37 protein-coding genes are annotated in these 43,933 nt (G+C 68.1%); 17 read left to right on the forward strand and 20 right to left on the reverse strand.

All coding sequences use genetic code 11. The features are described 5' to 3' along the window. The 4 genes from DQP58_RS12805 to DQP58_RS12820 all read right to left on the reverse strand — a co-directional run. A partial coding sequence (locus DQP58_RS12805; protein WP_205869415.1) for a 4-(cytidine 5'-diphospho)-2-C-methyl-D-erythritol kinase occupies window positions 1–624 on the reverse strand: 624 nt, incomplete at its 3' end. Between the two features lie 65 nt (window positions 625–689). Next, window positions 690–1,643 (reverse strand): 16S rRNA (adenine(1518)-N(6)/adenine(1519)-N(6))-dimethyltransferase RsmA, encoded by a 954-nt coding sequence (gene rsmA / locus DQP58_RS12810; protein ID WP_112708773.1) that lies wholly within the window; start codon window positions 1,641–1,643, stop codon window positions 690–692. After that, window positions 1,616–2,743, reverse strand: a complete 1,128-nt coding sequence (locus DQP58_RS12815; RefSeq protein WP_197519021.1) for a resuscitation-promoting factor — start codon at window positions 2,741–2,743, stop codon at window positions 1,616–1,618. The genes rsmA and DQP58_RS12815 overlap by 28 nt, the downstream gene beginning before the upstream one ends. 158 nt (window positions 2,744–2,901) lie before the next feature. After that, on the reverse strand, window positions 2,902–3,753 hold the full coding sequence (locus DQP58_RS12820) for a TatD family hydrolase (RefSeq protein WP_112708744.1): 852 nt from the start codon (window positions 3,751–3,753) through the stop codon (window positions 2,902–2,904). Between the two features lie 32 nt (window positions 3,754–3,785). On the opposite strand from DQP58_RS12820, the gene metG reads away from it, so the two are divergent. After that, entirely contained in the window at window positions 3,786–5,330 is a 1,545-nt protein-coding gene (gene metG, locus DQP58_RS12825) for a methionine--tRNA ligase (protein ID WP_112708745.1), read from the forward strand. A 188-nt stretch (window positions 5,331–5,518) separates the two neighbouring features. Continuing rightward, the gene (locus DQP58_RS12830; RefSeq protein WP_051445841.1) at window positions 5,519–5,881 is read left to right on the forward strand and encodes a PAS domain S-box protein; all 363 of its coding nucleotides are present in this window, start codon (window positions 5,519–5,521) and stop codon (window positions 5,879–5,881) included. Window positions 5,882–5,893: 12 nt separating this feature from the next. Here the strand turns inward: DQP58_RS12830 and DQP58_RS12835 are convergent, their stop codons facing one another. From DQP58_RS12835 to DQP58_RS12850, 4 genes are all read right to left on the reverse strand, one after another. Beyond that, window positions 5,894–6,949 carry a polysaccharide deacetylase family protein gene (locus DQP58_RS12835; protein ID WP_112708746.1) on the reverse strand — a complete coding sequence of 352 codons (1,056 nt, stop codon included), beginning with the start codon at window positions 6,947–6,949 and terminating at the stop codon, window positions 5,894–5,896. A gap of 13 nt (window positions 6,950–6,962) precedes the next feature. Beyond that, window positions 6,963–8,969: a hypothetical protein gene (locus DQP58_RS12840; RefSeq protein WP_112708747.1), complete on the reverse strand. Its 2,007-nt coding sequence runs from the start codon at window positions 8,967–8,969 to the stop codon at window positions 6,963–6,965. Between the two features lie 115 nt (window positions 8,970–9,084). Further along, window positions 9,085–9,795 carry a TetR/AcrR family transcriptional regulator gene (locus tag DQP58_RS12845; protein WP_112708748.1) on the reverse strand — a complete coding sequence of 237 codons (711 nt, stop codon included), beginning with the start codon at window positions 9,793–9,795 and terminating at the stop codon, window positions 9,085–9,087. Between the two features lie 122 nt (window positions 9,796–9,917). Next, complete coding sequence (locus DQP58_RS12850) at window positions 9,918–10,595, reverse strand: TetR/AcrR family transcriptional regulator (protein WP_112708749.1); 678 nt, start codon at window positions 10,593–10,595, stop codon at window positions 9,918–9,920. Window positions 10,596–10,956: 361 nt separating this feature from the next. Here DQP58_RS12850 and DQP58_RS26795 point away from each other — a divergent pair, with 361 nt between their 5' ends. From DQP58_RS26795 to DQP58_RS12885, 7 genes are read left to right on the forward strand one after another with little or no spacing between them, the layout of a single operon-like run. Further along, window positions 10,957–11,103: a hypothetical protein gene (locus tag DQP58_RS26795; protein WP_165827858.1), complete on the forward strand. Its 147-nt coding sequence runs from the start codon at window positions 10,957–10,959 to the stop codon at window positions 11,101–11,103. 2 nt (window positions 11,104–11,105) lie between these two features. Then, entirely contained in the window at window positions 11,106–12,317 is a 1,212-nt protein-coding gene (locus DQP58_RS12860) for a PPE family protein (RefSeq protein ID WP_112708751.1), read from the forward strand. Between the two features lie 55 nt (window positions 12,318–12,372). Continuing rightward, on the forward strand, window positions 12,373–12,945 hold the full coding sequence (locus tag DQP58_RS12865; protein WP_112708752.1) for a dTDP-4-dehydrorhamnose 3,5-epimerase family protein: 573 nt from the start codon (window positions 12,373–12,375) through the stop codon (window positions 12,943–12,945). Beyond that, window positions 12,930–14,513 carry a sugar transferase gene (locus tag DQP58_RS12870; RefSeq protein ID WP_112708753.1) on the forward strand — a complete coding sequence of 528 codons (1,584 nt, stop codon included), beginning with the start codon at window positions 12,930–12,932 and terminating at the stop codon, window positions 14,511–14,513. The genes DQP58_RS12865 and DQP58_RS12870 overlap by 16 nt, the downstream gene beginning before the upstream one ends. 11 nt (window positions 14,514–14,524) lie before the next feature. Beyond that, window positions 14,525–15,988 (forward strand): flippase, encoded by a 1,464-nt coding sequence (locus tag DQP58_RS12875; protein ID WP_112708754.1) that lies wholly within the window; start codon window positions 14,525–14,527, stop codon window positions 15,986–15,988. Continuing rightward, window positions 15,985–17,844 carry a glycosyltransferase gene (locus DQP58_RS12880; protein ID WP_112708755.1) on the forward strand — a complete coding sequence of 620 codons (1,860 nt, stop codon included), beginning with the start codon at window positions 15,985–15,987 and terminating at the stop codon, window positions 17,842–17,844. The genes DQP58_RS12875 and DQP58_RS12880 overlap by 4 nt, the downstream gene beginning before the upstream one ends. Window positions 17,845–17,855: 11 nt before the next feature. Further along, window positions 17,856–18,902, forward strand: a complete 1,047-nt coding sequence (locus DQP58_RS12885; protein ID WP_112708774.1) for a glycosyltransferase — start codon at window positions 17,856–17,858, stop codon at window positions 18,900–18,902. A 10-nt stretch (window positions 18,903–18,912) separates the two neighbouring features. On the opposite strand, the gene DQP58_RS12890 is transcribed toward DQP58_RS12885, so the two are convergent. Beyond that, the gene (locus DQP58_RS12890) at window positions 18,913–19,398 is read right to left on the reverse strand and encodes a glycosyltransferase (protein WP_112708756.1); all 486 of its coding nucleotides are present in this window, start codon (window positions 19,396–19,398) and stop codon (window positions 18,913–18,915) included. Further along, entirely contained in the window at window positions 19,395–19,850 is a 456-nt protein-coding gene (locus tag DQP58_RS12895) for a polysaccharide biosynthesis protein (protein WP_066871850.1), read from the reverse strand. The genes DQP58_RS12890 and DQP58_RS12895 overlap by 4 nt, the downstream gene beginning before the upstream one ends. 474 nt (window positions 19,851–20,324) lie before the next feature. On the opposite strand from DQP58_RS12895, the gene DQP58_RS12900 reads away from it, so the two are divergent. Then, complete coding sequence (locus DQP58_RS12900) at window positions 20,325–21,449, forward strand: Gfo/Idh/MocA family protein (RefSeq protein WP_112708757.1); 1,125 nt, start codon at window positions 20,325–20,327, stop codon at window positions 21,447–21,449. After that, window positions 21,446–22,321 carry a hypothetical protein gene (locus DQP58_RS12905; protein ID WP_112708758.1) on the forward strand — a complete coding sequence of 292 codons (876 nt, stop codon included), beginning with the start codon at window positions 21,446–21,448 and terminating at the stop codon, window positions 22,319–22,321. Before DQP58_RS12900 ends, DQP58_RS12905 begins: the two co-directional genes overlap by 4 nt. On the opposite strand, the gene DQP58_RS12910 is transcribed toward DQP58_RS12905, so the two are convergent. From DQP58_RS12910 to DQP58_RS12935, 6 genes are all read right to left on the reverse strand, one after another. Continuing rightward, window positions 22,290–23,996 carry an FAD-dependent oxidoreductase gene (locus DQP58_RS12910; RefSeq protein ID WP_112708759.1) on the reverse strand — a complete coding sequence of 569 codons (1,707 nt, stop codon included), beginning with the start codon at window positions 23,994–23,996 and terminating at the stop codon, window positions 22,290–22,292. The two genes, DQP58_RS12905 and DQP58_RS12910, sit on opposite strands and share 32 nt — an antisense overlap. Next, window positions 23,993–24,919: an aldo/keto reductase gene (locus tag DQP58_RS12915; protein WP_112708775.1), complete on the reverse strand. Its 927-nt coding sequence runs from the start codon at window positions 24,917–24,919 to the stop codon at window positions 23,993–23,995. Before DQP58_RS12915 ends, DQP58_RS12910 begins: the two co-directional genes overlap by 4 nt. A gap of 16 nt (window positions 24,920–24,935) precedes the next feature. Further along, a complete protein-coding gene (locus DQP58_RS12920) occupies window positions 24,936–25,952 on the reverse strand; it encodes a glycosyltransferase family 4 protein (protein ID WP_112708760.1) in 1,017 nt (338 codons plus the stop codon). A 21-nt stretch (window positions 25,953–25,973) separates the two neighbouring features. Continuing rightward, the gene (locus tag DQP58_RS12925) at window positions 25,974–27,413 is read right to left on the reverse strand and encodes an O-antigen ligase family protein (RefSeq protein WP_240629796.1); all 1,440 of its coding nucleotides are present in this window, start codon (window positions 27,411–27,413) and stop codon (window positions 25,974–25,976) included. Between the two features lie 53 nt (window positions 27,414–27,466). After that, entirely contained in the window at window positions 27,467–28,930 is a 1,464-nt protein-coding gene (locus DQP58_RS12930) for a polysaccharide biosynthesis tyrosine autokinase (protein WP_112708762.1), read from the reverse strand. A 140-nt stretch (window positions 28,931–29,070) separates the two neighbouring features. Continuing rightward, the gene (locus DQP58_RS12935; RefSeq protein WP_240629794.1) at window positions 29,071–30,750 is read right to left on the reverse strand and encodes a hypothetical protein; all 1,680 of its coding nucleotides are present in this window, start codon (window positions 30,748–30,750) and stop codon (window positions 29,071–29,073) included. A gap of 318 nt (window positions 30,751–31,068) precedes the next feature. On the opposite strand from DQP58_RS12935, the gene DQP58_RS12940 reads away from it, so the two are divergent. Then, the gene (locus DQP58_RS12940; RefSeq protein WP_112708764.1) at window positions 31,069–31,863 is read left to right on the forward strand and encodes an FkbM family methyltransferase; all 795 of its coding nucleotides are present in this window, start codon (window positions 31,069–31,071) and stop codon (window positions 31,861–31,863) included. A gap of 7 nt (window positions 31,864–31,870) precedes the next feature. On the opposite strand, the gene DQP58_RS12945 is transcribed toward DQP58_RS12940, so the two are convergent. Beyond that, a complete protein-coding gene (locus tag DQP58_RS12945; protein ID WP_112708765.1) occupies window positions 31,871–33,736 on the reverse strand; it encodes a putative bifunctional diguanylate cyclase/phosphodiesterase in 1,866 nt (621 codons plus the stop codon). Between the two features lie 205 nt (window positions 33,737–33,941). Beyond that, the gene (locus DQP58_RS12950; protein WP_112708776.1) at window positions 33,942–35,615 is read right to left on the reverse strand and encodes a hypothetical protein; all 1,674 of its coding nucleotides are present in this window, start codon (window positions 35,613–35,615) and stop codon (window positions 33,942–33,944) included. A 393-nt stretch (window positions 35,616–36,008) separates the two neighbouring features. Between DQP58_RS12950 and DQP58_RS12955 the strand changes: the two genes are divergently transcribed. From DQP58_RS12955 to DQP58_RS12970, 3 genes are all read left to right on the forward strand, one after another. Then, entirely contained in the window at window positions 36,009–37,190 is a 1,182-nt protein-coding gene (locus tag DQP58_RS12955; RefSeq protein ID WP_112708766.1) for an NAD(P)/FAD-dependent oxidoreductase, read from the forward strand. Continuing rightward, window positions 37,187–38,098: an RNA polymerase sigma-70 factor gene (locus tag DQP58_RS12960; RefSeq protein ID WP_112708767.1), complete on the forward strand. Its 912-nt coding sequence runs from the start codon at window positions 37,187–37,189 to the stop codon at window positions 38,096–38,098. The genes DQP58_RS12955 and DQP58_RS12960 overlap by 4 nt, the downstream gene beginning before the upstream one ends. Before the next feature lie 220 nt (window positions 38,099–38,318). Next, a complete protein-coding gene (locus DQP58_RS12970) occupies window positions 38,319–39,569 on the forward strand; it encodes an aminodeoxychorismate synthase component I (RefSeq protein ID WP_112708768.1) in 1,251 nt (416 codons plus the stop codon). Window positions 39,570–39,621: 52 nt separating this feature from the next. Here DQP58_RS12970 and rsmI read toward each other — a convergent pair whose 3' ends face one another. Next, the gene (gene rsmI / locus DQP58_RS12975) at window positions 39,622–40,458 is read right to left on the reverse strand and encodes a 16S rRNA (cytidine(1402)-2'-O)-methyltransferase (RefSeq protein WP_112708769.1); all 837 of its coding nucleotides are present in this window, start codon (window positions 40,456–40,458) and stop codon (window positions 39,622–39,624) included. A gap of 82 nt (window positions 40,459–40,540) precedes the next feature. On the opposite strand from rsmI, the gene DQP58_RS12980 reads away from it, so the two are divergent. Continuing rightward, entirely contained in the window at window positions 40,541–42,085 is a 1,545-nt protein-coding gene (locus DQP58_RS12980) for a dolichyl-phosphate-mannose--protein mannosyltransferase (RefSeq protein WP_165827859.1), read from the forward strand. Window positions 42,086–42,089: 4 nt separating this feature from the next. Here DQP58_RS12980 and arcA read toward each other — a convergent pair whose 3' ends face one another. Beyond that, window positions 42,090–43,304 carry an arginine deiminase gene (gene arcA, locus DQP58_RS12985; protein WP_112708771.1) on the reverse strand — a complete coding sequence of 405 codons (1,215 nt, stop codon included), beginning with the start codon at window positions 43,302–43,304 and terminating at the stop codon, window positions 42,090–42,092. A 93-nt stretch (window positions 43,305–43,397) separates the two neighbouring features. Here arcA and DQP58_RS12990 point away from each other — a divergent pair. Continuing rightward, the coding region (locus DQP58_RS12990; protein WP_205869414.1) for an alpha-ketoglutarate-dependent dioxygenase AlkB at window positions 43,398–43,933 on the forward strand (536 nt) is incomplete at its 3' end.

Here is a 43,933-nt window from a genome sequence, read left to right on the forward strand (position 1 = left end):
TCGAGACCCTTGGCGGAGCCGGTCCAGTTCGGTGAACACCGCCGGTGTCTGCAGCTCTCCGTCGGCGAACGCCAGTACCCAGTGAAAGGTGTTGCGGGACAACACCGTCGCCAACTCCTCGCCGCGGCCGGTGCCCAACGCGGTGCCGCCGTGCAGCGCAAACGGCACATCGCTGCCCAACCGCGCGGCCAGCATGCGCAGGTCGCGGCGGGGCACGTTGAGTTCCCACAGCGAGTTCATCGCGACCAGCACGGCCGCCGCGTCGGCGCTGCCCCCGGCCATGCCGCCGGCCACCGGAATGGATTTGTCGATCATGATCGACACGTCCGGCGCTCGGCCGACGTGTTCGGCCATCAGCTCGGCGGCCTGCCAGGCCAGGTTGCGTTCGTCGGTGGGCAGCTTCTCGGCGCCCTCGCCGACGATGTCGAGCGACAGGACGTCAGCGTTGCGAACCGTCACCTCGTCGAGCAGCGAAACGGCCTGAAAAATCGTGTTCAGCTCGTGGTAGCCGTCCTCGCGGCGGTCACCGACCGCCAAATAGAGGTTGACTTTTCCAGGCACCCGAACAGTGACCGACCCAGTGGGCACCCACTGCGCGGCGGTATTGCCGTCAGACATTCTCAGCCACCGCAGCAGACTATCGCTGCTCGGAGCCAACCACACGCAACGGCGCCTTCGGCGGCTTACCGTCAGCCGGCGGAGGCGCCCTGTTCAGCGATGCGGGGAGTCGCCTCGGGCGCGGCGTCGGATCGATCGGCGGAGCGCTGCAGCAACCGCACGAAGTCGTCGATCGACAGCGTCTCGCCGCGGCGCGCCGGGTCGATGCTGGCGGCCAGCAACCGATTCGCCGATTCGTTGCCCGAGCCGGCCCAGTCCACGAACGCGTTACGGCATGTCTTGCGCCGCTGCCCGAACGCGATGTCGATCAGTGCGAAGACCTGGCGCCGGAAGCCCTCGTCGGTGGGCCATGGCGGGGTCGCATGCCGGTCGATGCGTACCAGCCCGGAGTAGACCCGCGGGATCGGCCAGAAGACCGTCGGCGACACCATGCCGCAACGACGAACCTGGCCGAAGAAGCGCACCTTGACGCTGGGCACGCCGTACTCCTTGCCGCCGGGCTCGGCGGCCAGCCGCTCGGCGACCTCGGCCTGCACCATGACCGTCATGGTTCGAATGGACGGGAACTCGGCGAGCAGGTGCAGCAGCGCCGGGACGGCGACGTTGTACGGCAGGTTGGCGACCACTGCTGTCGGGCCTGTTGGCCCAGTGGCCACCTCGTCGCGGCGGAGGGTCAGGACGTCGCGGTTGACCACCGTCAGGCGCTGGCCCTCGCTGTTGGAATGCTCGGCGACGGTCTGGGGCAGCCGCTCGGCCAGCACCGGGTCGATCTCGACGGCCGTCACGGCGGCGCCGCGGTCGAGCAGGGCCAGGGTCAGCGACCCCAGACCCGGGCCGACTTCCAGGACGTGATCAGCCCGGCTCACCCCGGAGGTCGAGACTATCCGGCGCACAGTGTTGGCGTCGTGGACGAAATTCTGGCCCAGCGATTTCCGTGGCCGAAATTCGAGTTCTTTGGCCAGCCGCCTGATCTCGGTGCGCCCGAGTAGCCGGATCGTCAGCGTGCACCAGCTCTTCCGCTGCACACTGGCCACGCACCCCAACCCTGGCGCTCACGGGTCACCTCGGCGACGGTGATCTGCTCCTCGCGGGTGGCGAGGTCGGCGCGGGCGGCGAACCGCAACCCGCCGTTGCGCTCCCACGTGCCCTGGTCGAACTGCACACCGCCGTAATACCCGTTGCCGGTGTTGATAGCCCAGTTTCCGCCGGCTTCACAACCCGCGATCGCGTCCCAGATGGAGCCGTCGCTGACCGGAGGCACCTCGGTGCCGGGCTTGGTGCCGATGCGGACCACCGAGTCGCGCGCGGGCGTGATCACCGTGTTGGCGATCGGCAGCCGGCCGGTCTCGACGCCGTTGACCGTGGCCACCGAGAAGGTGACATCCTGCGTGCCCGGGCTGCCCGGATCCTCGACGACCTGACGGCTCATGTTCAAACCCGGATCTTCGATGCGACGGGCGTTGGGCGGCAGCGGGATCCGCTCGGTCACCTGCTGGATCCGGTTACGCGTCACCTGAACTTCCATGCCGTCGACGATCGGCGCCGACGCGGCGGGCACCACCTGGTCGCTGTCGAGCAGCGGCGCGCCGGCGGCGCTCAGCAGGCCGGCGACGTTCGGCGCCGCCAGATGCACCGTGCGGATCGCACCCGCGTCGTTGATGCGGACGGTCTTGGCACTGACCACGGGCAGCGCCATCCCGGCCAGCGGAACGCGGCTGCCGCGGTTGGCCGCGGCAGGGGCGGTGTCGGTCATCGCCAGCTGGGCCAACGCTTCGTCGACGGTGGAAGCCGTGGTCCACACCTGCTTGGTGTCATGGCCGTCCAGCGAGATCTGCAGGGGGCGGCTGCGCCGCAGCACGATCTTGCTGGCGTCGTGCACCGTGACATCACCGGCGGGATACAGGTCGTCACGCTCGTCGATGGCGAAACCGTTCTCTTCGACGACGTCGATGACCCGGGACTTCATGGTGGTGACCTTCATGGCCACCCCGTCGACGGTCAGCGTGACCGTTTTGCACACCGAAACCGCGTATCCGCCCGCGAGTGCCAGGACTACCAGCAGCCCTCCGACCACGAGCCGCAACATCGGCGAAGGATTCTGATGAAGTTTTGTCAATACACTCAACGCGCGTTACCCAACCCTCAACAACCCACTCATTCGGCAGCAAGTCACAAATTAAGGGCCCGCAGGCCCAACCGTTCGATCACAAGACGGTAACGAACCGGTCAAGGTTGGGCAACTCCGACGCGGCGAATTCAAACCAAATCGCCTGGTCGTTTACCTCACACTGTGACCAATCCGTACACCCGTTGAGCATTACTCGTAGTTATCTCGGCCAGCTCTTCCGGGCGGCGATCCACCAGTTCGGCGATCGCCCGAACAGTATAAGGAAGGCAATACGGTTCATTCGCCGTCCCCCGATAGGGATGGGGAGTCAAGAATGGCGCATCGGTCTCAACCAACAGCTGTCCAGGCGGTATCAGCGGAACGGCTTCGCGCAGCGCATGCGCGTTGCGGAAACTCGCGGTGCCCGACAGGCTCAGCAGCCACCCGGCGTCCACGCAGCGGCGGGCCATGGCCGCGTCCGAGGAAAAGCAGTGGAAGATCACGGCGTCCGGGGCGCCCTCGGCCGCCAGCACGTCGAGCACGTCGGCGTCGGCGTCCCGGTTGTGGATCATCAGCGGTTTGCCGCAGCGCTTCGCCAGGTCGATGTGCCAGGCGAAGGCCTCCCGTTGCACGGTCGGCTCCGCGCAACCGTCCAGCCGCCCCGGCCAGTAGAGGTCCAGGCCGGTCTCGCCGACGGCCACCACCCGGGGATGGGCCACCAGTCGCTCGATCTCGGCACGTGCGGCGTCGTCGAGCGCGTCGGCCCGGGTGGGGTGCAACGCCACCGCGGCATAGACCCGCGGGTCCCACTCGGCCGCGTGTGCGACCCAGCGCGCCGAGTCCATGTCGTCGGCGACCGTGACGACCGCCCCTACGCCGACCGCCGCGGCGCGGTCCACGATGGCCCGCACCCCCTCGGCCCCCATATTCGGGCCCGCGCCACACGCGTCCAGGTGCGTGTGCGCGTCGACGAGCGGGCGCAACGGCTCGGGGGCCGGGGGCGGCTGACGTTTGGAGCTCACGCGCACACAATATGGGCCCCCAAATAAGGTTGAGGGCGATGAGGCCCTATTACGTCACCACCGCGATCACCTACCCCAACGGCGATCCGCACATCGGGCACGCGTACGAGTACATCGCGACCGACGCGATCGCCCGGTTCAAGCGGCTCGACGGGTTCGATGTGCGCTTCCTGACCGGCACCGACGAGCACGGCCTCAAGATGGTCGAAACCGCGGCGGCCGAGGGCATCCCGACGGCCGAGCTGGCCCGGCGCAACTCGGATGTGTTCCAGCGGCTGCAGGAGCGGCTGAACATCTCCTTCGACCGGTTCATCCGCACCACCGATTCCGACCACCACGAGGCGTCCAAGGAGCTCTGGCGCCGGATGTCGGCCGCCGGTGACATCTACCTGGACACCTACTCCGGGTGGTATTCGGTGCGCGACGAACGGTTCTTCGTCGAATCCGAGACCGCGCTCCTCGAGGACGGGACCAGGCTGGCCACCGAGACCGGCGCCCCGGTGACGTGGACCGAGGAGCAGACGTACTTCTTCCGGCTCTCGGCGTACACCGACAAGCTGCTGGCCCACTACGAGGCGAACCCGGATTTCATCGGACCCGACGTGCGGCGCAACGAGGTGGTCAGCTTCGTCTCGGGCGGGCTGCGCGACCTGTCCATCTCGCGCACCTCATTCGACTGGGGCGTGCAGGTGCCCGAGCACCCCGACCACGTGATGTACGTCTGGGTCGACGCGCTGACCAACTACCTGACCGGGGTCGGCTACCCGGACACCGAATCGGAACGGTTCCGGCGCTATTGGCCGGCCGACTTGCACATGATCGGCAAGGACATCATCCGGTTCCACACCGTGTACTGGCCGGCTTTTCTGATGTCGGCCGGAATCGAGCTGCCGCGAAGGGTTTTCGCGCACGGGTTCCTGCTCAATCGCGGCGAGAAGATGAGCAAGTCGGTGGGCAACGTGGTCGACCCGATCAATTTGATCGACACGCTCGGCGTCGACCAGGTGCGCTATTTCCTGCTGCGCGAGGTTCCGTTCGGCCAGGACGGCAGCTTCAACGAGGACGCCATCGTCACCCGGATCAACTCCGACCTGGCCAACGAGCTCGGCAACCTGGCGCAGCGGTCGTTGTCGATGATCGCCAAGAACCTCGACGGGGTCGTTCCCGAACCCGGTGAGCTGATCGCCGCCGACACCGAATTGCTCGCGACGGCCGACGGTTTGCTGGAACGCGTCCGGGCCAGTTTCGACGCGCAGGCGATGCACCTGGCCCTGGAAGCGATCTGGCTGATGCTCGGCGAGGCCAACAGGTACTTCTCGGCGCAGCAACCCTGGGTGTTGCGCAAGAGCGAGTCCGAGGCCGATCAGGCGCGGTTCCGCACCGTCTTGTACGTCACCTGCGAGGCGGTGCGCATCGCCGCGCTGCTGGTCCAGCCCGTCATGCCCGACTCGGCCGGCAAGCTGCTGGATCTGCTCGGGCAAGCGCAAGACCGACGGGCGTTTGCCGCGATCGGCGCGCGCCTGGCGCCCGGCACGGCGCTGCCCGCTCCGATTGGGGTGTTCCCCCGCTACCAGGTCGAGTGAGCGGACCGCTCAACGCCGCGTGACCAGCGGTCGAAGACCCGGACAATTCGCTTGAAGAGCAACCGAGTTCAGTGCCACGGCCAACTCATCGGGAACGCTTTGGACAAATGTGTCCAACATAACTTCTGGCATAGACCATAATCTTCGGTGTGGAACGACGCCAGAACAGGCAACAGAGCCAATCGCCGATGACGACCCTGAAGGAGCTGCCCGCACTGGTTGTGCTGGAGCGGATCCCGGTTCCGGTGCTGGCGATCGGAGACGACGGCAGTATCTTGTTCGCCAACACCGCATTTGCCGACATGATGGGCTATGAGCCGGAAGAGACCCTGTCGCTGCGATTCGAACAGATCTTTCATCAGGCCCCCGCGTCGGATTCGCTGTTGGCGACGGTGCACGCGCTGGCCAACATGGTCGTCGAACTGGCGCACAAGGACGGCTCGGTGGTGCGCGCGATGATGAGCAAGTCCGCCGTGCGACGGGTGGACGATCAGTTCGCCCTCGCGGCGTTCCAGGATCTGACCGAACAGCTCTGGGAAGAGGCGCGCTAGCGCCGCTGACCCCTACCGGCGGCCGGCCGCGCCGGGCTTGTGCCGCCGCCGCGGCAGGCCGCCGCAGACCGTGAGCCGGAAATGGTCGAACGTGGCATTGCCGCCGACCGCCAGCCGCGGCACGGCCAGCGGGTCGCAGCCGCGATCGGCGAATCCCGGTGCGGTGGACAGCGCCCAGCGCACCCCGCGGCGGCGCAAGACATCCTTGGCCCGGTCATCGAAATCCTGCGGCCGGCCATTAGGGTAGGCGAAAACCTTTGGCGTTGAGCCGGTCTCACGTTCGATCGCCACACAGGAGTCGGTGATCTCCCGTTCGACCTTGTCGTCGTCGCACCGCGCGAGGATGGGGTGGGTCACCGTGTGCGGATACAGCCTCACCAGCGGGTCACCGGCCAGGTCCCGCACCTGCTCCCAGGTGAGCATCCGGAACGGGCCGGCGTCCCCGTCGTCGCGGTAGCCGAGCGCGGCCAGGACCTGGTCCAGCACGGCGACGCGTTCAGTGTCGCCGAGGTCCTTGAGCGCCTCGACCGCCGCCGCGTAGACCCGGCCGCGCCTGGCGTCGCCGTCGAGCGAACGCGTCCCCAATTTCAGTGCGGCCAAATCGACTTCGGCCACCGCGGTGCGGGCGATCGCCAGCCACAGCCGGTCGGGCCACAATGTTTCGCCGGTGCCGATCGGGCCCGTCGCCAGGAACACCGCCGCGGGCAGGTTCAACTCGCGCAGCACCGGCACAGCGTGGGTCGCGAGGTTGCCGGTGCCGTCGTCGAACGTGATCGCCACCGCGCGCGGCGGCAGCGTCCCGGCGGCGAGGGCCGCCAGGGCCTCCTCGAGCGCGAGGACGTTGAAGTGCTTGCGCAGGTACTCCAATTGGCGGCGGTACATCGCCACCTCGCCGACATGCCAGCAGGGCGGCGACAGCGGCGCGTCTTCCACGCCGTGGAACATCACGATGGCGAGCGCGTCGCGATGTCGTCGCCGTGTCAGTGCCGGGACACCGGCGGCGCACAGCGCTGCGGCCGCGATGTTCCTGATGGCGGGGCGGATCTCGACGTCCCTGATTCGCGCCATCAAGGGCCAAACGCTATCGGCGCCGCCATGATTCGCGCCTGACCCGCCACAGGATCACCCCGGCGCCGACGATGGCCACGGCCACCCAGCCCGCGCCGAACCAGTACAGCCAGTCGAGGTTGGAATGGCTTGCCGACCCCGACGGCGAGGCGCCGGCGGCCAGCGGCGGGTGGTCGACGGTCACCGGGTCTTGCCCGGGCACCGACACCACGGCAACACCCTTGAGCCGCTGCCAGTGTTTGTTGTTCTCACTCTTGAGCCACCTGATCAGCTCGTCGAGCTGCCCGGGCGCGCTGTTGGACGTCGCGATCAGCAGCGACCGACCGTGGTTGAAAACCGTTTGCAGAGAGGCGAATCGCAGCACCGGGTCCAGTGTCAGCTTGGCCGGCTTGTCACCGGGGCCGACGGCGCTGACGGTGATCGGGCCGCTGGGCCCCGCGGCCACCGGCAGCGCCACCTCGGACTGGTTCCACCCGTCGGCGGAAATCAGCAGTGCGGGATCGGAGGAGTCGATTGCCTGCTTGACACCGGTGACGGTGGTGTCGATCGGTATCGAGCTGATTCGTTGCAGGCCCACCATGATGTCGAGCGCGCGCACGGTGTCGATGAACGAGTGCTCGGCGATGCCGACCTGGACGCGGGGCATCAGGGTTTGCGGCATCGACTGGAAACCGTCGGGCACCGGTGGCGCGGCGGGGCTGCTCTCAACCGTGCTGTCGCCGTTGATGTTCAGGGTGAGCAGCTGATTTCCCGGTCCGGCGGTGTAGAAGTCGCCGCAGTGTCCGACATTGCTCGCCACGTCGAGCACCAACTCGAGGTTGGTGTAGCGCTGCAGCAGCCGGTCCGGCACGTCGATCCAGCGGTCGACGGTGCCGTGGCCGTCGGTGGGCCAGTGGTCGATGGTTTCCGGGCCGATCGTCACCGCGATCTGGCCGACGCCGTTGTTCGACGTCGGGGTGTAGGACCCCTGCAGATGCAGCCGTACCGAGTGGATGGATCGGCCAAACCTGGTCTGGTCCACTCCGATCGACACCCGCGGTTGCAGTGAGGTCGAGTTGGCGAAGGGCTGTCCGAGCTCGCGCAGCGAGGCGGTATTGCCGGGCAGTTGCACCTTGGGCTTCGGGGAATCCAGTGTGGCCTTGGACGACAGGGCCAGCTCCGACACGTCGCTGAACAACGCAGCCGTGTCCGAGTCGTCGGTTCGGTTCAACGGCCCCGACATCAACAGCCACGGCACACCGGAGGAGCCCTGCAGCGAAAGCCCGTTGTCCGGGCCCTCTTTGACAACAATCTGGCGTTCCAGCGATTGCGGCGGGGCCGGCGGAGCGGCCTGGCCTTCCTGCAGCGGGAGCACCACGATGTCGGGAACCTGCTTGCCGTAGTGCGCGGCGGCGGAGGCGGCGAGTTGAATTGCCGTGTCGGACTCCGCAGTCGACGGCGACTGCGGCAGATAGATGCTCAGCTTGCGCAGCACCGGCGGCAGGAAATGGGCCACCGTGGTCGGCGGTAATTCGGCCCCGGTGTAGGTGACCGTTCCGTTGGTCAGGCGCAGCGGGCTTTCCTGGTACAGGCAGTATCCGTCCACCGGAACCAGGTATGCGTGCACGGTGACCGTCAGCCAATTGTCGTTGACTTCCGCGCCGGCCAACGGGATCGCGATCGGTGTCTGGTCGGCGGTGGGCAGGTTGAGCCTGGCAAGGGTGCGCTCTCCCTGCGTCACGGTGATCATCCCCGACCGCAGATTGATCGGCAGTTCGACCGTTGTGTTCAAAGCGGCCGGCGTCAGGCCGTGCAGCACCGGCACGGTCAGCTGCTGGCTGCTCGTCAGCCCCCAGAATTCCAGGGTCGAGGCGGACCCGACATCGAGCAGCGACAGGGTCGTCGTCGAGTCCGTCGACGGGGCCGGGTCGGCCGGCGCACCCCACGATGCCGGAGCACTCATCAGCAAGAATCCGACGACACCGGCCAGCGCAATTACTCGACCGAGAGATTTCCGGTATATCACCGGAACAGTATGCATTGTTGAAAGCGCTTCAACCCCAATAACGGAATAGCCGTCGTGGCGAACGCGAAAAGGTATCTCGCAACGCCTCTTCGAGATCCCGCGCCGCCTTGGCACCGGCTATCGGCGGAATCTAATCGGTTTCCGATTCCGCGGTGGCGTCCTCGCGGGACGCCCTGGCCGCGGCATGGCGCATTTCTTCACGCCGGAGGAATTGCTGGAAGTAGGGCAGCGATGCCTCGGAGACGACACCGGGAAGCAGCAAGTTCCAGATCTGATGCAGGCGCTCGGTGGGGTCGCCGACGATGTTGCCGATCCTGCCGTGGCTGGATATCGCGTTGGCTACCAACCGCGCCCCGAAGATGGTGCCGATGACCGACGCGCTGAGCACGTCGGGGTCGATTTCGTTGCGGAGGTCTCCCTCTTTGATCGCCCGCCGAGCCTCTTGCGCCGTCTCCAGCATCAAGTTGGCGTAGAAGCGCGAGGCCGCGGCGTTGAATCCGCTTAACGCCGTGGCCAATTGCGCGGCCGCGCGGGCCATTTTGTCCGAGCTCAGCACCTCGACGATCGTGAACGTGCCGTGCAGCAGGTTCTCCAGCCCGGGCGACGACGATCCGCAGACATTGCGGAAAGCGCTGAGCAGGGTGTCGGAGCCTTCCTCGATGATGTTCGACGCCAACGATTCTTTCGAATCGAAATGGTGATAGAGGGCGCCCTTGGTCATTCCGGTCCGCTCGATGATGGTGCTCCATCCCGCGGCGGCATACCCGACGTCACTGAACACTTCGATGGCGGAGTCGAGGATTTTGCGGCGGGTGGCTTCAGAGCGAACTTGGCGCGCCATGGTGCACGCACCTCCGGGGTCTCATCGGATGCGCAGAACGCTCATCTAGTTTCACATTGCCCGCAAGACGGCTCACAGTATCAGTCGTTACAACGATCCGAGCGTGCAAACTGCCCGCGCCGTTACTGCTCGTCGGCATCCGCTGAACTGGCGGTGATGGCGAGCGCCGCACGCCGCCTGAGGAATTGGCGGAAGTATTCGGTGCGGTCCGCCTGCAGAATCCCGGTCAGCAGCAAAGACCAGCACTTCTCCAGGTCGCGCAGGAACCGCTCGGGGTCGTCCAGGTCGCTGGTTTTGCGCAGCCCCATGTGCAGCGAAACCATCAGGCGGCCGATGTCTTGCGGGTCGCACTCGTCGTTGATATCGCCCTCGGCCTTGGCCTGCTCGGCGACCCTGGCCAGGGCTTTGATCCACTGATCGAACAACCTCGCCTGCAGCCCGTCCGAGAGGCCGACCGACTCCATCAGATTCAATCCCGACCGGACGGCATCGGTCTTGATGTCCTTGATCGCGATCAGATACGAGAAGTCGATCAGGGTCTCGAGGCCCGAGAGGCCGCGCGTCATCAGTTCTTGCACGGCGACGGCGCCGGCTTCGGTCTGGCTGTCGATGATCGCGACGGCCAGCGCGTGCTTCGACTTGAAGTGGAAGTACATCGCGCCCTTGGTCAGCTCGGCCTCGGCGAGGATGTCGTCGAGACCGACGTCGTGGTACGGGCGCCGGGCGAACTGGTGCGATGCGGCCCGCAGGATCTGTTGCCGGGTCGCGTCCGCTCGTCCGTCAGTCGAATGGGTCGTCATAACACTCGCGAGCTCAGGTACCCCGCGGCGCGGGTTGGGCGCCGCCGTTTCGGCCGAGGCTGACGCCGCGGGCCGTTTCGCCCGCCGTTACGTCGTCGAACGCCGTGCTCATGCAGGGCACAACTACCTCGGTTCTTCAGGGGTGGGAGCGAACACGCACCCGCGTCGCTCAAGACATGTAGCCCACTCCAGAGGTTAGCAGTCATACGGCTGTCCCGTTTGACGCGTGCGTAAATACCTGAGGTCTAGATCACACGCTATTGTCAAACTATTAGTATGTTTTGTACGCTATTGTCAGATCGTCAGTTTGGAAACGGCCTAAACATCGTCTTGACCGTCTGCACCGCAAAAGGGGAAGCACATGTCGTTCGTCACGGCGAACCGCTGGTCACAGGCCTCAACCGGCCGATGGACCACGGCTGACCAGCGGATTGTCGACGCATCGACGATCGCCTCCTCCTCTTCCGCTGTCGGCGCCGCCTCGGCCCGGCAGCCGGTCACGGTCTAGAAATGATCGATTTCGGAGCGCTTCCGCCGGAGATCAACTCCATCCGGATGTACACCGGACCCGGCCCGCTGTCGCTGATCGCCGCCGCGGTGGCGTGGGACGGCCTGGCCGCCGAATTGCATGCCGCATCGAGTTGCTACCGCACGGTAATCGCGGGCCTGACCACCCAGCGCTGGATGGGCCCGTCGTCGCTGGCGATGGCATCCGCGTTCGCGCCGTACATGGCGTGGACGGCCGGGGCCGCCGCGCGGGCAGCGGAATCGGCCGGTCAGGCCCGGCTCGCCGTAGAGGTCTTCGAAGCCGCCTTCGCGGCGACGGTCCCCCCGCCGGCGGTCGCCGCCAACCGGGCACAGCTCGCGATGCTGGTCGCGACCAACTTCTTCGGCCAGAACGCGGCGGCGATCGCTGCCACCGAGGCCGAGTACGGCGAAATGTGGGCGCAGGACGCCGCGGCCATGTACGAGTACGCCGCGGGGTCGGCGGCCGCGTGCTCGGTGACACAGTTCAACCCGGCGCCCAAGGTGACCAACGAGAGCGGGATGGCCGAGCAGGCCGCGACGGTCGGGCGGGTCGCCGCGCAAACCGAACAGGCAAACCTCGCCCAGGTGGTGTCGAAGGTGCCCACCACGCTGCACCAGCTTTCCTCGCCGATGAAGTCCAGCGTCTCCATGCTGACCGAGACCGGCGACGTCGGCACCACCCTCGGCACCACCGGGAGCACGGCGACCGACTCGTCGATCATGACGGGCCTCGCGTCGGGTATACCCGGCGCCATTCCCAGCGCTTTCTCGGCGGCGGCGACCCCGCTATACGGGATGTCCTCGATCCTCGGCATGGCCCAAACCGCACAGGGCTTGGCGAATGCCGCCAGCAGCGGGGTCGCTGCCGCGGCGTCCGGGGCAGCCAGTGCGGCGAGCTCCGGCGCGGGCGCGCTCGGATCGCTCGGATCGATCGGCTCGGGTGTCTTCGGCAGCCTCGGCAGCGCCGCGTCGCTGGGCCCGCTGGCCGTACCGGCGAGCTGGACGAGCGTGATCCCGGCCGCCAACGGCGCCGTCTCCGCGCTGCCCGCCATCAACCTCGCCGGCGCGAACGTGCCCCCCAGCGTCATGGGGTCGCTGCCGCGCCTGGCGGCCGCGCCGGGCAAATCGCTCGGACCCCGATACGGCGTGATCCCGACCGTCATGACCCGCCCGCCGGCCGCCGGATACGCGTAAGCCCACGCATGAGCGCAACGGTTTTCCAGGCCCGGTATTCAAGAAGGAGCGGTAAGTGAAATACACGCCCACCAAGGTCGCCGGGGTGACCATCATCGATCTCGAAATCCACCGTGACCACCGCGGGTTCTCCTCACGGACGTTCTGCGCCAGGGACTTCACCAATCACGGGCTGAATTTCGATGTCTCGCAGACGAATATCGTCTTCAACTACACCCGGGGCACCGTGCGTGGGCTGTACCGTCAGGTGCCGCCACACGCCGAGGCCAAGCTCGTCCGCTGCACGCGCGGAGCCATCGCCGCCGTTGCGGTCGACGTCCGTCCCGACTCGCTGACCTATGGCGACCACGTGATGGTCGACTTGAGCGCCGACGACCACCGGACGCTGTACTTGCCGCCCTACGTTGCGCACGGCTTCCAGACTCAGGTCGACGACACCGAGGTCAGCTACCAGCTCAGCGGGGACTACGCGATGACCGACGAGCAGGGGATCCGCTGGGACGACCCCGAATTCGGCATCTCGTGGCCCATTCCGGTCACGGTCATCTCGGAGCAGGACGCGAGTTGGCCCGCACGCAAACCCAGATTGGTTCCCGTGGAACAGGTGGCGACATGCATCAGTCGGTAATGATTCGCAACACCGTGGACATCATGCCCAGCCGGCGACCGCTGAAGCCCTGGCCCGCGGACACGACGGCATTGCACCGCGGCGACACCAACGGCTCCCCGGCAACCGCCGCTCCCGCGTCCTCGACCGGCGGCAACGCGTTGCGGCGCTGGCAGGATCAGTATTCGCAGTACCTGCGGATCAGCGACTCGGTGATCGTCGGCGCGTCGGTGCTGTTGGCTCAGTACGTCCGGTTCGGCGAGATCGCGAACACCTCGGGTTACTCGGACCCGATGATGACGCTGTTCTCCTTCCTCTTCGCGGCACTGTGGCTGTCGGCCCTCGCGGTGTTCCAGACGCGCTCGAGCCGGATCATCGGGGCGGGCATCGAGGAGTACCGGCGGATCGGCACGGCATCCTTCTGGACATTCGGGATCATCGCGATGGTCACGCTGCTCGCCAAGGTCGATCTGGCCCGCGGCTATCTGGCCATCGCGCTGCCGGTCGGGACGCTGGCGTTGTTGGGAAGCCGCAGCGGGTGGCGCAAGCACGTCAACCGCAAGCGGGCCGAAGGCCATTGCCAGACCCGCGTTTTGGCGATCGGCGACCGCCAGGCGGTGACCCACCTCGCGCATGAACTGGCCCGCAATCCGCTGGCCGGTTGCGTCGTGGTCGGTGTCTGCATCCCCGGTTATGGCCCGGGCCGCGGCAACACGCTGACCATCGGCGGCCGGGAAATCCCGATCCTGGGCGACCAGACCCATGCGGCCGCCGCGATCGCCAGCTGCGGCGCGGACACGGTGGCGCTGACACAGACGGATCACTTTGGGATGCACGGGATCCGGGAGCTGATGTGGCAGCTCGAGACGATGGACGTCGACCTGGTGGTGTCCCCCGGCGTGATGGACGTGACCGCGGCGCGCCTGACGCTGCGCCTCACCGCGGGCCTGCCCCTGCTGCACGTCGACAAGCCGCAATACGAAGGGGCGCACCGATTTCAGAAGCAGGCCTTCGACTTCCTGTTCTCGCTGGCGGCGCTGGTCGCCACCGCGCCCATTCTCATCGCTGCTGCCATCGCCATCAAGCTGACCAGCAGGGGGCCCGTCTTCTACCCGTCGGAACGCATCGGCGTCGACGGAAAGCCCTTCACGATGCTGAAGTTCCGCACCATGACCGACGGCGCGGACACCCAGCTCGAGCAACTGCTGTCGCTCAACGAGGGCGCCGGCGGCATGCTGTTCAAGATGCGCGACGACCCCCGGGTCACGCCCGTCGGCAAGATCCTTCGCCGCTACAGCATCGACGAGCTGCCCCAGTTCATCAACGTCCTCAAGGGAGACATGAGCGTCGTCGGGCCGCGGCCTCCGTTGCGGCGCGAGGTCGACAACTACGAAAACGACGTGAAACGCCGGTTGCTGGTCAAGCCCGGAGTCAGCGGACTGTGGCAAGTGAGCGGCCGTTCGGACCTCTCCTGGGAAGAGTCGGTGCGGCTGGATCAGTCCTACGTCGACAACTGGTCGATGTCAGGCGATCTGGTGATTATCGCCAAGACGGTGAAAGCGGTACTCACAAGCCACGGAGCCTACTAGGCTCGCGAGCCATGACCGAGCCGACGGCAGCCGATGCGGTGGTGCCGTCGGTACCGCTCACCCGGATGGCGCACGCGTTCTCGATCCAGTTGATCTGCCGCGCTCTGGGCATGCTGGCCTCGGTGGTCTCGGTGGCCATGACCGCTCGCTATCTGGGGCCCGGGCGTTACGGCCAACTCTCCATCGCGGTGCTTTTCGTCGCCATGTGGACCAGCCTGGCCGATCTCGGCATCGCCACGGTGATCGTGCGCCGGGTGACCTCCGGCCGCGGCGAACTGGAGCGCCTGGTGCGCATCAACAGCGGCCTGGCCCTGATCTATTGCGTCCCACTGGCGGTGCTGGCCGCCGTCTCGGGGTTGCTCATCTATCACGACCCCGAGGTGCGAGTGATGCTCGTCGTGCTCTCGGGAGCGTTGCTGATGCAGACCATGGTGACGCGTTTCGAGCCGGTATTTCTTGCCACCGTCCGGTTCTCGGCGGTGGCCATCTCCGACGTCGCCGCCCGAACGGGCACCCTGGCCATGGTCGCCTGCCTGGTTGCGATGCGGTCGGACGTCATCTGGTTCGCCGTCGCACAGCTGATCCCGCCCGCCGTGCAGCTGCTGATCCAAGGCGCCGCGGCGACGCGGCATATCTCGGTGCGCCCGATCTTCGCACCGCGGGAGGCGGCCGACCTGTTACGGGAAAGCCTGCCGCTGATCGGTTTCCTAGTGGTCGGCCTGCTGTACTGCCGCGCCGACGGAGTGATCCTGTCCTTGCTGAGCACGCATTCCGAAGTCGGCTTGTACGGGCTGGCCTTCACGGTCGCGTTCAACACCATCGTGGTCTCGCTGATCTTTCACAAGTCGACGCTGTCGACGGCCACCGAGCTGTTTTCGCGTGACGTCGCCGCCTTCGCGGGCTTTCTGCGCCGCAGCGTCGAGCTGATGTGCTTTGTCGCGATACCCGTGGCCACCGTCGGGGCGCTGCTGTCCGGACCGCTGATCGCGTTCTTCGGCGACAGGGCGTTCGTCGAGCGCGGCACGCCGACGCTGGCGCTGCTGTTCGTCGCGGCCGCCCTGCGTTTCGTCGGCGGCACCCTTGGCCAGGGGTTGGTCGCCAGTCATCATCAACGGATCCTGTTCTGGTTGACGATGGCCACGCTGGTGCTCAACGTCGCACTCAACCTCAGCCTCGCCGGGCGGTACGGTGCGGTCGGGCCGGGCGTCGCGCTGGTGTGTACGGAGTTCTTCAACATGCTGGTCAGCACCTGCTGGTTGCGCCGTCACTGCGGCTACCGCACGCCGGTGCTGTTCGTGCTGCGGTTGCTGATCCCGACGGCAGCGAGTGTGGCTGTGGCGCTGCTGCTTTCGGGGCATCACGTCGTCGTGGTCCTGCTCGCCGCCGCCGCGGCCTACCTGGCTACCAGCGCCATCGCCGGCCCGCTCGGCTGGTCGAGCCTGACCTCCCTGCGCCGGAATCAGCTGGCGGCATGAAACGCACAACGGATCGGGCGTATCTGAAGCGCCCGGTCGCCGAGCCGACCGACCTGCCCACCGCCCGCTCGCTGGCGGTGCTCATCGCGCACCCTCGCAGCCACGAGTCGCTACAGCGCTGCCTGGGCAATGTCGCCGAACAGCTGCCCGCGGTGGCGGTCTACGTCTACCACAACAGCGACGAGGATCTTCCGGAGCGCGCCGAGCTGGCCGCGAAATACCCTGCGGTGCAGTGGGTGTCGAAACCGGGCAATGGCGGCTTCGCCGCGGCGTGCAACGCGCTGGTGGACCACACCCCCGCCGATGCCGACCTGCTGGTGCTCGATCCCGAGGCGCGGCTGCTGGGCCCGCTCACCCGCACCCGGGAGTTACTTCGCGAGCCCCGGGTGGCGGCGGTTTCACCGATCGTGCGTGCCGCCGAAACCGGTTGGGCACCACGGGGCCTCGCAACCATGCGGCCCAGACCCGGTGCGGGCGCGACCGTGCTGGCGATCAACCGCGCGGCCTGGAACGCCATCGGCGGCTTCGACGAGGAATTCTTCGGCTCCGGTGAGGCCGCCGACTGGCAGGCCCGAGCCCGCGCGGCGGGATGGCGCGTTGTGTTGGCCGACGAGCTCGGCGCCGAACGCGCCACCGCGCCACCCGCTGACTGCGATGCGGGCCGCGATCAGGACCTGCGCCGGGCCAACACCGCGCTGCTGCTCGAGCACCAAAAGAGTGTGCACCTCGCCGACGCGTATCTGGCCGGCGCCGCCCTGCTGGACCGGTTGCGGCGGCCACCGCGGGTCGCGCGTGGGGCCGCCCGAGGCCGGCGCACGCCCCTGCCGACGATCGTGATCACCACCAACCGCCTGGTCTACGGCGGGGCCGAGCGGCAAAAGGCGCTGCTGGCAACGGAATTGGTCCGTCGCGGCTTCCCGGTCACCATCGTCTGCGTTCAGCGGCTCGGCCCCCTGATCTCGGAGATTCCCGATGCCGTGCGCGTCGTGCGCCAACCCTGGTGGGCGCCCATGGTCGACGTCGCCGAGGGTCAGGCGGTGGTCGTCACCGGCGACACCAACACCGAGGTGGGCTTCGGTAGTTTGTGGCGCGCGGCCGGCCGAAAGCGACGCTGGCTGGTTGCGCCGCACGTCCCGCCCGAGGAGGACCGGCCCATCTATTCGCGGCCGTTGACCGCGGCGATGCGGCGCGCCGACGGATTCATCGTGTTGGCGCAGCGGCATTGGGACATGCTGGTCGCCCAGCATCGGCTGCGGGGACGACGATTCATCGCACCCAACGGTGTCGCGGACACCGGTGAGCCGAGCCCCCGGGAGCGACCTGGCGGCGAGCCGGTGCATTTGGTGATGCTGTCCCGCATCGTCGAACACAAGAACCCCCACCTGCTGATCGAGGCGCTGAGCGGGCTCGACGGGATGCCCTGGCGGTTATCCATTTTCGGCGACGGACCCGACCGGGAGAGGCTGCAGGCGGCCACCCCCGCCGGCCTGGGCGAGCGGGTGCAGTGGCGCGGCTGGTCGGCGGGACCCGGCCCGGCCCTGGCCGACGCCGATCTGCTGTGCGTGCCGAGCCGCTCCGAGGCCTTCCCGGTGGTGATCCTCGAGGCAATGTCGCGAGCCATACCGGTTGCGGCGTCGGCGGTTTGCGCTGTCCCGGAGATGCTGGACTTTGGCCGGGCCGGATTCCTCGTCGAGCCCGTGTCGGTCTCGGGCTGGCGAGAACAGCTGTCCCGGATCCTGGCCGACCCGGGCGCGTTGCCGTCGGTCGGGCGACGTGGCTACGAGCGCATGCGCAAGCACTACACAGTCGAGGCGATGGCCGATGCCTACCTCGATGCGATCGGGGCCGTGCTGTGAATTCGCCCCGGGTGCTTTGGCTTTCGCCGTGGACACGGCCGGCGGTGCGCGTGCAGGCCGAAGCGCTGCTGCGCCACGGCGCCGACGTGCTGTTGGTGACCTCCGACCAGCACCCGGAGTCCGACGCCGCGCGCGATTACGAGTTGGTGCTCGACCCGCGGTTCCGCACGGGCGCAACGTGGCTCCCGACGCTGCGAGCCTGGCGCCGCGTCCGTGAGTACCGGCCGGACGCGGTGATCGCCGAACTGGTCCGGGATCCCCGCTGGATCGCGCTGGCCGGACGGGTCCCACGCATCCAGGTGGTGCACGACGATCGGCCACACGATCCCGACGAACTGACGCCGGCCTACGAACGTGCCGTCTTCGACCGCTGGGGCGCCCGTTCGGCGGCCACCGTCACCTATAGCGATTACGTCGCGAGCGCCGTCGCCGCGCGCCGTGACATCGCCGGCACGCCCATGCATGTCGTGCCGCTGGCCAGCGACCTCGACCTGGACCGGCTGCCGGCGTTCGTCGGGCCGCAAGGGCGCCGCGATTTCGTGATGTTCGGCCGCCTCAACCCGTACAAGAACGTCGACGTCGTGCTGGAGGCCTGGCAACGACATCTGCTCGGGGGCGCCTGGCGCGGAGACGATCTGGTGCTCATCGGCGGCGGGTCACTCGAGGCGACCGCCCTGCCCAAACACGCGCGCTGGCGCAACGGCAGCTTCCGCTACGCCGACGTCATCCCGGCGCTGGCCGCCGCGAAGGGTTCGATCGCCCACTACCGGCGTGCTTCGCAAAGCGGCGTGCAAGTGCTCTCGATGCAATTGGGCGTCATGCCGATCGTGTCCACCGCCGGTGCCCTGCCCGAGTACCAGCCACCGGGTCGTCCCCCGGTCGGCATCGACGACGTGGCCGGGCTCGCCGCCGCATTCGACGCCCTGGCCGACCCGGACGTCGCCGCGGCGCAAGGGGCCGAGGCCGCACGCCATTACGCACAGCGGTGCTCGGTCGACCTGGTCGCGGACCGCTTGCTGGAGGTCATCGCCGCGGTGACGACGGCCCGGCGGCGCTGACCGGAAACGCTCAAGCCAGTCCACGCCAGAATGTCTCGAGCCATCCGGTCAGCTCGCGGGCCCGGCCCAGCGCATCGGCGGGTGCCACCCGAGACCGCGTCGCCGCGATCGCCGCCGGAAGCTCCTCCATCTGCCGGACCACGGTGGCCAGGCCGCCCGCCTGAAGCTTCTCGGCGAACGGCAGCTGGTGCTCGTCGACGTGTTCACCGAGCCGCGAGCGACGGGGCACCACCACCGGATGCCTGCCCTGCTCGATGCACAGCAAGGCCGATCCGGCGCCGGCGTGGGTGATGGCCACCGATGCGGACCGGATCTGGTCACAGACGTCCCCGAAGGACAGGAAGCGTTCGAACTTCGCGTGGCGCGGTTCGTAGCGGCAAGTGCCGAGCTGCACGAAAAAGTCCTCCCCGGCCGTGCCCACCCGGGCCAGCTCGTCGACGGCGCGGGCCAGCCGGTCGAACGGGTGCACCTCCATCCCCATGATCACGAAGATCACACGATCCTCCCGTGATATTCGGTGCGGGGAATGCGGTCGACCAACTCGGGCCACTGCACCAGAAACCGGGAGGCGAAAGGCTTTACCATCCGGGCGGTGAGGGACAGCTCGGTAATGCGGGTGATCGACTCGACGAAGACGGTGGGGATCCGCAGCAGCCAGGCCAGCCAGAGGAACGGGGCGGCCACGCCCGATCCGGTGGTCAGGATCATCGCGGGCCGGTGGCGGATCAGCAGCCGCAGCGCCAGCACCAGATTGCGCAGCAGGTTGGGAACATTGCGGACGGTGGGGTGGGCCGCCCAGTAGATCTCCTTCTCGTCGCGCAGCAGGTACCGGGCGTCGGCGGTGGGGAAACTCACCCAGAACCGGTCCTTGTCCTGCCAGAACTCCCGCAGGCAAAACATTTCGTAGATGTGCCCGCCGGAGGACGCGATGAGGAGCAGGCGGCCCATGTCCTCCCTCATCTCAGGCGCTCGCGACCAAACTCGGCCGCACGACAAGAGCTTTCGCTCCGGCCCTCGCTGCACGCGGCGTGGCGGCAGCTCAATGGTAATGAACCCGGCCTCGCCTCAAGCGCGTTCTGACCGATACCAACGAAACTCGGCCGGCACCGGGTGGATGCCTCCGCCGAGGGGCGACGGGCGACGAGATCGACGAGATCGCCGAAATCGGCAACCCACCGATGCTAACGTCATCATCGTTGCGTTGAGCGCTGCTAGAACAGGCGATCTCACTGCGTACGAGGACAGGGATGCCCGTATGTCTTGATAGGCGTCGGCGCAGCGATCGACTGCGCGGCGGCCGTGCTCATCCGTGCACCGGGCGCCATCATCCGAGCAAAGTGAAACCCCTCCCGCCCCTGTGGCTCGACACCTTCGCCGCACACGTCGCCGCGGGACTCGAACGAAGAGTGAAAGGCGCACACGATGATTCGTACGGCCCTGGTCGGTCTCGGAAAGATGGGGCTGTCGCATCTCGCGATCCTGCGCACGCATCCGGATTTGGACGTGGTGGGCATCTGTGATTCGGCCGGCTACGTGCGCGACGTCCTGTCCAAGTACACCGGCCTGAACTGTTACGACGACTTCGACCGGATGCTGGCGGCGACCGACGCCGATGCGGTCGTGGTCGCCGTCCCCTCCAGGCTGCACGCACCGATCGTCGAAAAGGCGCTGACGGCCGGGGCACACGTCTTCTGCGAGAAGCCGTTCGTGCTCGATGTAACGGACGGGGAGCGGCTGGTGACCCTGGCGGAGACGCGGGGGCTCGTCACCCAGGTGGGCTATCACTGCCGCTTCATCGGCTCTTTCCAGGAGGCGGCGCGCATCGTCGCCTCCGGGGCGCTGGGGCGCATCCACCACGTCCGCGCCGAAGCGTACGGTCCGGTGGTGCTCCGGGAAAAGGGCAGCACGTGGCGGGGCGTGAAGGCCGAGGGTGGCGGCGCCCTCTACGACTACGCCTGTCACGCCATCGATCTGATCAACTTCGTGGCCGGCGTGCCGCATTCGGTCGACGGGGTGGTCCGCCAGCGGGTGTTCTCGCGCGACGTCGACGACGAGGTCTACTGCACCATGCGCTATCCCGACGGCGCGACCGGACAGCTGTGCGTGAACTGGAGCGACGAAAGCTTCCGCAAGATGTCGACGAAGGTCTCGGCATGGGGAACCAACGGCCGCATCACCGCCGACCGCCAGGAGTGCCAGATCTACCTGCGTGATGCACACCCCCGGCTCCCCGAGTTCGGCAAGGGCTGGACCATCCGGTACACGACCGACCTCACCGAACAGGTGTGGTATTACCTTCGCGGCGAGGAGTATTCGGCGCAGATCGACTACTTCGCCAACAGCGTCAAGCAGAACCGGGTGGACGGCGAGAACACGTTTCGCTCGGCGCTCGACGTCGATCGGGTGGTCGACATGATCACCGGCGGCCCGGGCACCCCGGCCGCCGTGGCGCCGCCGCAGAACGCGGCGAACGGATCGCCGCGCGGTGCCATGCGGCGCGAGATCGTCGCGCGCATCAAAAGACTCGCCAGCTCGAAGGCATCGTGACCATGGACCGCGTGCTTTTCGGAGACAACCAGTTCTTCGGTGTCAATCACATGTCCGAGGACAAGGCACGGGCACAGGCGATACGCTTCCAGCATCTGCCCGCCGTGCTCGCGACGCTGGACGACGCCTATCGGGAGGGCATCCGCACCTTCGTCTGCACCACCCACGACCGGGTCGGTGAGATCTGTGATCACTTCCGCGCCAACCAAACCGAATACCCCGACTACGTCTTCTACCCGTGCATGCCGTACGCGCACAAATACGCCAACGCCGTGACCGAATTCGGCATCGTCGAGGCGCTGCGGAAGTTCCTGCCCGACAACGGCGCCGTCAGATCGATGTTCAAGGGCGGCGTCGCGATCGCCGGCAAGGACGTCGAGCCCCTGATGCAGCTCCTGGTCGATGCCGAGATGAAGATGTTCGCCGGACTGTCGACGCCCGTCATCTTCATCCAGAACGTGGTGACCGACCTGCTGCTCGGGCTCGGAATGGACGAGGCCTTCCGGCTGTTCTCCGACCACGTCAGGCTCAAGTACAACGCCGAGCCGGGCTTCATCACGATGAACCTGCCCAGGCTCCTCGATGCGCTCGACAGGCAGGGCATCGAAAACCCGATCGTCTGCGCCAATTTCAACAAGATCGGCTTCCGGATGTGCGGCGGTGTGGAGCTTTACGAGAAGACCGTCCGCGAACGCCGGTGCCGGCTGATCGCGATGTCCGTCCTCGCCTCGGGCGCGATCCCGCCGCGCGAGGCGATCGAGTACGTCTGCAGCCAGCCCCAGATCCAGTCGATCGTGTTCGGCGCATCCAGCCGCGCCAACATCGCGCAGACGAAGTCCCTCATCGACGACATGTGGGCAACGGCGACGTGACCGCGCCGCGAGCGTCCGCAAGGCGCCGGGCAAGGCGGACGCCCAACGCGATCCCGACGAGCGTCGGGTTGGCTTGACTGGACGTCGGCAGCACCGACGTGCTCGCCACGTGTAACCCGTGGACGCCGTGCACCTGCAGCTGCGGGTCCACGACGCCGTCCCGCGGCGAATCCGACATCCTGGTGGTTCCCGCCTGGTGGAAGCCGGTCCGATTCGCCATATAGGCACGCACCGACGCCTCGACGTCGTCGGTCAGCCACTCCACGTAGCCCGCACCGTGGCGACGTAGGTGCTCGTCGATCGCCACGATGGCCTGGCGCACGCTCTGGTAGTCGGCCTCGGAGAAGTGCATGTGGGTGCGAATCCGCCTCATGCCCAAAGCATCTCGCTCATCGGTCAGCTCGACGCGACTTTCCCAGTGCGGAAGATGCTCGCCGTGGTACTGCAGCAGGTAGCGGTTGTCGGCGCTCTTGACGAAGAATCCCGGTGCCTTCCTGCCCTTGCGCAGGAACCGGGCGTAACAGAACGCGATCGCGAACCGGATGGATCCGATCAGGTCCCGCACGATGTTGCGCAGGTGCGCGACGATGCGCGGCGGTCCGTCCGTCTTCGTGTGTGCCTCACGAATGGCGCCGGCGAGCAGGAACCGGCCGAATGGCGAGATGAGGGTCAGATACACCCCCGACAGGATGCCGCTTCCGTGGCCCGGATCGCTGATCGGCGGATTCACCAACCACACTGCGGCATTCGGCATTCCGGATTCGCGCAGCAGGTGCGGGTCGAAGGTGAAGCGCCGGCGAACGTAGACACCGTCGTTGTCGCGTTCGTACCCATAGAGGATCTGGTCGGTGGTGAACTGCACGCGCGCCACCCGGCTCTCGACGTGAGCCATGTACCACCGACCCAGGTGCCCGCCCGCATTTCCCAGCCCGCCGGGATGATGGCGGTCCGACGCCAGCAGCAGACGGGTGGCCTCCAACCCGCCGGTCGCAACGATGTAGTCCGTCGCGACCACTGTGCCCTGCCGGCCGTCGAGCGTCTTGACCACGAGATGATCGACGCGATCACCGGACGGCGGCGTCACGATCTCGGTGCAGGTGAGACCGGTCCACAGTGTCAAACCGGGAGCGTCCCGCAGCGCGGCGCGGTATTCGCGACCGAAACGCGTTGGCAGGGCCCAGCGTTCGAGGTCCGTCGTGCGCACCCGGCCGTCGGGCAGTCCACCGATCATGTCGCGGTGCGCGAGTTCTGGGATATCGCGCGCGTTGAAAGCCGCCCGGCCGCAGGCCGCCCAATCGCAGGCGCGTTGCAGATACGGCTCGACGTCGTCGTGCCCAATCGGCCAGGGCGCCTGCGCGGTGAGGGGCCGATCCTCGAAATCGATGGGGTCGAACTTGACACAGCGCCCGCCCCACAGCGCCGAGGTCCCGCCGACCTGCCGGCGGACCGTGAGCCCGCTGCGCGAATGGAAGTAGTCGTCCTGGCGCGAATCGAAGCTCGACAATTCCTGCGCCGCCCGGTCCATGCGCTCGAGGCCACTTTCGATCAGCGTCACCTGCACGCCCGCCGTCGCCAGCTCGAGCGCGGTCGCGATGCCGATCGGGCCGGCCCCGACAATCGCCACGTCGGTCTCGATCGCGATGCCGGGCGCGAAGTCGGCCACGCCGCGGATCACGCGGCGGCCCCCTCACGAAACTCCTTGACCAGAGCCAGGAATCGCGACACGGTCTCCGCGTCCGGCGGCGACGAGACGGCCGTCGCGGCCTCGGCGACGCGTCGGGGCCTGGTGCTGCTGTAGAGAATCGCCCGGCAACCGGTTGCGGCGGCGGACGATCCGAGGATCAGCGTGGCAAGCGCGCCGGGAGCCAGCGGATCGGTCTGCAGGGCTTCGCGCCAGCGTCCCGCCAACTCCGGGTCGGCCCGCAACGCCGCCATGAGCTGTCGGTGCGGCGCGCTCAGGACGCCAAAGGCGAGGTCGGCGGATCGCGGCGCCGGGTCGAGCAGGTCGCTGCGCAGCTGGCTCACCCCGTCGGGGGCGAAGGTCCGGGCAAAATCCGTGTCGAGCCCCTCGTCCTGCGAGACGCCCCAGGCGCGGATCTTGCCCTGCCGGCGGGCGCGTTCGAAGAATTCACGGAGTTCGTCGCCGGCCACCGTGTCGCCGGGCCGCGGGGCGTGCACGAACAGGATGTCGACGTAGTCGACGCCGAGCGCCGCGAGGCTCTGGTCCAGGCTGCGCGCCGCGCTGGCCGCGTCGTACACGCGGGCGGTCTGCGGCGGCGCCTGGCGCCGCTTGACGGAGCGGCGCAGCGCGGGCGCCTTCCGGAGCAAAGCCCTTGCTGGACTTTGGAACCGCGCGAGGCGGCGCGCCGCGCCGCCCACGTCGATGCCGAACTTGGTCGCGATGGTCACGGTGTCGCGGTCGACCGTGCGCAGGAACGTCCCCAGCTCCGTCTCCGCCCTGCCCAGGCCGTACATCCGCGCGGTGTCGAAATGGGTGATGCCGGCGGCCAGCGCGCTGGCGAGCACGGCCATCCGCTGCTTCCGAGACGGCGACTGCATCAACGAGCCACATCCGAAACCGATTGCGCTGACCGTTATTTGCGGTCCCTGAAGTTCAACCCGCCGCACTGCAACAGCCCTCGTAGATCTGGCGCAGCCGCGCATCGATGACCTCGGGGCTCCGGGTGGCCGCGATGTGCTGCTGACCGCGCCGCCCATCGCGCTCGGCCAGATCCGGGTCACGCAGGTAGCGTCCGATCGCCGCGGCCAGTGCGGGCACGTCATTGAGCGGGACGATCATGCTCGGATCCGGGGCGATCTGCGCCGTGCCGCCGACGGGAGTCGCCACAAACGGTCGCGCGCCGGCGAGGGCCTCGGTCAGGATCATCGGCATGCCCTCGGCGGACGACGGGAGCGCGACCACGCGAACCGCGCGCAGCAGCTCACGGACCGCGTCGGGATGCACCGGGCCTTCGACGGTCAGCCGCTCCGTCGGCGGCGGCGTGTAGTCGTCGATGGGACCGACTATGCGACAACGCCCTTCGATCCCCTCGGCGAGCAGCAGCCGCCACGCCGCGACGAGCTTGTCGACTCCTTTGCGCTGCCCGACGGCGCCGGCGAAAAGCACCACGGGCGGTGTGGAGCCGGCCCCGGGGGCGTCCCGATCGACGACGATCGGGTTCGCCACGATGGTGGTTGCCGTGCTGGGCGCCACCCGGGCAACCGCGGCGGCCGCTTCCTGCGACAAGGTGATGACATGGTCCGCCTGACGCAACGTTGCGCCCACGAACCGCGGATTCGCTTGGGCGAACTCGGGAAAGTCCGAGCCGTGGACCGTGACGATCACCCGGAGGCCGCGCGCTCTGGCCAGGCGGATCAGGAATCCCTCCCGCAACCACGCGCCGCCGTTCGAGATGTGAAAGTGCACGATGGTGGTGCGGGGTACTCGCGACAGCACCAATCCCGCACGGGCGGTGAGCAATAGGCTCTTGACGTGGTGTTGCGGGCCCGCCCACGTGGACAGGACCCGGATCTCGTCGGCGCCGATCCTGTTGTCGCGGATCACCCGGATCACCGACTGCGTCCCGCCGATGCTGTACATGTCGGGCCCCACGTGCGTCACCGCGATCATGTTCGGCCCGCGCGGGCTCGGTCAGCGGGCCGGGGCGATGCCGGCATTGGCATGATCGGTCGGCCCGGACGTCGGCGCGGAGTCGGCGTCGGTCGGGGTCACGTCACCGCTCCTGCGCCGCAGGCCGGCGTATCCCATTGCGGCGCCCAGGGCCAGACCCAGTCCCAGCGCGTCCATCGGCATCTCCGGCAGCGGCCAGACGGCGGATATCGCAAGGAGTCCGGCGGCGACCGCCGCGCTGATTTTCGCCGCGGCCGGCGCGCAGCGCAGCGCCAGGATCACGGGTGTGAGCGCGAATATCGCGAACACCGCCATGCCCACCGCCCCTGCCTTGGCCAGCCACCAGAGGTAGAAGTTATGGGAGTAGGCGGGATAGAGGTACAGGTGGAACTCGTCGTCCCCGGTCGGTGGCTGATAGACGTAGCCCAGGCCATGGCCGAACACCGGGGCCTGGGCGATGGTCTCCTTGAGCAGATTGATTTCCCGTAATCGTTCCAGCGCCGAATCGTCCACTGCCAGTGCGCTGGACGTCACCCCGCCAAGCACCCGCTGATTGAAGGCGGCGTATTGATCGCTGAGCCACGCCCCTGTTTTCGAACGTTGCAGCAAGAACAGCGACCCGGGCACCGTCACCGCGATCATGGCCAATCCGACCGTGGCGGTGGTGATCGTGCGCCGCACCGCCGCCCAGCTCAGGCTGCCGACCAACGCCACGCCGGCCGCCACCCCCATGGAGATCAGCGTGTTGCGGGAGAAGGACAGCAGCGAAATGCTCAGCGCCGGCGGGCCGAGCGCGAAATACATTGCGGGCCTTACTCGTCCGACGATCGGGGCGGCGACCAGGGCGGACAAGATGGCGGTGGCCGGGGTTTGGGTGGACAGGATGATGCGCACGGCCTGGCCGGCACCCGTGGCGCCCTCCAGGCTTTCCGCGCGGCCGGCCAGCCGGATGGCGAACAGCGAACTCACAATCGCCATGCCCGCGGAAAACCACAGGATCACGATTATCACCCGGATCGAGAATTTGACGTGACCGCCGTAGACGACGAACAACGCCAACACGAATCCGATGGCCATTTCGATCATGGTGGTCGATTCGCGCATCACCACCAGGTCGGCATGGCCGGTTTCGAACCCGGTGATGGTGGACCAGACCACGGTGAGCACCAACAGCCCCGGCAACAAGAAATCATGGGCCCGCGGTCGCACGGCCGGGATCAGGTAGCAGATCGCGAGCACCGCGGCCACGTGGTAGGCGTAAATGGTCACGGGGCCAATGACTTTGCCGACATGCAGGCCTTCGGGCAGCGCAGCGAAGGCACCGAAGAGCGTGACCGCCACCATGCCTTCGGGTTTCACCCAGTAGACGACCACGCAGAACAACGCGGCGGTCAGCAGCACTCCCTCGGTGGTTCGGCGCACCGAGAACACGCCGAACGCGAAACACCCGAACACGAACATCGCCAGCAGCGTTCCCTCCACCGCCAGGCGATGACGAGCCCGCAGGTAGAGGTTCACGCCGACCCGCTGGCCTTCGATCGGTAGGCGCGGTCCGCCGCCCTGATGTGCAGGGACTGGCGCGCATCGACTAACACGGTCCCGACGATGTGCGCGCCGGCGGCACGCAAAGCGGTCAGCGCGTCGTTGAGCTCGTCGGCGGTGGTGCGCCGTGCCCGCACCACCAACACCGTCGCGTTGACGGCACCGGCCAGCAGCCCGGCGTCGGCCGTCGCCAGAACAGGCGGGCCGTCGACCACGATTCGATCAAAGCGCGACGACAATTGCTGCAGGACCCGGTCGAGCACTTCCGGCAAATAGGCACTGGCGGGCAAACTCTCGCGGCGCGCGGACCGCGACGCCAGGATGAACAGCCGCGAAATCGGCGTCGGCTTCACGGCTTCCGCGGCGATGGCGGGGTTGGCCAACGCATTGCCCAGTCCCTCGCCGGATTCGACCCGCAGCAGGCCCGCCACCACATGCCGGCGACTGTCGCCCTCGACAAGCAGTGTGTCTTCGCCCATTTCGGCGAGCGCGAGCGCGAGGTTCATCGCCGTCGTCGTCGTGCCTTCGCCGCCGAACGGCCCGGTCACCAGCACCCGGCGGGCCTCCGGCCCTACCGCCCTGAGCAGCCGGGTGCGCAGGCCACGGACGGCATCGTCGGATGCCGCGTCGGTGCCGAATCGCGGAACGGTGCCGCGCTTTCCGGGCAACTCCGCCAAAATCGGCAGGCCTGAAACGCCTTCCAGCTTCTCGCGGGTGCGAATGGTGCGGTCGCTGGCCTCGCGGGTCAGCGCGACCGCGATGGCCAGCAGGACACCGGCGATGAACCCGATCACCATGTTGCGCATCGGCACCGGCGAGACCGGAACGGTGGGCACCCGCGGCGGCTCGACCACCGTCGCCCGGGCCGCCGGCCATGGCTTCCCGGTGGGGCCCGTCGTTGCCGGCACGTCCGGCGACGGGGCCGGCGGCGCGGTCGTCTCAGCCGGCTCAGGGCGCTGCACCGGGGTCACCGGCCCGCTGACGCCGTTGGGTACCGGGGCCTGACCGAGCGTCGGGACGATCACGCCGAACTGATTGGCCATCGCGCCCGCCAACGCGGCGGCCCGGGCCGGATCGGTGTCTTTGACGCTGATCGTGAAGAGCACCGATTTCGCAGTGTATTTCACCTGTGTTTGGCTCAGCACCTCGTCGGTGCTCAGGGGTAGCTGAAGCTGGCGGATCGCGCGCTCGGCCACAATGCGGCCGCCGGCGATCTGGGCATATGACGACAACCGTTCTTGTGCCGCCTCTGTGCCGCTGTACAACTCGTTCAGGTCGGTCGCACCCGAAAATGAAATCAGGACCGTGGCCGACGACTGGTAGTGCTTCGTCTGCAATGCCGTAACGAATGCGGCGCCGACGGTACAGGCCAATAAGGCGGTGAGTGCGAGTTTCCAATGCAGGCCGAGAATCCGGACAAAGGTGCGGAAATCCATCGGCTGATAACCTCTCTAAGACCTCAGGCGCGAATTGCGTCGCTCGCGATTTCTAGCACCGGCCGCGCTTACCCACTGCAGATTATGCAGCATCGTCACGTTCGCATTGCCGAAATCGCCGGTCGCGCCTTGCGGGTGCATCAAGGCGCGCGAGTCTGCGCATCCCGCGGCAGGTCGAGCGTCGCAAGCGCATAGCAACCGGCACCGTCGCGGCCGTCCCGAGCCAGCCGCATGGGCGGATAGTTCACCACATGGGTGGCTCCCGGCTTGTGCTGTTGCCAATCCACCGACGCGCACAACGTGTAGTGCCCCGGCGCCAAGCCCGACAGGTCGACGTGCACGGACTCGGTAGCAGACGTCGGGACGGGCTCCCTGCGTGAGCCATCCCCGAGTTGGGATTGGATCAGCGTCTTCAGCGCCACCGTCGCGGGAATCGAACGGACCACCGCCCCAGAGAAATCGACCAGCCGGTAGCCGGGCGCCCAGTTCTCGGTGGCCGCGGCGGCGCCGTAATTCGTCCAGGTGACGGTCAGTGTCGCCTTGCCGTCGTTCACCGATTGCGATCCCTGCCCCGCCTCCACCGAATATCGGTATCCGGCGACGACGTTGGCTTGCGCCCACAGCAAGTACAACCCGGGGTCCATCGGAGCGGTGGCATCCACGGCGGGAAAGTTATAACTCGATGTCATCGACACGTGGTACTTGACGACGTCGTCGAGGCCCTTTTCGTAATAGGTGCGTGGATCGGTCCCGCCGGGCAGTTGACACCATTCGGTGATCACCAGGGCCGAAGCCATCCGGTTTCTCAGTGCGCCGACCAGCGGATCCTTCGACTGCACATAGTGCGAGCCGTCCTTTTCCGCCCAGGCGGGCAGCGGTGGCTGGACGCCCAGGCAATCCGCACGGATACCCACCGGCGCGGACAGTTTCTTCGTGACATCGTCGGCGAGCAGTTGGCGCACGATCTCCGGGTTCAGCGCCGTCGTCACCAATTGTGTGTGCGGAAAGGCGTTTACGGTGGCGGCGACCAACTGCTGAATGGAGCCGGCGGTGATGTTCTGGTCGCGGAACTGGCTGTAATAGCCGAGCTTGGCGACGCTCTCGTCGGGCGCCGGGCCGGGCGCACCCAACGTGTCACGCAGATACGAGATGTGGTTCTCGCTGAAATCGCCGTAGCCGGAGAACTCGAAAACGGACAGCCGCTCGTCGCCGTCGTAGCGGCGGCCCAGCGCGGCCACCAGCTGACCGAATGCGCTGAGGTAGTTCGGGTCGTTCCAATTCGGAACGACATGCGTGACTCCGGGCGTCCACCAATAGCGTTGTGGACCGGTGTAATTGGTGGCCGCCGAGCGCAGCCAGTCCGGCATGGCGATGTTGGTGTTGTTCGCATAGGTGTTGTCGCAACACGAGTTGTAGGCGACCACCCGCAGGGTCAACCGCATGTTGCGGCCGGCCAGTTTGGCCAGCGCGTCATCGATCACGCCGAAATCGAACCTGCGCTCGTCGGGAGCGTCGGGCGGCAACGTGCTGGGGTCGGTGGGCTGCAACTGTCGCCAGGGCACCCGCAAGCTGGCGTCGAACGATGCGGGCCACGCCGGATACCGATGCTGCGCGCGATTGCCTTGCGGGAACAGCGGTTGCAAGAGATCCTCATACTGGCCGCGCAGCGGATTCGATACGTCCTGTACCGACAACGGTATGGCGGGACTGCCAATGGCGGTCAGCGGCGAAGGGTCACCGCCGCGACCGCATCCGCTCAGCACCAACCCCAGGCACACGGCGACGACAAGGATCTTCCGGTGTCGAATTGTCCGGACCATGATGCCTTTCGCTAGGCCGCGTCGGGCGACAACGGCTCGCGGTAGGCGAGCAACGACATCGGCATGCACCGGCCGGCATGCACCGTCTGGATCAAACGCATCGACTGCTACCTCTCTGGTGGTTCGCGTTTCGCTACCGTCGTTGACCCGTTGGCTGACGTCGCATGGTGGTGTGGGATGTCAAGGGTTACAACAGGCTATAGCCCATACCCGAAGCGCACCGGCAAATCCGGGTGGTCAGTTCTTTCACCGCACCCGGGGCCGCCCCCGGTTCGACTAAGCTGATGGCTCCGCGAATCGGGCAGGAGATCACCGAAGATGGCTGTCGCACGCTCGGTCAAACGTTGGCTCGCGCCTGCGGCACAGAAACTCGCACCGCGCCGGTTCTGGCGGCGCAAATTCCGCATCCTGCAGGGCCTCGGGCAATCCCGCCCGGACATCCAGCTGGTGGCGTCGTTATGCGATCCGCACCGGATCTCCTTGGACATCGGGGCTGATCTCGGCGAGTTCACCATCGCGATGCTGGCGTCGTCGCGGTCGGTGATCGCGTTCGAACCGCGACCGGCCCAGGCCCGCGATCTGGCATCGATGTTCGACGCGGTCGGCGCCGCGGTGCAAGTCGAAGCGGTGGCGTTGTCGAATGAGCCCGGCGTGATGACCATGCGGGTGGTCGCGTCCGAGCCGGGCCGCAGCACAATCGAGTCCGGCAACGCACTGGGCGACGTCAGCGACGGCACGATTCGCAGCATCGAGGTGCCGGTCCGCCGCCTCGACGATCTGGGCCTGACCGACATCGGCCTGATCAAGATCGACGTCGAAGGCCACGAGCTCGCCGTGTTGCGCGGCGCCACAGAGACACTCACACAGCAGCGCCCGGCCATCGTGGTGGAGGCTGAGGAGCGCCATCATCCCAATTCGGTCGCCGAGATCACCGGACTATTGCAGGGATTGGGCTACGCGGGTCACTTCGATCTCGAGGGCGTTCGGCGGCCGATCGCGGAGTTCGACCCGGCCCGGCATCAGGACCCGGCCAACGTCGGCAGCCAGGAAGACGGTTGGGCGGGCCGCGGGGTCTACGTCAACAACTTCGTCTTCGTGCCAGAGGGCGCCTGAGGGCGTGCTAGAGCGACCCCATCGACGACGACTCGCGGTCGGCAAGAAACGGCATCGGCATCCACCGCGCGGACAGCAGCGCTTCCATCGCGTCGCCGGGCAGCGGGCGCGAGAGCAAAAAGCCCTGCGCCCGGTGGCACCCGTGTTGCATCAAAGTCAGTGCGGCAGCGGGCGTCTCGACCCCTTCGGCCACCACTTCCAGGCCGAACGCCTCGGCCAGCCCGATGATCGCGCGCACGATGGCCAGGTCACCGGCGTTGGTGCCGACGTCACGCACGAAGCCGGCATCGATCTTGAGCATGTCGACCGGCAGCGACTTCAGGTGCGACAGGACGGCGTAGCCGGTGCCGAAGTCGTCGATGGCGATCTGCACGCCCACGTCCTTGAGCTCCGTCAAGGTCTTTCGCGTGGTGTCGATGTCGTGCACCACCGCGCGCTCGGTGATCTCCAGGCACACCGATTCGCCATCGATCCCGAACTCGCCGATGGTGTCGGCGACGCTTTCCACGAAGCCGCGGCTGATCAGCTGAATGGGCGACACGTTGATGCGCAACATGGCGCCGTGGCCGGCGCCGTTGGCGCGCCACCCGCTGAATTCGGCGCAGGCGCTGCGCATCACCCAGCGGCCCAACTCCGCGGCCAGGTTGGTCGATTCGGCCACCCCGATGAACGCGTCGGGTAACAGCAGCCCCCAGACCGGATGGCGCCAGCGGACCAGCGCCTCGGCGCCCACGACCGCGCCGGTCCACAGGTCCACCTCGGGCAGGTAGTGCAGGATCAGGCCTTCGCTTTCGATATCGCCCTGCAGGTGCAGCTCGATGTCGTTGCGGAAGGCGCGTTTCAGCGACATGTCATCGGTGGACACCGCGGTCTGATTGCCGCCGGCGCGCTTGGCCGTCAGCACGGCCTCGTCGGCTCGCCGGAGCAGATCGGCGCAGTTGTCGGTCCCCGGTGCGCCCATCGCCAGCCCGATGCTGACCGTGCGGCTGATCACGTGCCCGCCGATGGTCAATCGGTCGCACAGCATCGCCGACAGGCGACGCGCGAACGCCTCGGCATCCTCCGACGACATCGGCCGGTCCGGGATGACCACGAACTCGTCGCCGCCCAGCCGGGCGATCATGCTCTCGCTGCCCGCACACTCCTCGATGCGTTGGGCGAACATGCGGATGAACCAGTCGCCCGCGGTGTGGCCGAGGTAATCGTTGATCGGCTTGAGCCGGTCCAGGTCGAGGTAGAAGACCGCGACAGGCCCGGGGCTTCCGGCCACGAGCCGTTCGGTCAGATGCGCGACCAGCGCCCGACGGTTGTAGACGCCGGTCAGGTCGTCGTGCTCGGCGAGATAGCGGAGCCGTTCTTCGGCGGCGATGCGCGCTTGCAGCTGCGCGAACAGGGCGGCGACCGCCTCGAGCGTATTGATCTCCTCTTGTTTCCACCGGCGGGCGCCGAACTTGACGAAGCCGAGCACACCGGTCGTCGCGTCGGCGGACACCAGCGGCGCGACGGCCAGCGAGGGCGTGACCGGTGCCGTGCGCCGGTTGAGCCAGCGGCGAAGCCCGCCGTTGGGCCGGCCCGGGCGGGTCACCACGGGCTTCCTGTCGCGTTCGCATCGGGCGAGCACCGACTCGGCGCCGTCCAACTCGAGATCGGCGATCGGATCCGGATCGGCGGCGTCGGCTCGTCGGGGCCACTCGGCCACCAACACCGAGGCGGCGGCGTCGGGCTCGTGGTGACGCAGGAAGCTGGCGTCCACATCGAATTGCTCGACGAGCTGCGCGAGAACCTTTTCGCTGACCCGGGTCGCCGTGGACGCCGTAGCCTCCATCAGCTGGGTGGCGACGGAGGTGACCACCAGGTTCAGGCTGCGCGGCACGGGTCCTCCGATACGGGGCACACGGCGACCCGTTCGAGTACCCGTCGAAGGGGTCCGATAGTTCGCTCGGTTGTTTGCTGGCTGCATTTCGAACCGCGCTGCGGCGCGGCCGAAATCCGTCTCGAAACGGTAGCACGCAGATCAGGCTTCATCGGGGGTTACGACGAGATGCCGGCGGGCGGCGCATGGGGTGCGCTGCGGCGAGTCACTGAGCGTTTGCTGAGGCCGCGTCGCCCGGGATGTCAAGTGTCGCAATCGGGTACAGCCCGGAGCCGTCTCGCCCGTCGCGCGCCAGGGCCATGGGCGCGTAGTTCACCACGTGTGAGGCGCCCGGCGTGTGCTGTTGCCATTCGACGGAGGCGCGCAGCGTGTAATGCCCGGGCGCCAGGCCGGTCACGTCGACATGCACCGACTCGCTGGCCGACTCCGCAACCGGTTCCTCACGCGATTGGCTGGACTCGTCGTGCACCAGCGTCTTGAGATTGACCGTGGCCGGCAGTGTGCGAACCACCGCGCCGGAGAAGTCCACCAGCTTGTAGCCGGGTGCCCAGCGTTCGGTGGCCGCCGCCGAGCCGTAGTTGGTCCACACCACCGAGATGGTCGCCACCTTGCCCTGCATCGATTGCGATCCCGGATTCGCCTCGACCGAATACCGGTAGCCGGCAGCGGTATTGGCCTGGGCCCATACCTGGAAAAGCTTGGGATCCATCGCCGACGTCGCATCGCGGTCCGGGAAATCCGCACTCGACGTCATCGACACGTGATACCGGATGACGTCGTGCAGGGCCTTCTCGTAATACGACCGGGCGTCGGCTCCGCTCGGCAGTCGGCACCACTGGCTGATCACCAGCGCCGTCATCAGCCGCTGCTTGATGGCGTTGACGACCGCGTCGTTGGAGCGGACGTAGTGCGAGTCGTTGGCCTCGGCCCATTCCGGCAGGGGCGCCTGCACGCCGAGGCAGTCCGCGCGGATCCCGACCGGCGCGGCCAATTTCTTGGTCACGTCGTCGGCGAACAGTTCCCGGACGATCTCCGGATTCTGCGGAGCGACGACCAACTGGGTGTGTCCGAAGGCGTTGACGTTGGCCGCGACCAACTGCCCGATGGAGGCCTTGGTGATGCTCTGATCGCGGAACTGGCTGTAATAGCCCAGCTTTGCGGCGCTTTCGTCGGGAGTGGGACCCGGCGCACTCAGCGAATCGCGCAGGTACCCCAGTTGGTTCTCACCGAAGTCGCCGTACCCGGAGAACTCGAACACCGACAGGCGCTCGTCGCCGTCGTAACGACGGCCGAGCGCGGCCAGCAGCTGGCTGACGCCGTTGAGGTAGTCCGGGTCGTTGAAGTTCGGCACCACATGGGTGACGCCCGGGGCCGAACCGGTCGGCGGCGCGGGATAACTGGCGGCCGAGGGCCGCAGCCAGTCCGGAATCGCGATGTTGGTGTTGTCCGAATACGAGTCGTTGCAGCAGGACTTGTAGACGTACACGCCCAGGGTCAGGCGCATGTTGCGGCTACCGAGCTTGGCCAGCGCGTCGTCGATCGAGCTGAAATCGAATTTGCGGTCGTCGGGCGCATCGGGGGGCAACGTGCGCGGATCGACGGGCTGCAACTGCCGCCAGGAGACGCGCAGGCTGGCGTCGTACGACGCGGGCCATGCCGAGTATCGCTGTTGAGCCGGATTGCCTTGCGGGAAAAGCGGATTCAGCATCTGCTCGTACTGGCCGCGCAGCGGGTTGGGGATCTCCTGCGCGGTGGGCGGGATGGCCGGACTGACCATCGCCGACAGCGGTCCAGGATCGCTCTTGTCGCCGCAGCCGCCGAGCACCACCGCCGCGCACGCGACGGCGGCCAGCGCGCGTTTCCTCAATGAGCACACGATGGCCACCGGCGTTAGATCGCGACCGACGACAACGGCCCGCGAGGGCTGCACGACTGAGCCGGTGCCGGCGCGGCGCCGGGCCCAGTCACAGCGAAGGTCGTCGTCAAGGTTGCTTCTCCAATACACACCCGTGCGCGGGTAGGTGGCCCCAAAGTTCACGCGTTCCAGTGGTGCGTGCATCCGGTCCGGGGCAGGCCACGAATTGGCGTAGCGCAGCGTATCACGCGCGTGTCGGCGTGGCGTCGTCGCAGCTCAGCAGGGTTCGGGCGGTCGGTTGACCGGTGGCGCCGATGGGCGGCCAGTGAGACGGGTCACAATTGCGGGCGAGCCTGTCACGCTCGTCGGTTCTGCGGTGTCTCAAGGGCACAAGTCCTCACGAATTAGGAGACAGCCATGACCGAGTCGGTCCCCGAACGAACCCATGTCGTCGTTGTCGGCGCCGGATACGCCGGCACCCTCGCCGCCAACCGTCTGCGCCAGCGCCCGGACATCGACATCACCGTGGTCAACCCCCGACCGGTCTTCGTCGAGCGCATCCGGCTGCACCAGCTGGTTGCCGACACCGGCACGGCGACCGCCGACTACGCGACGCTGCTCGGCGAGGGCATCCGGTTGATCGTCGACAGCGTCGAGGTCATCGAGGCGGCCGACCGGCGGGTGGTGCTGACCTCGGGTGCCGAGCTGGACTACGACTACCTGATCTACGCCGTAGGCAGCACGGGCGCGCCAGGGTCGACGGTGCCCGGCTACACCGAATACGCGCATTCGGTCGCCGACCTGGAAAGCGCGCAGCGGCTGCACTACGCGCTCACCGATCTGCCGCTGCCCGCCCCGATCACGGTGGTCGGCGGCGGGCTGACCGGCATCGAGACCGCCTCCGAGCTGGCCGAGGGCGGACGCCCGGTGACCCTGGTGTGCGGCCCCGTCCTCGGTCCGTCGCTGAGCAAGCGGGGCCGGCGCTCGGTGGCCAAGCGGCTGCGGCGCCTGGGGGTCAACGTGCTGGAATCGGTGGCCGTGGAAGAGGTGCGCTGGGATGCCGTGGTGCTCACCGACGGCGCGGTGCTGCCCAGCGCGGCGACCATCTGGACGGCCGGGTTCGCGGTGCCGGACCTCGCCACGCGCAGCGGCCTGCACACCGACTCGATCGGCCGGTTGCTCACCGATGAGACGCTCACCAGCATCGACGACGAGCGCATCGTCGCCGCCGGGGACGCCGCCGCGCCGTCGGGCCAGCCGTTGCGGATGAGCTGCCAGGCCGCCGGCCCGCTGGGTGCCCAGGCCGCCAACACCGTGCTCAGCCGCATCGCCGGCGACGCCCCCGCGGCGCTGAGCCAGGCGTTCGTCGGGCAGTGCATCAGCCTGGGCCGCACGCACGCCACGTTCCAGATGGCGCGCACCGATGACACCCCGGTGAACATGTACCTCGGCGGCCGGGCGGCGGCGTCGCTCAAGGAAGCGATCTGCAAGGGCACGCTGTGGTCGATCCGGCGCGAGGCCGCCAAGCCCGGTTCGTACCGCTGGCTCAAGGGCGGCCAGCGGCCCGCGCAGTCACCCGAGGAGGTCGCCGCGCGATGACGCAGGCACCGACCGGCAGCGAGCACGCCGAACGGTTCACCCTGCTGCGGCCACTGCTGTTCACCATCGCCTACGAGATGCTGGGTTCGGCGACCGAGGCCGACGACGTCTTGCAGGACAGCTATCTGCGGTGGGCGGCGGTCGACTTGGCGACGGTGCGTGACACCAAGTCGTATCTGGCCCAGCTGGTCACCCGCCAGGCGCTGAACTCGCTGCGGGCCGGTGCGCGCCGGCGTGAGGACTACGTGGGGCCGTGGTTGCCCGAGCCGCTGTTGCTCGAGGATCAGGATCCAGCCGCCGATGTCGTTCTGGCGGAGTCGATCTCGATGGCGATGCTGGTGTTGCTGGAGACGCTGAGTCCCGACGAGCGGGCCGTGTTCGTGCTGCGCGAGGTGTTCGGTTTCGACTACGGCGAGATCGCCGAGGCGGTGGGCAGGCCGGCGCCCACCGTCCGGCAGGTCGCCCACCGGGCACGCGAACACGTCCGCGCCCGACGCAAGCGGTTCGACACGGTGGACCCGGAACGCAACGCCGAGATCACCGCGCAGTTCCTAGCCACCGCGGCGGGCGGCGACGTGGAGGCGCTGATGTCCATGCTCGCCCCGGATGCCACCTGGACCGCCGACAGCGGCGGTGTGGTGAGCGCTGCCCGTCGACCGGTGGTCGGCGCCCAGAAGGTGGCCCGTGCCATCGTCGGCCTGATGCGCCGGGCCGCCACCATGGGCGCGACGCGGGTGGAGATGGTGACCTGCAACGGCGCCCCGGCGGTGCTGCTATACCTCGGCGACCAGCTCGAAGGCGTGATCACGCTCGAGATCACCGGCGACAAGATCACCAACTTCTATGTGATGCGCAACCCGCGGAAGCTGGCGGCGCTGGCCACCGCCCGCGACATCAGCCGCGGCTAGCGTGGCGATCGCAAACGCGGCGTAGCCGGGTGCCGCGGGTCGCCACCATCGGGCCAGCGTGGCGATCGCAAACGCGGCGTAGCCGGGTGCCGCGGGTCGCCACCATCGGGCCAGCGTGGCGATCGCAAACGCGGCGTAGCCGGGTGCCGCGGGTCGCCACCATCGGGCCAGCGTGGCGCCACCGGGATGCGAATCGCCGCCGCTCTGACAAGCTAGAGCTGTGCGCATCGACCGGCTCGGCGATCTTGGCGCCGCACCCCAGGTGCTGCGCGCCGTGGGTGAGGCCACCGGCCGGCTCGGCCTGCCCCCGCCGGCCGCGCTGACCGGGGAGTGGTTCGGCGCCCTCGCGGTGATCGCGCCCAGCCTGTCGGTGCGCCCGGTGCACGTCGACGACGTCTTCGCGGTCCCGGTATCGCGGACGCCGGAGCCGCGCGCGGTGGGCGGCGGCTGGATCGGCTACCTGTCGTATCCGGACGCCGGCGCCGACGCACAGCCCCACCGGATTCCCGAGGCCGCCGGCGGCTGGACGGACTGCGTGCTGCGCCGCGACCGCGACGGCCACTGGTGGTACGAGAGCCTCTCCGGTGCGCCGATGCCCGACTGGCTGACCACCGCGCTGGCCAGGCCGAGGGCCGCCGCGCGCGAGTGCCACATCGAGTGGGGCATCGCCGACCGGGGGGCGCATCGCGACGGCGTGCTGGCCTGCCTGGAGGCGATCCGCGCCGGCGAGGTGTACCAGGCCTGCGTGTGCACGCAGTTCACCGGCGCCGTCACCGGCGCCCCGCTGGACTTCTTCATCGACGGCGTCGCCCGCACCTCCCCCGCCCGGGCGGCCTACGTCGCCGGCGCCTGGGGTGCGGTGGCGTCGCTGTCCCCGGAGCTGTTCCTGCGGCGGCGCGGGACGGTCGTGGCGTCCAGCCCGATCAAGGGCACGCTGCCGCTGGATGCGTGGCCGTCGGCGCTGCGCGCGTCGGCCAAAGAGGTCGCCGAGAACATCATGATCGTGGACCTGGTCCGCAACGACCTTGGCCGGGTGGCGATCGTCGGCACGGTGAGTGTGCCCGAGTTGTTGGTGGTGCGCCGGGCCCCGGGGGTGTGGCACCTGGTCTCGACGGTGTCCGCGCAGGTCCCCACCGAGCTGCCGACGTCGGCGCTGCTGGACGCCAGCTTCCCCCCCGCCTCGGTCACCGGCACCCCCAAACACCGTGCCCGTCAACTGCTCTCGCAGTGGGAACCCAACCGTCGCGGAATATATTGCGGCACAATCGGATTGGCCTCACCCGTGGCGGGTTGCGAGTTGAACGTCGCGATCCGCACCGTCGAATTCGACGCCGCGGGTGGAGCGGTGCTCGGCGTCGGCGGCGGCATCACCGCCGACTCCGACCCGGACGCCGAATGGGAAGAATGCCTGCACAAGGCGTCCCCGGTCGTCGGGCTGCCGCCGATCGCCGCCGCGAGCGCGGCGGGCTAATCCTGAGGGCGGCGGCCCGCTGCGCCCGGCTTCGCCGCGCTTGCGACCGCCGCTAATCGCGGCGGGACTGCAGCACCGCGTCGTAGAGCTGGCGCGAACGCACCCCCGGGTGGATGCCGGCCACCTCCCCGCAGGCCTCCTTGATGCGGGCCCCACCGGCGACCAACTCCTCGACCTCGGCGACCAGCGCCGGCAGGTCGGCGCGCGGGGTGGCGCCGGCCAGCACCACGGTGATTTCACCGAGCACCCCGTCGGCCGCCCAGGCCGCCAGCTCGTCGAGCGGGCCGCGCACAACTTCCTCGTGCACCTTGGTCAGCTCCCGGCAGATCGCCGCGCGGCGTGCGCCGCCGAGCCGCTCGACGGCGTCCTGCAGGCACGCCGCCAACCGCCGCGGGGATTCGAAGAACACGCAGGTGCGCCGCTCATCGGCCAGCGAATCCAGCCAGCTCCGCCGCGCCCCCTTCTTGCGCGGCGCGAATCCCTCGAAGCAGAACTTCTCGGCCGGCAGACCGGACACGGCCAGCGCGGTCGTCACCGCCGACGGGCCCGGCAGGCATCGCACCGGCAGGTCGGCCTCCACGCAGGCCGTCACCAGCCGATAGCCGGGGTCGCTGATCAGCGGCATCCCGGCGTCGCTGACCACCAGCACCGTCGCACCCGCGCGGATCGCCTCGACCATCGAGTCCACCCGGGAGCTTTCGACCTGGTCGAACATGCTGATCACCCGCCCGGTGATGCGCACCTCGAGGGCCTTGGCCAAGGTGCGCACCCGCCGGGTGTCCTCGGCGGCCACCACATCGGCTCGGGCCAGGGCGTCGAGCAGGCGGGGCGAGGCATCCGACGGCTGGCCCAGCGGGGTCGCGCCCAGCAACAGGCGGCCGGTGGTCATGACCGACAGCCTACGATCGACACCGATGACCGCCCCGCCCCGCGAATCCTCCTCGACCCTCGAGGGTGCCGAGACGCAACGTGTGGTGCCCGTCGTCAGCCCAGGACCGCTGGTGCCGGCGGCCGATTTCGGCCCGACCGATCAGGTCCGCGGCTGGGTGGTGACCGGCATCATCACGGTGTTGGCGGCGATCACCCGCTTCCTGAACCTGGGCTCACCCACCGACGGCGGCACCCCCGTCTTCGACGAAAAGCACTACGCCCCGCAGGCCTGGCAGGTGCTGCACAACCACGGCGTGGAGGACAATCCCGGGTTCGGCCTGGTCGTGCACCCGCCGGTCGGCAAGCAACTGATCGCCCTCGGCGAGGCGGTCTTCGGCTACAGCGGCGTCGGCTGGCGGTTCACCGGAGCGTTGCTCGGAGTGGTGATGGTCGCGCTGGTGATGCGGACCGTCCGGCGGATCAGCCGCTCGACGTTGATCGGCGCGATCGCCGGCGTGCTGGTGATCTGCGACGGCGTCAGCTTCGTCGCCGCGCGGACCGCTTTGCTCGACGGCATACTCACCTTCTTCGTGGTCGCGGCGTTCGGCGCGCTGATCGTCGACCGCGACCAGGTTCGGCAACGGATGCACATCGCGCTGGCCGACGGCCGCCACGCAGACACGGTGTGGGGGCCGCGGCTGGGCGTGCGGTGGTGGCGGTTCGGCGCCGGGATCCTGCTCGGATTGGCTTGCGGCACAAAGTGGTCCGGCCTGTACTACGTGCTGTTCTTCGGGGCCATGTCGCTGGCGTTCGACGTGGCCGCGCGGCGCCAGTACCAGGTCACCCGGCCCTGGCTGGGGACCTTGCGCCGCGACCTCATCCCCACCGGCTATGCGCTGGGCGTCATCCCGGTGCTGGTGTATCTGGCCAGCTACGCACCGTGGTTCGCCTCCGAGACCGCCATCGACCGGCACGAGGTGGGCCAGACGATCGGCCCCCGCTCGCTGGTGCCGCTACCGGATGCCATCCGGTCGCTGTGGCACTACACCGCGAAGGCGTTCCAATTCCATGCGGGCCTGACGAATTCCGCGGGCAACTATCACCCCTGGGAATCGAAACCGTGGAGCTGGCCGATGTCGTTGCGGCCGGTGCTCTACGCCATCGACGAGCAGAACGTCCCCGGGTGCGGCGCCCAGTCCTGCGTCAAGGCCGAGATGCTGGTTGGCACGCCGGCGATGTGGTGGCTGGCGGTGCCGGTGCTCGTTTTCGCGTTGTGGCGCATGCTGGTCCGCCGCGACTGGCGCTACGCCGCGGTGCTGGTCGGCTACTGCGCGGGCTGGCTGCCCTGGTTCGCCGACATCGACCGGCAGATGTACTTCTTCTACGCGGCCACGATGGCGCCCTTTTTGGTGATGGCCATCGCGCTGATTTGCGGCGACGTGCTCTACACCCCCGGCGCGCCACCCCGGCGACTGCGGCTGCAGCTGCAGGCGAATACGGAGCGACGCACGCTGGGGTTGATCGCCGTTTGCGCGTACGTGGCGCTGGTGGTGACGAATTTCGCGTGGCTGTTCCCGGTGCTCACCGGGCTGCCGATTTCGCAGCAGACGTGGAACATGGAGATCTGGCTGCCCAGCTGGCGCTAGCTTGCTACGGCAGCAGGTCGCGGGCGACGGGGCAGGACATGCACCGGGGGCCGCCGCGGCCGGTGCCCAGTTCCGATCCGGCGATGGTCAGCACCTCGATGCCGGCGTCCTGCAAGCGGGTGTTGGTCTGCGCGTTGCGCTCGTAGGCGACCACCACACCGGGCGCCAGCGCCAGCGTGTTGTTGCCGTCATCCCACTGTTCGCGTTCGGCGACAACGGGATCCAGCCCCGTGTCGATGACCCGCAGCTTGTCGATTTCCATCGCCTTGGCCGCCGCCTCCAAGAACGGGGCTTCGTCGCTGATGGCCACCCCGTCGGGCGTGCGCGCAATGGTGAACGCCGACAACGAGTCCACGATGTTGGCGTACATCACCACCGTGTCGGTGTCGACCATTGTGCACACCGTATCCAAATGCATCTGGGCACGCCGCTGCGCGATCGGCACCGCCAGCACGGCGTTCGCCAGGTCGTCGTCAAACAGGCTGCGGGCCAAGGCTTCCGCGCCGGCGGGGGTGGTCCGCTCCCCCACCCCGACGGCGACCACGCCGGGCGCCAGCAGCAGCACGTCACCACCCTCGACGGGGGCGGTGCGCGACTCGTAGGCCCGGCGCACGCCGGTGAACCGCGGGTGGTGGGCATAGATGAGATCGGTCAGCGACGCCTCCCGCCCGCGGGCGCGCAGCGCCAGCGTCGGGATCACCACCCGCCGGCCGATCCAGATCGACGAGTCGCGGGTGAACACCAGGTTGGGCAGCGGGTCGATGACGAAGTCGCCGCCATGGTGCATGCGCAGCACCAGCGAGACGTCGGTCCGGGTGTCGGCGGGTAACTCGTTGAACGTCATCCCGGCCATCAGCACCTGGGCCAGCCGGGCCGGCTCGAGCCCCCGCAGGTATGCCGAAAGTTCCTGCGCCAACGGCGCTCCGAGCCGCCGCGCGTCGACGGCGGCCGCGACGCCCTGCATCCGCGCGGCTCCGCTGTGCGTCAGCGCCTCGGTGAGCAGATCCGACATCAGCAGCACCTCGATGCCGCGGGACCGCAACAGCGCCGCGAACTGGTCATGTTCGTCTTGCGCGCGAGCGACCCACGGCAGGCCATCAAACAGCAGCTGGTCGACGTTGCGCGGGTTCAGCCGGAGCAGCTCGGCACCGGGGCGGTGCAGGATGACCACGCGCAGCGCGCCGACCTCGGAATTGGTGCCCAGCTCGACAACACCCACAGCTCAACCGTAGCGGCGGCGGGGCATCCCGTCCCGCCACACGCGCAGCGCGCGCCCCGGGTCATCGAACGGATGTGCGATAAACTCGGTGGCGTGGAGATCGCGGTCCAAGGCTCCCTGTTCCAGCACACCGAGCGCCGGGAACTCGGTGACGGCGCGTTCATCGAGATCCGCGCCGGCTGGCTCACCGACGCCGATGACCTGCTGGAGGCCTTGCTGTCGACGGTGCCGTGGCGCGAGGAGCGCCGGCAGATGTACGACCGGGTGGTCGACGTGCCGCGGCTGGTGAGCTTCCACGACCTCGCCGTCGACGAGCCGCCGCATCCCGAGCTCGCCCGGCTGCGCCGCCGGCTCAACGACATCTACGCCGGCGAACTCGGCGAGCCCTTCACCACGGTGGGGTTGTGCTGCTATCGCGACGGCTCGGACAGCGTCGCCTGGCATGGCGACACCATTGGGCGCAGCAGCACCGAGGACACCATGGTGGCGATCGTCAGCCTGGGCGCCACCCGCGCCTTCGCGATGCGCCGCCGCGGCGGCGGTCCGTCGCTGCGGTTGCCGCAGGCACACGGCGACCTGCTGGTGATGGGCGGATCGTGCCAGCGCACCTGGGAGCACGCCGTGCCCAA

The organism is Mycobacterium colombiense (assembly GCF_003284975.1).
Classification (GTDB): Bacteria; Actinomycetota; Actinomycetes; order Mycobacteriales; family Mycobacteriaceae; genus Mycobacterium; species Mycobacterium europaeum_A.

What these genes read in the sequence shown, in the direction of transcription:
- DQP58_RS12930 (WP_112708762.1), bottom strand. Translation starts at nt 28,930, where the DNA reads ATGGATTTCCGCACCTTTGTCCGGATTCTCGGCCTGCATTGGAAACTC.
- DQP58_RS12845 (WP_112708748.1), bottom strand. Translation starts at nt 9,795, where the DNA reads ATGGCGCGCCAAGTTCGCTCTGAAGCCACCCGCCGCAAAATCCTCGAC.
- DQP58_RS12935 (WP_240629794.1), bottom strand. Translation starts at nt 30,750, where the DNA reads ATGGTCCGGACAATTCGACACCGGAAGATCCTTGTCGTCGCCGTGTGC.
- DQP58_RS26795 (WP_165827858.1), top strand. Translation starts at nt 10,957, where the DNA reads ATGTCGTTCGTCACGGCGAACCGCTGGTCACAGGCCTCAACCGGCCGA.
- DQP58_RS12920 (WP_112708760.1), bottom strand. Translation starts at nt 25,952, where the DNA reads ATGATCGCGGTGACGCACGTGGGGCCCGACATGTACAGCATCGGCGGG.
- DQP58_RS12900 (WP_112708757.1), top strand. Translation starts at nt 20,325, where the DNA reads ATGATTCGTACGGCCCTGGTCGGTCTCGGAAAGATGGGGCTGTCGCAT.
- DQP58_RS12875 (WP_112708754.1), top strand. Translation starts at nt 14,525, where the DNA reads ATGACCGAGCCGACGGCAGCCGATGCGGTGGTGCCGTCGGTACCGCTC.
- DQP58_RS12840 (WP_112708747.1), bottom strand. Translation starts at nt 8,969, where the DNA reads ATGCATACTGTTCCGGTGATATACCGGAAATCTCTCGGTCGAGTAATT.
- rsmI (WP_112708769.1), bottom strand. Translation starts at nt 40,458, where the DNA reads ATGACCACCGGCCGCCTGTTGCTGGGCGCGACCCCGCTGGGCCAGCCG.
- DQP58_RS12870 (WP_112708753.1), top strand. Translation starts at nt 12,930, where the DNA reads ATGCATCAGTCGGTAATGATTCGCAACACCGTGGACATCATGCCCAGC.
- DQP58_RS12880 (WP_112708755.1), top strand. Translation starts at nt 15,985, where the DNA reads ATGAAACGCACAACGGATCGGGCGTATCTGAAGCGCCCGGTCGCCGAG.
- DQP58_RS12835 (WP_112708746.1), bottom strand. Translation starts at nt 6,949, where the DNA reads ATGGCGCGAATCAGGGACGTCGAGATCCGCCCCGCCATCAGGAACATC.
- metG (WP_112708745.1), top strand. Translation starts at nt 3,786, where the DNA reads ATGAGGCCCTATTACGTCACCACCGCGATCACCTACCCCAACGGCGAT.
- DQP58_RS12960 (WP_112708767.1), top strand. Translation starts at nt 37,187, where the DNA reads ATGACGCAGGCACCGACCGGCAGCGAGCACGCCGAACGGTTCACCCTG.
- DQP58_RS12850 (WP_112708749.1), bottom strand. Translation starts at nt 10,595, where the DNA reads ATGACGACCCATTCGACTGACGGACGAGCGGACGCGACCCGGCAACAG.
- DQP58_RS12955 (WP_112708766.1), top strand. Translation starts at nt 36,009, where the DNA reads ATGACCGAGTCGGTCCCCGAACGAACCCATGTCGTCGTTGTCGGCGCC.
- DQP58_RS12895 (WP_066871850.1), bottom strand. Translation starts at nt 19,850, where the DNA reads ATGGGCCGCCTGCTCCTCATCGCGTCCTCCGGCGGGCACATCTACGAA.
- DQP58_RS12925 (WP_240629796.1), bottom strand. Translation starts at nt 27,413, where the DNA reads ATGTTCGTGTTCGGGTGTTTCGCGTTCGGCGTGTTCTCGGTGCGCCGA.
- DQP58_RS12860 (WP_112708751.1), top strand. Translation starts at nt 11,106, where the DNA reads ATGATCGATTTCGGAGCGCTTCCGCCGGAGATCAACTCCATCCGGATG.
- DQP58_RS12830 (WP_051445841.1), top strand. Translation starts at nt 5,519, where the DNA reads ATGACGACCCTGAAGGAGCTGCCCGCACTGGTTGTGCTGGAGCGGATC.
- DQP58_RS12940 (WP_112708764.1), top strand. Translation starts at nt 31,069, where the DNA reads ATGGCTGTCGCACGCTCGGTCAAACGTTGGCTCGCGCCTGCGGCACAG.